This is a genomic window from Geodermatophilus sp. SYSU D00703 (assembly GCF_054050155.1).
The window spans coordinates 1-57,239 of record NZ_JBJGYU010000023.1; the positions used below are offsets into that span (position 1 = coordinate 1).

Annotated in this window: 51 protein-coding genes (1 of these 51 running past the window's edge); 17 read left to right on the top strand and 34 right to left on the bottom strand. The window is 74.5% G+C overall.

The window, feature by feature from the left end; translation table 11 throughout:
* Positions 1–112 precede the first annotated feature (112 nt).
* Positions 113–1,723 (bottom strand): citramalate synthase, encoded by a 1,611-nt coding sequence (gene cimA / locus ACI782_RS18750; protein WP_456911591.1) that lies wholly within the window; start codon positions 1,721–1,723, stop codon positions 113–115.
* A 179-nt stretch (positions 1,724–1,902) separates the two neighbouring features.
* Between cimA and ACI782_RS18755 the strand changes: the two genes are divergently transcribed.
* Positions 1,903–3,045, top strand: coding sequence for a DUF3500 domain-containing protein (locus ACI782_RS18755; protein WP_456911592.1), 1,143 nt, complete (start codon positions 1,903–1,905; stop codon positions 3,043–3,045).
* A gap of 80 nt (positions 3,046–3,125) precedes the next feature.
* On the opposite strand, the gene ACI782_RS18760 is transcribed toward ACI782_RS18755, so the two are convergent.
* From ACI782_RS18760 to hisD, 5 genes are all read right to left on the bottom strand, one after another.
* Positions 3,126–4,007, bottom strand: a complete 882-nt coding sequence (locus tag ACI782_RS18760; RefSeq protein ID WP_456911593.1) for an NAD(P)-dependent oxidoreductase — start codon at positions 4,005–4,007, stop codon at positions 3,126–3,128.
* Complete coding sequence (locus ACI782_RS18765) at positions 4,004–4,690, bottom strand: cyclase family protein (RefSeq protein ID WP_456911594.1); 687 nt, start codon at positions 4,688–4,690, stop codon at positions 4,004–4,006. The genes ACI782_RS18760 and ACI782_RS18765 overlap by 4 nt, the downstream gene beginning before the upstream one ends.
* Before the next feature lie 176 nt (positions 4,691–4,866).
* The gene (locus tag ACI782_RS18770; protein ID WP_456911595.1) at positions 4,867–5,853 is read right to left on the bottom strand and encodes a Gfo/Idh/MocA family protein; all 987 of its coding nucleotides are present in this window, start codon (positions 5,851–5,853) and stop codon (positions 4,867–4,869) included.
* Positions 5,854–5,861: 8 nt separating this feature from the next.
* Entirely contained in the window at positions 5,862–6,863 is a 1,002-nt protein-coding gene (locus tag ACI782_RS18775; protein ID WP_456911596.1) for an amidohydrolase family protein, read from the bottom strand.
* A gap of 37 nt (positions 6,864–6,900) precedes the next feature.
* Complete coding sequence (hisD, locus tag ACI782_RS18780) at positions 6,901–8,220, bottom strand: histidinol dehydrogenase (protein WP_456911597.1); 1,320 nt, start codon at positions 8,218–8,220, stop codon at positions 6,901–6,903.
* A gap of 419 nt (positions 8,221–8,639) precedes the next feature.
* Between hisD and ACI782_RS18785 the strand changes: the two genes are divergently transcribed.
* The 5 genes from ACI782_RS18785 (at position 8,640) to ACI782_RS18805 (ending at position 13,700) form a co-directional block, all read left to right on the top strand.
* Positions 8,640–9,716 carry an ABC transporter substrate-binding protein gene (locus ACI782_RS18785; RefSeq protein WP_456911598.1) on the top strand — a complete coding sequence of 359 codons (1,077 nt, stop codon included), beginning with the start codon at positions 8,640–8,642 and terminating at the stop codon, positions 9,714–9,716.
* 29 nt (positions 9,717–9,745) lie between these two features.
* Entirely contained in the window at positions 9,746–10,600 is an 855-nt protein-coding gene (locus ACI782_RS18790; protein ID WP_456911599.1) for an ABC transporter permease, read from the top strand.
* 73 nt (positions 10,601–10,673) lie between these two features.
* On the top strand, positions 10,674–11,492 hold the full coding sequence (locus tag ACI782_RS18795; RefSeq protein WP_456911600.1) for an ABC transporter permease: 819 nt from the start codon (positions 10,674–10,676) through the stop codon (positions 11,490–11,492).
* 83 nt (positions 11,493–11,575) lie between these two features.
* The gene (locus ACI782_RS18800; protein WP_456911601.1) at positions 11,576–12,340 is read left to right on the top strand and encodes an ABC transporter ATP-binding protein; all 765 of its coding nucleotides are present in this window, start codon (positions 11,576–11,578) and stop codon (positions 12,338–12,340) included.
* Positions 12,341–12,563: 223 nt separating this feature from the next.
* A complete protein-coding gene (locus ACI782_RS18805; protein ID WP_456911602.1) occupies positions 12,564–13,700 on the top strand; it encodes a LacI family DNA-binding transcriptional regulator in 1,137 nt (378 codons plus the stop codon).
* A 21-nt stretch (positions 13,701–13,721) separates the two neighbouring features.
* On the opposite strand, the gene ACI782_RS18810 is transcribed toward ACI782_RS18805, so the two are convergent.
* The 8 genes from ACI782_RS18810 to ACI782_RS18845 are packed head-to-tail and all read right to left on the bottom strand — an operon-like array spanning position 13,722 to position 21,445.
* Complete coding sequence (locus ACI782_RS18810; protein WP_456911603.1) at positions 13,722–16,064, bottom strand: xanthine dehydrogenase family protein molybdopterin-binding subunit; 2,343 nt, start codon at positions 16,062–16,064, stop codon at positions 13,722–13,724.
* Positions 16,061–16,546: a (2Fe-2S)-binding protein gene (locus ACI782_RS18815; protein ID WP_456911604.1), complete on the bottom strand. Its 486-nt coding sequence runs from the start codon at positions 16,544–16,546 to the stop codon at positions 16,061–16,063. Before ACI782_RS18815 ends, ACI782_RS18810 begins: the two co-directional genes overlap by 4 nt.
* Before the next feature lie 13 nt (positions 16,547–16,559).
* Positions 16,560–17,426 (bottom strand): FAD binding domain-containing protein, encoded by an 867-nt coding sequence (locus ACI782_RS18820; RefSeq protein WP_456911605.1) that lies wholly within the window; start codon positions 17,424–17,426, stop codon positions 16,560–16,562.
* A complete protein-coding gene (locus ACI782_RS18825; RefSeq protein WP_456911651.1) occupies positions 17,423–17,755 on the bottom strand; it encodes a redoxin domain-containing protein in 333 nt (110 codons plus the stop codon). The genes ACI782_RS18820 and ACI782_RS18825 overlap by 4 nt, the downstream gene beginning before the upstream one ends.
* A 9-nt stretch (positions 17,756–17,764) precedes the next feature.
* Positions 17,765–17,914: a hypothetical protein gene (locus ACI782_RS18830; RefSeq protein WP_456911606.1), complete on the bottom strand. Its 150-nt coding sequence runs from the start codon at positions 17,912–17,914 to the stop codon at positions 17,765–17,767.
* A gap of 14 nt (positions 17,915–17,928) precedes the next feature.
* Positions 17,929–18,861, bottom strand: a complete 933-nt coding sequence (locus tag ACI782_RS18835) for a fumarylacetoacetate hydrolase family protein (RefSeq protein ID WP_456911607.1) — start codon at positions 18,859–18,861, stop codon at positions 17,929–17,931.
* Between the two features lie 27 nt (positions 18,862–18,888).
* Positions 18,889–20,196, bottom strand: coding sequence for a bifunctional 3,4-dihydroxy-2-butanone-4-phosphate synthase/GTP cyclohydrolase II (locus ACI782_RS18840; RefSeq protein ID WP_456911608.1), 1,308 nt, complete (start codon positions 20,194–20,196; stop codon positions 18,889–18,891).
* Position 20,197: 1 nt separating this feature from the next.
* Positions 20,198–21,445: an LLM class flavin-dependent oxidoreductase gene (locus ACI782_RS18845; protein WP_456911609.1), complete on the bottom strand. Its 1,248-nt coding sequence runs from the start codon at positions 21,443–21,445 to the stop codon at positions 20,198–20,200.
* Between the two features lie 218 nt (positions 21,446–21,663).
* Here ACI782_RS18845 and ACI782_RS18850 point away from each other — a divergent pair, with 218 nt between their 5' ends.
* Both ACI782_RS18850 and ACI782_RS18855 read left to right on the top strand, forming a co-directional pair.
* Positions 21,664–23,631, top strand: coding sequence for an AMP-binding protein (locus ACI782_RS18850; protein WP_456911610.1), 1,968 nt, complete (start codon positions 21,664–21,666; stop codon positions 23,629–23,631).
* 85 nt (positions 23,632–23,716) lie between these two features.
* A complete protein-coding gene (locus ACI782_RS18855) occupies positions 23,717–25,624 on the top strand; it encodes a helix-turn-helix domain-containing protein (RefSeq protein WP_456911611.1) in 1,908 nt (635 codons plus the stop codon).
* Positions 25,625–25,634: 10 nt separating this feature from the next.
* On the opposite strand, the gene ACI782_RS18860 is transcribed toward ACI782_RS18855, so the two are convergent.
* From ACI782_RS18860 to ACI782_RS18885, 6 genes are all read right to left on the bottom strand, one after another.
* Positions 25,635–26,645, bottom strand: a complete 1,011-nt coding sequence (locus ACI782_RS18860) for an LLM class flavin-dependent oxidoreductase (protein WP_456911612.1) — start codon at positions 26,643–26,645, stop codon at positions 25,635–25,637.
* Between the two features lie 34 nt (positions 26,646–26,679).
* The gene (locus tag ACI782_RS18865; RefSeq protein ID WP_456911613.1) at positions 26,680–27,444 is read right to left on the bottom strand and encodes an ABC transporter ATP-binding protein; all 765 of its coding nucleotides are present in this window, start codon (positions 27,442–27,444) and stop codon (positions 26,680–26,682) included.
* Positions 27,441–28,187, bottom strand: coding sequence for an ABC transporter ATP-binding protein (locus tag ACI782_RS18870; protein WP_456911614.1), 747 nt, complete (start codon positions 28,185–28,187; stop codon positions 27,441–27,443). Before ACI782_RS18870 ends, ACI782_RS18865 begins: the two co-directional genes overlap by 4 nt.
* Positions 28,184–29,236 (bottom strand): branched-chain amino acid ABC transporter permease, encoded by a 1,053-nt coding sequence (locus tag ACI782_RS18875; protein ID WP_456911615.1) that lies wholly within the window; start codon positions 29,234–29,236, stop codon positions 28,184–28,186. The genes ACI782_RS18870 and ACI782_RS18875 overlap by 4 nt, the downstream gene beginning before the upstream one ends.
* Positions 29,233–30,093, bottom strand: coding sequence for a branched-chain amino acid ABC transporter permease (locus ACI782_RS18880; protein WP_456911616.1), 861 nt, complete (start codon positions 30,091–30,093; stop codon positions 29,233–29,235). Before ACI782_RS18880 ends, ACI782_RS18875 begins: the two co-directional genes overlap by 4 nt.
* 123 nt (positions 30,094–30,216) lie before the next feature.
* Entirely contained in the window at positions 30,217–31,476 is a 1,260-nt protein-coding gene (locus ACI782_RS18885; RefSeq protein WP_456911617.1) for an ABC transporter substrate-binding protein, read from the bottom strand.
* Positions 31,477–31,682: 206 nt separating this feature from the next.
* Between ACI782_RS18885 and ACI782_RS18890 the strand changes: the two genes are divergently transcribed.
* The 3 genes from ACI782_RS18890 (at position 31,683) to ACI782_RS18900 (ending at position 34,413) form a co-directional block, all read left to right on the top strand.
* On the top strand, positions 31,683–32,699 hold the full coding sequence (locus ACI782_RS18890; protein ID WP_456911618.1) for an LLM class flavin-dependent oxidoreductase: 1,017 nt from the start codon (positions 31,683–31,685) through the stop codon (positions 32,697–32,699).
* Complete coding sequence (locus ACI782_RS18895; protein ID WP_456911619.1) at positions 32,696–33,547, top strand: amidohydrolase family protein; 852 nt, start codon at positions 32,696–32,698, stop codon at positions 33,545–33,547. Before ACI782_RS18890 ends, ACI782_RS18895 begins: the two co-directional genes overlap by 4 nt.
* A 110-nt stretch (positions 33,548–33,657) precedes the next feature.
* On the top strand, positions 33,658–34,413 hold the full coding sequence (locus ACI782_RS18900) for a hypothetical protein (protein ID WP_456911620.1): 756 nt from the start codon (positions 33,658–33,660) through the stop codon (positions 34,411–34,413).
* Between the two features lie 3 nt (positions 34,414–34,416).
* Here ACI782_RS18900 and ACI782_RS18905 read toward each other — a convergent pair whose 3' ends face one another.
* The 7 genes from ACI782_RS18905 to ACI782_RS18935 form a co-directional block, all read right to left on the bottom strand.
* On the bottom strand, positions 34,417–35,421 hold the full coding sequence (locus tag ACI782_RS18905) for a Gfo/Idh/MocA family protein (protein WP_456911621.1): 1,005 nt from the start codon (positions 35,419–35,421) through the stop codon (positions 34,417–34,419).
* Entirely contained in the window at positions 35,418–37,007 is a 1,590-nt protein-coding gene (locus ACI782_RS18910) for a (Fe-S)-binding protein (RefSeq protein WP_456911622.1), read from the bottom strand. Before ACI782_RS18910 ends, ACI782_RS18905 begins: the two co-directional genes overlap by 4 nt.
* Positions 37,008–38,198, bottom strand: coding sequence for an FAD-binding oxidoreductase (locus ACI782_RS18915; protein ID WP_456911623.1), 1,191 nt, complete (start codon positions 38,196–38,198; stop codon positions 37,008–37,010).
* On the bottom strand, positions 38,198–39,682 hold the full coding sequence (locus ACI782_RS18920; protein ID WP_456911624.1) for an FAD-linked oxidase C-terminal domain-containing protein: 1,485 nt from the start codon (positions 39,680–39,682) through the stop codon (positions 38,198–38,200). Before ACI782_RS18920 ends, ACI782_RS18915 begins: the two co-directional genes overlap by 1 nt.
* Before the next feature lie 277 nt (positions 39,683–39,959).
* Complete coding sequence (locus ACI782_RS18925) at positions 39,960–40,757, bottom strand: SDR family NAD(P)-dependent oxidoreductase (protein ID WP_456911625.1); 798 nt, start codon at positions 40,755–40,757, stop codon at positions 39,960–39,962.
* On the bottom strand, positions 40,754–41,737 hold the full coding sequence (locus ACI782_RS18930) for a cyclase family protein (RefSeq protein ID WP_456911626.1): 984 nt from the start codon (positions 41,735–41,737) through the stop codon (positions 40,754–40,756). The genes ACI782_RS18925 and ACI782_RS18930 overlap by 4 nt, the downstream gene beginning before the upstream one ends.
* Before the next feature lie 60 nt (positions 41,738–41,797).
* Positions 41,798–43,024, bottom strand: coding sequence for an FAD binding domain-containing protein (locus ACI782_RS18935; RefSeq protein ID WP_456911627.1), 1,227 nt, complete (start codon positions 43,022–43,024; stop codon positions 41,798–41,800).
* Between the two features lie 134 nt (positions 43,025–43,158).
* On the opposite strand from ACI782_RS18935, the gene ACI782_RS18940 reads away from it, so the two are divergent.
* Positions 43,159–44,397: a PucR family transcriptional regulator gene (locus ACI782_RS18940; RefSeq protein WP_456911628.1), complete on the top strand. Its 1,239-nt coding sequence runs from the start codon at positions 43,159–43,161 to the stop codon at positions 44,395–44,397.
* Between the two features lie 11 nt (positions 44,398–44,408).
* On the opposite strand, the gene ACI782_RS18945 is transcribed toward ACI782_RS18940, so the two are convergent.
* The 4 genes from ACI782_RS18945 to ACI782_RS18960 are packed head-to-tail and all read right to left on the bottom strand — an operon-like array spanning position 44,409 to position 47,765.
* The gene (locus ACI782_RS18945; RefSeq protein ID WP_456911629.1) at positions 44,409–45,284 is read right to left on the bottom strand and encodes an NAD(P)-dependent oxidoreductase; all 876 of its coding nucleotides are present in this window, start codon (positions 45,282–45,284) and stop codon (positions 44,409–44,411) included.
* Complete coding sequence (locus ACI782_RS18950; protein WP_456911630.1) at positions 45,281–46,060, bottom strand: alpha/beta fold hydrolase; 780 nt, start codon at positions 46,058–46,060, stop codon at positions 45,281–45,283. The genes ACI782_RS18945 and ACI782_RS18950 overlap by 4 nt, the downstream gene beginning before the upstream one ends.
* On the bottom strand, positions 46,057–46,632 hold the full coding sequence (locus tag ACI782_RS18955) for a carboxymuconolactone decarboxylase family protein (RefSeq protein WP_456911631.1): 576 nt from the start codon (positions 46,630–46,632) through the stop codon (positions 46,057–46,059). Before ACI782_RS18955 ends, ACI782_RS18950 begins: the two co-directional genes overlap by 4 nt.
* 2 nt (positions 46,633–46,634) lie before the next feature.
* A complete protein-coding gene (locus ACI782_RS18960; RefSeq protein ID WP_456911632.1) occupies positions 46,635–47,765 on the bottom strand; it encodes an LLM class flavin-dependent oxidoreductase in 1,131 nt (376 codons plus the stop codon).
* Positions 47,766–48,025: 260 nt separating this feature from the next.
* On the opposite strand from ACI782_RS18960, the gene ACI782_RS18965 reads away from it, so the two are divergent.
* A complete protein-coding gene (locus tag ACI782_RS18965; protein WP_456911633.1) occupies positions 48,026–49,174 on the top strand; it encodes a flavin reductase in 1,149 nt (382 codons plus the stop codon).
* An 11-nt stretch (positions 49,175–49,185) separates the two neighbouring features.
* Here ACI782_RS18965 and ACI782_RS18970 read toward each other — a convergent pair whose 3' ends face one another.
* Positions 49,186–50,208: an asparaginase gene (locus tag ACI782_RS18970; protein ID WP_456911634.1), complete on the bottom strand. Its 1,023-nt coding sequence runs from the start codon at positions 50,206–50,208 to the stop codon at positions 49,186–49,188.
* An 80-nt stretch (positions 50,209–50,288) separates the two neighbouring features.
* Here ACI782_RS18970 and ACI782_RS18975 point away from each other — a divergent pair, with 80 nt between their 5' ends.
* The 4 genes from ACI782_RS18975 (at position 50,289) to ACI782_RS18990 (ending at position 54,725) form a co-directional block, all read left to right on the top strand.
* Positions 50,289–51,656, top strand: a complete 1,368-nt coding sequence (locus tag ACI782_RS18975) for a dihydroorotase (protein ID WP_456911635.1) — start codon at positions 50,289–50,291, stop codon at positions 51,654–51,656.
* Positions 51,657–51,749: 93 nt separating this feature from the next.
* The gene (locus ACI782_RS18980) at positions 51,750–53,288 is read left to right on the top strand and encodes an aldehyde dehydrogenase (RefSeq protein WP_456911636.1); all 1,539 of its coding nucleotides are present in this window, start codon (positions 51,750–51,752) and stop codon (positions 53,286–53,288) included.
* Positions 53,288–53,998 carry an enoyl-CoA hydratase/isomerase family protein gene (locus ACI782_RS18985; RefSeq protein WP_456911637.1) on the top strand — a complete coding sequence of 237 codons (711 nt, stop codon included), beginning with the start codon at positions 53,288–53,290 and terminating at the stop codon, positions 53,996–53,998. Before ACI782_RS18980 ends, ACI782_RS18985 begins: the two co-directional genes overlap by 1 nt.
* A 61-nt stretch (positions 53,999–54,059) precedes the next feature.
* Positions 54,060–54,725: a GntR family transcriptional regulator gene (locus ACI782_RS18990; RefSeq protein WP_456911638.1), complete on the top strand. Its 666-nt coding sequence runs from the start codon at positions 54,060–54,062 to the stop codon at positions 54,723–54,725.
* An 11-nt stretch (positions 54,726–54,736) separates the two neighbouring features.
* Here the strand turns inward: ACI782_RS18990 and ACI782_RS18995 are convergent, their stop codons facing one another.
* Both ACI782_RS18995 and ACI782_RS19000 read right to left on the bottom strand, forming a co-directional pair.
* A complete protein-coding gene (locus tag ACI782_RS18995) occupies positions 54,737–57,202 on the bottom strand; it encodes a xanthine dehydrogenase family protein molybdopterin-binding subunit (RefSeq protein WP_456911639.1) in 2,466 nt (821 codons plus the stop codon).
* On the bottom strand, positions 57,199–57,239 hold the 3' end of the coding sequence (locus tag ACI782_RS19000) for a (2Fe-2S)-binding protein (protein ID WP_456911640.1). 478 nt of this gene lie beyond the right edge of the window; the window shows 41 of its 519 coding nt (coding positions 479–519); the start codon falls outside the window, past its right edge; the stop codon is at positions 57,199–57,201. Before ACI782_RS19000 ends, ACI782_RS18995 begins: the two co-directional genes overlap by 4 nt.

Here is a 57,239-nt window from a genome sequence, read left to right on the forward strand (position 1 = left end):
TATAATCTATAGACACCCCCCTCTGGTGTGGGGGTTCGGGCGGTTGGGCTCGGCGCGGCGGGGGAGCTGCGCGCGGGGCGGCCGCCCGGCGCCGGCCCCCCGCCCCGATCGGTCAGGCCCGGGCGGCGCGCGCCGGCCCCCGGTGGCGGACGGCGTAGGTGAGCGCGTCCACCAGCGCGTGCCAGGAGGCCTCGACGATGTTGTCGTGCACGCCGACGGTGGTCCACTCCCCCACGCCGTCGGTGGTGTCGATGAGCACCCGTGTCGTGGCGCTGGTGCCGCCCTTCCAGCCGAGGATGCGGACCTTGTAGTCGGCCAGCTGCACGTCGGCCAGCTGCGGGTACCGGCTCACCAGCGCCTGTCGCAGCGCGTTGTCGAGGGCGTTGACGGGACCGTTGCCCTCGCCGGTGCTGATGATCCGCTCGCCGTCGACGTGCACCTTGACGGTCGCCTCGCTGACGACCACGCCGTTGCCCCAGTGCTCGACCGACGTCTTGTAGCTCTCCAGCTCGAACAGCGGTGCGGGCGCGTCGGGCAGCTGGGCGCGCAGCAGCAGCTCGAAGGAGGCGTCCGCGGCCTCGAACGACCAGCCGTCGGCCTCGAGCACCTTGACCTGGTCGACCACGCGGGCGATGGCGTCGGGATGGCCGTCGAGGGCGACGCCGAGCTCGCGGCCCTTGAGCTCCACCGAGGCCCGACCGGCCATCTCGGTCACCAGGATCCGCATGTCGTTGCCGACGACGGCCGGGTCGAGGTGGTTGTACAGCTCGGGGCTGACCTTGATCGCGCTGGCGTGCAGGCCCGCCTTGTGCGCGAACGCCGAGGCGCCGACGAAGGGCTGGTGGTCGTCGGGGGCGATGTTGGCCAGCTCGGCGATCGCGTGGCTGACCCGCTGCAGCTCCGGCAGGCACTCCGCGGGCACGACGGGCAGGCCCATCTTCGTGACCAGGTTGCCGATGAGCGCGAACGTGTCGGCGTTGCCGGCCCGCTCGCCGTAGCCGTTCGCCGTCCCCTGGACGTGGGTGACGCCGGCCTCCACCGCGGCCAGGCTGTTGGCGACCGCGCAACCGGTGTCGTCCTGGCAGTGGATGCCGAGCTTGCCGCTCACGCGCGAGCGGACGTCGGCGACGATGCGTCCCACGCCCATCGGCAGCATCCCGCCGTTGGTGTCGCACATGACGCCGACCTCGGCGCCCGCGCCGAACGCGGCCTCGAGCACCCGCACGCCGTAGTCGGGGTCGGCCTTGTAGCCGTCGAAGAAGTGCTCGCAGTCGAGGAACACCCGGCGGCCGTGCCGCACGAAGAACGCGACGGTGTCGGCCACCATCGCCAGGTTCTCCTCGAGCGTCGTCCGCAGCGCCTCGCGCACGTGCCGGACGTCGGACTTGGCGACCAGGCAGACCACCGGGGTCTCGGCGTCCAGCAGCGCCCGCACCTGCGGGTCGTCCTCCACCCGCACGCCGGCCTTGCGGGTGGCCCCGAACGCCACCAGCTGGGCGTGGCGCAGCTTGAGCTCGGTGCGGGCCCGGGCGAAGAACTCGGTGTCCTTCGGCAGCGCGCCGGGCCAGCCGCCCTCGATGAACCCCACCCCGATCTCGTCGAGCAGCCGCGCGACGGCCAGCTTGTCGGCGACGGAGTAGCTCACGCCCTCCCGCTGCGCACCGTCGCGCAGCGTGGTGTCGAAGACGTGGAAGTCCAGGGCGGTGGCGGGGTCGAGGGTCATCGGGGTCTCCCGGGAGCTGGTCGGCAACGGCCCGAACACGAAAAAGACCCCCCGGGTACGGGAGGTCGGCGCGCAGTCGGGGAGGTGACTGCGCGCTAGGCGATGATGGCGAGCGAGCCGGTGGGGTGCATCACGACGAGTAAACCACGCCCGCTCGGCAGGTCCTACGGTTCGGGGGCATGACGACGACCAGCGACTCGGCCGCGGGGACGGCGGCGCGGGAGGTGGCCGAGGCCATGGCCGCCGCCGCGACGGCATGGCTCGACGCGCTTGACCCCGACCAGCGCGAGCTCGCCGCCTGGCCCGGCCCGGACGACGATGCGGCCGAGGCCGAGCGGCTGCGCTGGTACTACACGCCGACCGACCACGGCGGACTCCCCCTGGGCCGGCAGCGCCCGGGCCAGCAGCAGTTGGCCATGCGGCTGGTGGCCAGCGGCCTGTCGACCGCCGGGTACGTCACGGTCGCCGCGGTCATCGGCTGGGAGAACGTGCTCGACCACCTGGAGGGCTGGACGGTCGACTGGGGTCGCGAGCGCGGCCGCGACCCCGGCCTCTACTACCTGCGCGTGTTCGGCACGCCCGGCGGCGACCGGCCCTGGGGCTGGCGCTTCGGCGGGCACCACGTCTCGCTGAACAACCTCGTCGTCGACGGCGCCGTGCGGTCGACGACCCCGTGCTTCCTGGGCGCCGACCCGGCGTCCGCACCGCTGCTCGGCGGCACCGACCTCCGCCTGCTGGGCCGCGTCGAGGACCTCGCGCGGGACCTGGTGCGCTCGCTGTCACCGGACCTGCGCGCGGCAGCGGTGCTGCTCGACCGGGCGCCGTCGGACATCGTCGGCGGCAACCGCCCCCGCATCGACGACGGCGACGAGTTGATCCAGCTGACCGACATCTGGCGGCAGCGCTTCACCGAGCCCCGGCTCGTCGAGCGGGTCACGCGCATGGCGGAGAGCGCGGAGGCCGCGAGCGGCTACGGCGACGCCGACCACGCCCGGCTGGCGCTGACCGCCGAGCCGAAGGGACTGCCGGCGACCGCGCTCGACCGCGAGCAGCGCGCCCTGCTGCAGACCCTCCTCACCGGCTACCTGGGCCGGGTGCCCGACGGGCTCGCGCCGGACGTCGACCTCGACGGCGTGCACCTGGCCTGGGCGGGCTCCCTCGAGCCCGGGCAGCCGCACTACTACCGGCTGCAGGCGCCCCGGCTGCTGGTGGAGTGGGACAACACCGCCCGAGGGGCCAACCACGCCCACTCGGTGTGGCGGGACCCGCAGGCCGACTTCGGGCTCGACGTGCTCGCCGAGCACCGCCGCCGCCACCACTGAGGCCGCCGGCACCGCTGAGGCCGCCGGCACCGCTGAGGCCCCCGACACCACTGGGGCCCCCGGCACCACGGGCGGGGGCCTCAGCGGGGGTCGAGCGGCAGCCCCTCGACGAGCGCGGCCATGTCGACCGCGGCGGGGTCGACGACGCGGTCGGCCGCCGCCTCCAGCGCCTCGTGCACGGCCGCGGCGAACCGGTCGGAGACCCCGGCCGCCGCCAGCGCCGCCCGGATGAGGTGGACGTCCTTCACCGCCCCGCTGACGGCGAAGGAGACCGGGTAGTCGCGGTCGATCATCGCCGCACCCTTGACCCGCGCGAACGGGGCGTCGAGGTGGCCGCCCTCGAGGACCCGGAAGAAGTCCCGCGGGTCCAGCCCCAGCCCGCGCGCCATCGCCACCGACTGGGCGACGCCCGCGACGAGGGTCAGCACCCAGGCGTTGCAGACCAGCTTGAGCCGGGTGCCGGCGCCGGCCTCGCCGAGCCACAGCGTCCTGCGGCCGAGCGCGTCGAACACCGGCGCCAGCCGCTCGCGGGCGTCGTCCGGACCGGAGGCGAGCAGGACCAGCGTGCCCTCCTCGGCTGGCTTGCGGGTGCCCTGCACCGGGCAGTCGACCAGCACCAGGCCGAGCTCGCGGGCGAGCCCGGCCAGCCGGTCGACGTCCTCGACGCCCACCGTCGAGCACTGCAGCCACAGCGTGCCGGCGGCCGGCGCGGCCCGGCGGACCGCGTCGACCACCGCACCGGCGTCGAAGAGCATCGTCAGGACGACGTCGGCGCCCTCGGCCGCCGCGGCCGGGGAGTCGAACGCCTCGGCCCCCGGGCCGGCCAGTGCCCGGGCCTTGCTGCCGTCGCGGTTCCACATCCGCACGGGCACGCCCGCATCGACCAGCGACCGCACCATCCCGGCACCCATCGTGCCGGTGCCGAGGACGGCGACGACCGGAGCGCCCGCGGCCCCGCTCACTCGACCAGGGCCACCGCGCGGGTGGGACCGCCGTGCGCCCCGCGGACCTTGAGCGGGAAGCCGACGAAGGTGAACCGCCGGTTCACGACCTGGTCGAGGTTGGCCAGGTTCTCGTAGTGGGTGATGTGCTCCCGCCGGCACATCATGTGGATCGGGTAGGTCTTGCTGGCCGGGTTGTCCGGCGTGGGGCTGTCCACGCCGAAGGTCTTGACGCCGCGCTGCACGATCCACTCCGCCGCGGACTCCCCCAGCCCGGCGAAGTCGGTGAGGTAGCGCTTGTCCCCGACGAACCGGTTCCAGGTGGCCGTGTGGAACAGCACGATGTCCCCGCGCTGCACGTCGACCGGCGACTCCGCCTCGATGCGGTCGAGGTCCTCGGCGGTGATGTCGGTCTGCGGCGCGAAGCCGGTCACGTCCAGGCACACCGCCGGCCCGTAGAACAGCTCCAGCGGCATCTGGTCGATGGTCTCGGCGCCGGGTGCCGGGTCGAGGTGGGAGAACGAGTCCACGTGCGTGGGCCCGTTGTCGTTGAGGATGAACCCGGTGGTCTGGAACGAGAAGCCACCCTCGAACCGCGGGGCGGTCTCCTCGTGCGTGGCGTGCTCGAACTGCACGGTCTTCAGGTGCCCGGGGTAGACCTTCATCCCCTCGTAGATGTCCTGCGACAGGTCGATGATCTGCATGCGCTCTCCTCGGCAGTGGGGACTGACGGCCTCGTCCCGGGTACCGCCCCCGGCTCGCGAGGGTGGGGAGGACGAGGTCCTTCTGGGACAGGTGCTGCTGGACGGGGTCCTTCTGGGGGTGGCCCCCTGCAGGGGCCCGCGGCGAGCCCGCGAGTCGTGGGGAGCAGGGGATCCTCTCAGACGCGCTCCACCGCGCCGCTGAGCGCCGACCGGGTGATCGCCTCGAACGCCCGCACGGTGGCGCGGACGTCGGCCGGGGGGATCGGGTACTCGGCGGTGCCCTCGACGGCGGCGGCGAAGCGCTCGAGGTTGTCGCGGACGGCGGGGCTGGGCGGGACGAACCGGGTGGTCGGCTCGCTGTCCCGGTAGCGGGTGGTGACGTCCCAGCCGGCCGGGGCCTCCGGGTGGGCGCGGTCGCGGATCTCCATCCACCCCTCCGACCCGAGCAGGCACATCCGCCCGATGAACGGCGTGGTGAGGATGGCGGTGATGCTCGCCGTCGCCCCGCTGGCGAAGCCGAGCGTCACCGAGAGGGTGTCGCCGTTGCCGAACGTCGTGGCGCGGGTGGCCAGGCGGGCCCACACCTCCACCGGCTCACCGAGCAGGCCGACGGCGAGGTCGACCAGGTGGATGCCGGTCGCCGACAGCGGGCCGACCGGCGCCTCCACGCTCGACAGCCGCCAGTTGTCCGGGGGCAGCGCCAGGAACTTGTCCTGGCTGAAGTTCCCCTCGAAGACCAGCGGCGTGCCCAGCTCGCCGGAGCGGACCTTCTCCTGCAGTTCCACCACCGGCGGCTCGAAGCGCCGCTCGTGCCCCACCCCCAGCTGGACGCCGGCTCCCGCGACGGCCGCGAGGGCCACCTCGGCGTCGGCCACCGTCGTGCTGAAGGGCTTCTCGCAGAAGACGTGCTTGCCGGCTTCCGCGGCGGCCACGATCTGCGCGGAGTGGAACCGGTGCGGCGAGCACAGCACGACCGCCTCGACGGCGGGGTCGGCCAGCGCCTCGCCCAGGTCGGCCGTCGTCGGCAGGCCCCGCGCCGCCCCCCGCTCCCGCCCGGTCGGCTCGGGGTCCACGCCCACCACCGCCCGCACCGTCGTGCTGTGGGCCAGCTCGTCGAGGACCTTCTGGCCCCACCAGCCCAGCCCGACCACGGCGACGTCCACGGCGGGCCTCAGCCGTCCAGCTTGAGCAGCTTGGCGGCGGTGGCGCTGCGGATGAGGTTGCGGTCCTCGTCGCTCAGGCCCCGGACCCCGTCGATCTGCCCCAGCGGGTCGTAGTGGCCCATGTCGAAGGGGTAGTCGGTGCCGATGACGACGTGGTCGGCCCCCATCTGCTGGACGAGGAACTCCAGGTGGACCGAGTCGAACACCAGGCAGTCGACGTAGACCTGCTTGAGGTAGGTGCTGGGCGGCCGGGTGATGTGGTGCCGGCCCTCCGGCCGCAGCTCGTAGGAGTGGTCGATCCGTGAGGAGTAGAAGGGCAGGAACCCGCCGCCGTGCACCAGGCAGAGCTTGAGCGCCGGGTGGTCCTCGAGGACGCCGCCGTGGATGATCCGGTTGATCGCCACCGTGGTGTCCAGCGGGTTCCCGATCACGTTGGTCATGTAGTACTTCTGCAGCCGCTCGCCGTGGGTGAAGCCGTTCGGGTGCAGCAGCACGACGACGTCGAGCTCCTCGGCCTTGGCGAAGAACCGCCGGAACCGCCGGTCGTCGAGGTCGAGGCCGAAGACGTTGGTGTTGATCTCCACGCCGCGGAACCCGTACTCGCGGACGCAGTGCTCGAGCTCCTCCACCGCGGAGGAGACGTCCTGGAGCGGGACGGTGGCCAGCCCGACGAAGCGGTCGGGGTGGTCGGCCACGATCGACGCCAGGTTCTCGTTCTGCATCCGCGCGAGCGTCCGCCCGAGTTCGACGTCGGTCCAGTAGTAGTACTGCGGCGGCGCGACCGAGATGGCCTGGACGTCGATGCCCATGGCGTCCATGTCGGCCAGCCGGACGTCGATGTCGGTCAGCTTGGGCATGATCTCGGCGGTGTGCCTGGGCTGGTACTCGTTGGTCTCCGCCCCCGCCCAGTACGAGAACGGCTCGTACTGCGGTTCCATCAGGCCCTTCACGAGCTCCTGACACGCCGGGGTGAACACGTGGGCGTGGATGTCGACGGTGCGGCCGGACATGGCGTCCTCTCGGTAGGGGCGGGTCGGGTGCGGTCGGTCAGGAGACGGGGGCGTACACGTCGGGCGCCCAGGGCAGCTCGGCCCCGGCGTACTTGGCGGCGCGGACGTCGCCGGAGCGGGCGTGGCCCTCGAACAGCTCGATCCGGGCCGCGCGGCCGCACAGCTCGCCGAGCCCGGCGCTGGCCGCGGGGTCGGTGACCTCCTGGTAGGTCACCGTCCGCAGGTACTTCCCCACCCACAGGCCGCCGGTGTACCGGGCGGCCCCGCGCGTGGGCAGGACGTGGTTGGTGCCGATGACCTTGTCCCCGTAGGAGACGCAGGTCCCCTCCCCGAGGAACAGGGCGCCGTAGTTGCGCATCTGCTCCAGCGCCCGGCGCGGCTCCTCGGTGAGGATCTGGACGTGCTCGCTGGCGAACTCGTCGGCCAGCCGGTAGGCCTCGGCCAGGTCGTCCACGACGAGGACCTGCCCGTGGTCCCGCCACGCGGGGCCGGCCATGTCGGCGGTCGGCATGTCCGCCAGCAGCCGGTCGACGTGCGCCATCGCCTCCCGCGCGACCGTCTCGGACGTGGTGATCAGGACCGCCGGGGAGTCCGGGCCGTGCTCGGCCTGGCTGAGCAGGTCGACGGCGACGACGAAGGGGTCGGCGCGGTCGTCGGCCACGACGAGGATCTCGGTGGGGCCGGCGAACAGGTCGATGCCGACCTCGCCGAACAGCTGCCGCTTGGCCTCGGCGACGTAGGCGTTGCCCGGGCCCGCCAGCAGGTCGACCTTGCCGATGGTCTCGGTCCCCAGCGCCATGGCGGCGACGGCCTGGACCCCGCCGAGGAGGAAGATCTCGTCGGCTCCGGCGAGGTGCATCGCGGCGACCGTGGCCGCGGGGACCTGCCCGCGGATGGGCGGCGTGCACGCCGTCACCCGTGCCACCCCGGCGACCTTCGCGGTCACCACGGTCATGTGGGCCGAGGCCGTCAGCGGGTACCGCCCGCCGGGCACGTACGCGCCGGTCGCGGCGATCGGCAGGTGCCGCTGCCCCAGGAAGACGCCGGGCTGCGTCTCCACCTCGAACTCGCGCATCGAGCCCAGCTGGTGCCGCGCGAACGCCGCGACGTTGGCCTGCACCGTCCGCAGGTCCTCGACCACCTCGCGGTCGACGCCGGCGACGATGCGCTCGACCTCCTCGGGCGCGAGCCGGAAGTCCTCCGGGGACCAGGAGTCGAACCGCTCGGAGTACTCGCGCACGGCCTCGTCGCCCCGCGCTCGGACGTCGGCGATCACGCGGGCGACCACGTCGGCCACCTCGGGCGATCCCTGCCGCGGTGCGGCGTCGATCGCCTTCTTCTTCAGCTGCCGGATCATCAGGTGTGCTCCAGGTCACGTCGGGGCCTGCATCGTGTTGTGCATACCTAGTCATGTCAAGCCGCCGGTCCTCCGGCGACCGCCGGACCGGGGGCACCGCGGGCCGTCCGCCACCCGAAACCGCTGGTCAGGTGGCCGCGGCACGACCGTCGGCCGACGGCTCGACCGCCTCCACCTCCCGCCGCCGGGCACCCGGTGCGGGGGCGTCGAGGCAGGAGTGCTTGACGTATGCACGATCTTCCGTGCACAGTTCCGGCCCGTATACGTGGTCTCGGTCACATCCCGGTCCGCTCCCCCGGCCGGTACGGCGACCGGCGCCCGAGCTCCACCGGCCGGCGGCACGCGCGTCGGCAGTCACCACGAGCGGCACCCGTGCGACGGACGCGGCGGACGCGTCCCCGACCAGAAGGCAGGAACCGATGGGGAACAGAGCAGGCGGTACCCGGGCGGGGAAGCTGCGCCTGGTGGCAGGGGCGGCCGCGCTGGCGGTCACGGCCACCGCGTGCGCCTCCGGCGGCGGGTCGAGCCAGCCGGCCGGCGAGGCCCAGGACGCCAACGGCGTCGTCAACATGGTCATGGCGCCGGACCCGGTCTGGAAGTGGCTCGAGGACCAGGGCATCAAGCAGGAGATGGAGGAGGCCGCCGGAGTCCAGATCCTGACCTCCTCGTCGTGGGACGAGTTCGGCGTCTACGCCGGCGGCCACGCCGACGTCATCTCGGCGGCCAGCTACGAGGTCCCGGACCTGGAGGAGGCGACCGGCGAGCCGGCCACCGTCTTCGGCAAGTACAACACCGACCGGAGCATCGTCGCGGTCGGCGCGGACAACCCCGCGCAGACCATCTGCGACCTCGAGGGCCAGCGGATCGCGACCTTCACCAACGTCAGCATCACGCTGATCTGGGGCATGTACGCCAAGGAGCAGTGCGGCCTGGACCTGCGGGCCGGCGGCGGTGACTTCGAGCTGGTCGTCACCGACATCCAGAACCTCGCCGACCTGGTGGCCCGCGGCGACGCCGACGCCTGCCTGTGCCTGCCGGACTTCGCCGTCCCCCAGCTGATGAGCGGGCAGATCAAGCCGCTGTACGACGGGACGTCGGCCGCGCAGTTCTGGGCGCAGAACTACGCCAGCGACTCCTCGGTGCTGACCCACCCGCAGACCAACGTGTTCGTCGCGCGGCAGTCGTGGGTCGAGGCCAACCCCGAGGAGTCGGCCTTCCTGATCGAGCTGTGGGACCGCGGCATCCAGGAGTGGCAGCAGCACCGCGACGAGATCATCGCCGCCTACCCCGAGGACTTCGCCGTCCGCAACGAGCAGGAGATGGCCTTCCTCCAGGACTGGCTGGAGAACAAGTTCGACTGGTTCGTCGACAGCGCCTACATCGACCAGGAGTGGGCCGACGGCGAGATGGAGGTCTTCGACCTCATGCGCGAGACCGGGTTCATCGAGGAGGACGTCGAGGACCCGAACTTCACCACCGACCTCCAGCAGCCCTGACGTCCGTCGGGACCCGACGAGGGAGAACCATGACCAACCCCGTGGTCGAGGCGCCACCCACGACGCCGGCGGTCACCTGGCTGGAGGGCGAGGAGCAGGCTCGCCGCGCGGCCGCGCGCAACAAGCGCCGGCACCTCGCCCTCCTCCTGGCCGGCTGGGCCGCCATGCTCGGCATCTGGCAGGTGGCCGCGTACTACCTGCCGTTCGGCACCCTGCCGAACCCGCTCGAGGTCAGTATCGAGATGTGGGAGATCGTGGCCAGCGGCGCGCTGGTCTCGGACTTCTTCGCCAGCGTGCTGAAGACCTTCGCCGGCTTCGGGGTCGCCGTCCTCATCGGCGCCCCGGTCGGCTACCTGATGGGCCGCTACAACTACTGGCGGTCGTTCTTCCTGGACGGCGTGACCGTCGCGGGCACCATCCCCGCGCTCACCTACGCCGTCCTGTCGCTGATCATCTTCGGCCTGTCGAACCTGGGCCCGGTGCTCGCCGTGGCCCTGGTGTCGACGCCCTACGTGGCGCTCAACGTGGCCGAGGGCATCCGGGGCGTCGACCAGAACCTGGTGAAGATGAGCCAGGCGTTCGGGCGCAGCCCCCAGCAGATCCGCCGGGACGTGTTCCTCCCGACGATCGTGCCCTACCTGTTCGCGGCGGTCCGGATGTCCTTCGCGGTGGCCTGGAAGGTCGAGGCCCTGACCGAGGTGTTCGGCGGGACCAACGGCGTCGGCTTCCAGATCCGCACCGAGTACCAGCTGTTCAACATCACCGGCGTCATCGCCTGGATGGCCCTGTTCATCGTGTTCATGCTGCTGATCGAGCGCCTGCTGCTCCGCAAGCTGGAGCAGCGCGTGCTCGCCTGGCGGCCCGAGGAGAGGGCGGCACGGTGACCGACCTCGCGAGGGCACCCAGAGGCACAGCACCGCCGGACACGGCAACGACGAGCGCCAGCGAGGAGGAGTCGTGACCGAGACCCTGACCCGTCGCAGGTCCACCGAGGAGATCGCCCGGTCCCGGCCGGCCTGGCAGCGGCGGCTGACCAGCGACCGGGCGGCCCGCGCCACCTTCTACGTCTCGGCGTTCGCGCTGTGGGTGGTGCTCGCCTGGCTGTTCGAGCGCATCCCCGGCCCGGTGTCGGTGGTCGAGTCCCTGGTCGAGGAGTTCCGCCGGGGCGAGGTGTTCGGGAACTTCGCCGACACCTTCTACCGGTTCGGCATCGGCGTGGGCCTGTCGGTGGTCGTCGGCATCCTCGTCGGCGTCCTCATCGGCCTGTCCCCCATGGCCCGGGCGTTCGGCGAGAGCCTGGTCCTGGTCGGCCTGTCGATCCCGGCGATCATGTGGGCGTTCCTGACCGTCATGTGGTTCGGGTTCGGCCACACCAGCCCGATCGTCACCACGTTCCTGACCGCGGTGCCCTTCATGATCGTCAACGTGGCCCAGGGCGTGGGGGGCGTCTCCCGCGACCTGCGCGACATGTCGGCGTCCTACGGCGTCCCGCTCAGCCGGCGGATCCAGGACCTGGTCCTGCCCGCCGTCGCCGGCTACATCATGGCCGGCCTGCGCTTCGCCGTGATCATGGGCTGGAACGGCGTGCTCCTGGCCGAGTGGTTCGGCGGCTCGGGCGGCGCCGGCTACCGGGCCCGTTACTGGTACGACGCCAACCAGTTCGCCGGTTTCGCGGCCTGGGTCGTGCTCTTCGTCGGCGTGATCATCATCCTCGACCAGCTCATCCTCGAGCGGCTGTCGAAGCGCGCCTTCCGCTGGCGGGACGCCGCCCACTGACCGACCGGTGGGGCGGCGCCGGCCGGCGCCGCCCCACCCCCTCCCAAGACCTCAGCTGGCACCCACATCCGAGAGGCACTGACATGGCCGTCCTGACGGTGAACGACCTCTGCAAGACCTTCGGCGCGGGCACCGCCCGGAGCAACCGCGTCCTCGACCACATCAGCTTCGACGTCCGCGGCCAGACCTTCGTGTCGATCGTCGGCCCGTCCGGCTGCGGCAAGAGCACCCTGCTGAACATCATCTCCGGGGTCGAGACGCACACGTCCGGGGACATCGCCGTCACCAGCGACGACGGCCGGCCCGCCCGGCTGGGCTACGTGTTCCAGGACCCGCGCCTGCTGCCGTGGCGCTCGGTGCGGAAGAACATGATGTACGTCCAGGACAAGGACGACGAGGTCACCGGCAAGCGGGTCGACAAGTACCTGGACATGGTCGGCCTGGGCAAGCACGGCGACTTCTACCCCGGCCAGCTCTCCGGCGGCATGCAGCAGCGCGTCGGCATCGCCCGCGCCTTCGCGGTGGAGCCCGACCTGCTGATCATGGACGAGCCGTTCAGCCACCTCGACGCGATCACCGCCCGCGGCCTGCGCGCCCAGCTCCAGGACATCTGGTCGCAGTCGAAGAAGACCGTCGTCTTCGTCACCCACGACGTCGTCGAGGCCGTGGAGCTCTCCGACCGCATCATCGTGCTGCAGCCCGGTGGGCGGATCTACGAGGACATCACCATCGACCTGCCGCGCCCGCGCCGTCAGTCCGACCCGGCGGTCGCCACCCTCCAGGCCGAGGTGCTCGCCCGGCTGGAGAAGATGAAGGCCATGACCCCCCAGGTCGCCGCGGCCGTCTGACGCCTGCCGGCCCCTGGGTCGGGGTGTCGCGCCGCCGCCGGGTGCCCGCCCGCCCGGTGCCCGTGGCAGGCGCGGCACCGCGGGGATCCCCGCACCGTGCGGCACGCCGGACGGTCCTGCCGCAGCACCGACGCCGTCCGGCCACTCGCCACCCGCACGACCCGAGGGGGAAGACCATGTCCACCGCCTGCTCCGGCACGGCCCGTCCGGACGAGGCCGACCGGTGACCGCCGAGTCCTCGGCGGTCGACCCGCTCGACCGGCCCGACGAGCCCGCCGGGGCGCCGCTGCCGCCGCCGTCCCCGCTGTCCCGGGCCGGCGCCCGGGACCGGGTCGCTCCGGACACGCCGACCAGCTGGACCGTGGCCCGGGCGGCCGGGGTGTCGCAGTCGACGGTCTCCCGGGCGCTGCGGGGCGACCCGAGGGTGCGGGAGGAGACGCGGCGCAAGGTCGACCAGGCCGCCCGGCGGCTGGGCTACGTGCCGAACTCGCTGGCCAGCAGCCTGGTCTCCCGGTCGACGCGCACCGTCGCGGTCGTCGTCTCCGACCTGACCAACCCGTTCTTCCCGTCGCTGCTCACCCCGATCTACGACGAGCTGCAGCTGCTGGGCTACCGGGTGGTCCTGCTCACCGAGCGGACCGACGTGCTCGCCGGCCAGGAGACCCTGCAGCGACTGCTGGACCGCTCCATCGACGGGGTGCTGGTCACCACCGCGACGCTCGGCTCCCGGTTCGCGGTCGAGCTGCAGCGGCGCGGCCTGCCGACGGTCCTGCTCAACCGGTACATCGACGGCCTGGACGTCGACCGGGTGATCAGCGACAACCACGGCGGGGCGATGGTCGGGGGCCGGCACCTGCTCGACCTCGGCCACCGCCGGGTCGCGCTGATCAGCGGCCCGTCCAACACCTCGACCAGCCGGGACCGCCGGGCGGGGCTGGCCGAGTCGCTGGCCGGGGCCGGACTGCGGCTGGACCCCACCCTGGTCCGCGAGGGCACCTACTCGCACCAGAGCGGCTACCAGCACTCCCGGGACCTGCTGCGGCTGCCGGAGCCGCCGACCGCCATCGTGTGCGGCAACGACGTGGTGGCCTTCGGCGCCATCGACGCGGCGCTGTCGCTGGGCGTCCGCGTCCCCGAGGACGTCTCGATCCTGGGCTTCGACGACATCCCGATGGCGGCCTGGGAGGTCTTCCAGCTCACCACCCTGCGCCAGCCGATCGGCGACATGGCCCGCGCGGCGGCCCGGATGCTGGCCGAGCGCATCGAGCACTCCGGAGAACTCGGCCCCGGCCGCGAGCAGGTGTTCGCGACCAGCCTGGTCCGCCGGGCGACCGTCGACCGGGCGCCGACCGGCCGCTGAGGCCCTCCCCCGACGGCGGCCTCAGCGCGCCGCCGTCAGCGCGCCCAGCACGTCCTCCGGGCGGATCGGCTGTCGCCACACCCGCGCCCCCGTCCGCGCCAGCGCGTCGTTGACCGCGCAGTGGACGGCGGCCGGCGCCCCCGCCGTCCCGGCCTCGCCGACGCCCTTCGTCCCCAGCGTGGTCGTGGGGGCGGGCGTCTCGATGTGCTCGATGCGGATGTCGGGCAGGTCGACCGCCGTCGGCACGAGGTAGTCGAGCAGGGTCGAGGTCAGCGGCTGGCCGATCGGGTCGTACACCACCCGCTCGAGCAGCGCTCCGCCCAGCCCCTGCGCGATGCCGCCGCGGATCTGGCCGTCGACCACGTCGGGGTTGACCAGCACGCCGCAGTCCTCGACGACGCCGTAGTCGACGACGCGGACCAGCCCGGTGGCCCGCTCGACCTCGACGACGGCCACGTGCGTGCCGTTGTTGAACGTGTAGGGCGGGCCGGCGTACGACCCGACCGCGCCCAGGCCCACCTCGACGTCCAGGGGCAGCCGGTGGGTGCCCCAGTACGCGACGGCGGCGACCTCCCGCACCGGCGTCCCGGCGCCCGGGACCCCGCGGACGCCGACGACGCCGTCGGCGAGCTCCAGGTCGTCGGGGTCGGCCTCGAGCAGGTGCCCGGCCAGGACGAGCAGCCTGCGGCGCACCTCCACGGCCGCAGCGTGCGCCGCGCCCACCGAGACGACGGCCGACCGGCTGGCCCACACGCCGCTGCCGTGCGGCACCACGCCGGTGTCGCCGGACACCACCCGGACGTCCTCCAGCCGGACGCCGAGCCCGTCGGCCACGACCTGCGCCGCCGTGGTGTGCAGCCCCTGCCCCTGGCCGGGCGTGCCCAGCAGCACGGTCACCGACCCGTCGGGCTGGACGGTGACCTCGACCTGGTCGTGCGCGGTGATCGGCGCGCCCTTCGCCCCGTAGAACACCGCCCCGGGGGCGGAGAGCTCCACGAACGCGGCGAACCCCACCCCGAGCAGGCAGCCGCGGCGCTCGGCGTCCCGTCGCCGCTGCTCGAGGTCGTCCCCCACCATCGCGACGGCCCGCTCCAGGGCCTCCAGGTGCGACCCGGAGTCGTACACGTTGCCGGTCGGCGAGGTGTACGGCAGGTCCGAAGGGGCCAGCAGGTTGCGCCGGCGGATCTCGTCGGCGGGCAGCCCCAGCGCGCGCGCCGCCTCGTCGACCAGCAGCTCCATCACGAGGATGGCCGGCGGGTGGCCGACCGCCCGGTAGACCGCCAGCGGCGTCTTGTTGGTGAACACCACGCGCAGCGAGGCGGCGTAGGCCGGCACCCGGTAGGGCCCGGGCATGATCGTCGCGACCTGGACGCCCTCGGTGACGCAGCCGCGCGGGAGCATCGAGTAGGCCCCGGCGTCGGAGACCACCTCGGAGCGCAGCCCCAGGATCCGCCCGTCCGCGTCCACGGCGAGCGCCGCGGTGACCCGCTCGTCGCGCGCCTGGGTGTCGGACTGCAGCGCCTCGAACCGGTCCTGGGTCCACTTCAGCGGCCGGCCGAGCAGCACCGCGGCGGTCACGACCGCCATCTCGTCGGGGTAGACGAACGCCTTCATCCCGAACGCGCCGCCGACGTGCTCGGTGACCACCCGGACGGAGTTCTCCGGCAGGTCCAGCAGCCGGGCGTAGAGGGTCTGCAGCATCTGCGGCGCCTGCGTGGACACCCGCACCGTCAGCGTGCGCTCGTCCCGGTCGAAGGCGGCCAGCACCCCGCGCGTCTCGAGGGCGACGGCGGTGTGCCGGCCGGTCTGCACCGCGACCTCGACCACGGCGGCGGCCCGGGCGAAGGCCGCGTCGACGTCGCCGCCGCCGAACGGGGAGGCGAAGCAGAGGTTGGTCCCGAGGTCCTCGTGCACCAGCGGGCTGCCCGGCTCCAGCGCGGCGACCGGGTCGAGCACCGCGGGCCGCTCCTCGTAGTCGACGACGACGAGCTCGGCGGCGTCCTCGGCCTCGGCCCGGCTACCCGCCGCGACGAGCACCACCGGCTCCCCGACGTGCCGGACGACGCCCGCGGCCAGCGCCGTCTGCTCCCCGGCGACCATGCCCGGCCAGGACAGCAGCCCCCGCCAGCCCGGGCAGAACGGCGCGAGGTCGGCCGCGGTCAGCACCGCCACCACCCCGGGGTGCGCCTCCGCCGCGGAGGTGTCGACCCGCACGATCCGCCCCGCGGCGATCGGCGACCGGACGAACGCGACGACCGCCTGCCGCGGCTCGTCCACGTCGTCGACGAACCGGCCCCGGCCGGCCAGCAGCCGCGGGTCCTCGCTGCGGCGCACCGACTGCCCGACGTAGCGCGGCGCGCTCACCGGTCGCCGTCCGGCAGCTCGGCCGCGGCGCCGAGGACCGCGTCCACGATCGTCTGGTAGCCCGTGCAGCGGCACAGGTTGCCGCCGAGCCGCTCGCGCAGCGCCGCGCGGTCCCAGTCGGTCCGCTCGCGCAGCGCCACGAGCGCGGTCATCAGCAGCCCCGGGGTGCAGAAGCCGCACTGCACCGCCGAGCGCTCCCAGAAGGCCCGCTGCAGCGGGTGCATCTCCTCCCCGCCGAGGCCCTCCACGGTCTCCACCGCGCACCCGTCGGCCTGGACGGCGAACACCAGGCAGCTGCGGACCGCCACCCCGTCCAGGACGACCGTGCACGCGCCGCACACGCCCTGCTCGCAGCCGACGTGGGTGCCGGTGAGCCCGAGTTCCCCGCGGAGGAAGTCCGCCAGCGTCGTCCGCGGTTCGGTCGACCCCGTCTCGCGGCGGCCGTTCACCTCGAGCCGCACCCTCACCGGTTCCCCGGTCACGTTGCCTCCCCGGTCACGTTGCCTCCCCCGCGACGGCGGCCAGCGCCCGCCGGACCAGCGCCCGGCCGGCCTCGCGCCGGTAGGCGGCCGAGGCGTGCACCTCGTCGCCGACCACCTCGACGCCGTCGAACGCGGCCGCGGCCGCCGCGGCGAGGACGGCGGCGGTCGGCCGCTCCCCCACCAGCAGCTCCTCCGCGCGCACCGCGCGCACCGGCGTGCCGGCCACGCCGAACAGCACCACCCGGGCGCGCGAGCAGCGGCCGGCGTCGTCCCGCCCGACCCCGCAGACCACCCCGGCGAGGGCGAAGTCGCCGCGCCGGCGGGCGACCTCGTCGACGGTCCAGGCCTCCCCCGGCGCCGGCAGCGGCAGCCGCGCGGCGACGACCATCTCACCCTCCTGCAGGGCGGTGCTGAAGGGCCCGGTCAGGAAGTCCACGGCGGTCACCCGGCGCCGGCCGGCGGGCCCGTCGACCTCCACCTCGCCGTCGGTGGCCAGCAGCAGCGCGGGCAGCTCGGCGGCCGGGTCGGCGTGGGCCAGCGAGCCGCACAGGGTGCCGCGGGCCCGGATCTCCGGGTGCGCGACCAGCTCGAGCGTGCGGACCAGCAGCGGGTGGGCGGCGGCCACCTCCGGGTCCCGCTCCAGCTCCCGGTCGGTCACCGCGGCGCCGACGGTCAGGACGCCGTCGTCCCGCCGGTGCGTGCGCAGCTCCGGGCAGCGGGTGATGTCCACCAGCAGTCCGGGGGTGGCCAGGCGCAGCGCCATGACCGGCACCAGGCTCTGCCCGCCGGCCAGGACCCGGGCGTCGTCCGCCGAGGCCAGCGCGGCCAGCGCATCGGCGACGGTGCCGGCGCGCACGTGGTCGAAGGGCGCCGCCTTCACCCGCCCTCCCGCAGGTCCCGCAGCGCCGCGACCACCTCGTCGAGGTCGGGCAGGACCAGGGCGTCGTCGGTGACCCACCGGTACCGCACCGTGCCGCCGCGGTCGATGACGAAGACCGACCGCTTGGCCAGGCCGGCGTGGCCCTTCCACACGTCGTAGCGCACCCCGTAGTCGGCACAGACCGTGCGGTCCCAGTCCGACAGGAGGGGGAAGTCCACGCCGAGGGTCTCGGCGAACGCCTGCTGGGAGAAGGTCGCGGTGACGGCGACGGCCAGCACCTCGGCGCCCAGCGCACGGATCTCGTCCACCCGGTGTCCCAACTGGGACAGCTCGGCCGTCTAGCGGCTGCCGAAGTCGAAGACGTAGAAGAGGAGGACCACCGGCCCCCGCTCGCGCGTCTCCGCCAGGCCGACGGCGGCCTCGAAGGTGTGCCGGAGCCGGAAGTCGGGGGCGCGGTCGCCCACCCCGATCGCAGGTACAGCGGTCACCGGACCTCCTCGGGTCAGGTCAGCGGGTGCAGCGGCGGCGGGTCGGTGACCCGCGCGGTGATCGCGCCCAGCAGCTCGGTCTCCAGCCGCACCTCGTCGCCCGGCCGCAGCCACGGGTACTCGTCGGAGCCGTGCACGGTGGACAGCTCCAGGATGCAGCCGGTGCCCACCGTGCCGCTGCCGATGACGTCGCCGGTCCGCACCTCGGTGCCGCGCGAGGCGTAGGCGATCATCTGGCCGAAGCTCCAGTACAGGTCGGCGGCGTTGCCCTTGCTGTAGATCTGGCCGTTCACCGACGCCTGCATCTGCAGGTCGAACGACCGGCCCCGCCGTCGGGGCTCGAGCTCGTCGGGGGTGACCAGCCACGGCCCGAGGCTGGTCGCGGTGTCCTTGCCCTTGACCGGGCCCATGCTGTGCCGGACCTCCTGGGCCTGCAGGTCCCGGGCGCTCCAGTCGCAGAACAGCAGGTAGCCGGCGATGTGCCGCTCGGCCTCCTCGGGGGTGAGGTTGGCCCCCGTCCGCCCGATGACCGCGCCGAACTCCAGCTCGAAGTCGAAGTCCGTGCAGCCGGGCGGCAGCGGCACGTCGTCGCGGGCCCCGCGGATCGCCGCCGGGTTCTGGAAGTAGAAGACCGGCCGCTGGTACCAGTCGGGGTCCATCTGCAGGCCGTTGGCCTCCCGGTAGGTCCGGACGTGGGTCTCGAAGGCGTAGAAGTCGCGGACCGACGGCGGCACCGGGATCGGCGCGCGCAGCCGGGCCTCGGCCTCGGGGACGACGTCGAGCGGGTCGGCCTGCGCCTGCTCGGACGACCGGGCCAGCAGCTCGCCGTCGTCGCCGAGCAGGTCGAGCAGGCGGGTCGCCGTGCGCAGCCCGTGCAGGGCGCCGTCCACGAGCACCGCCGGGTGCTCCTGGCCGTCGGACGGCGACACGTAGGTGGTCCAGCGCACGGGGGTTCCTCCTCGAGGGGATCGGGGTCAGACGAGTGCGGAGCCGGAGCCCGCGAACAGGTCGCGGGGCGGCGGGGGGACGGCGGCCGGCGGGTCCTCCAGGCCCTCGAGCAGGTGGCCCAGCCGCCGCTGCTTGGTCCGCAGGTAGACGAGGTTCTCCGGGTTCGGCGCGGTCAGCAGCGGCTCGCGGGCCACGACCTCCAGCCCGTAGCCGGCCAGCCCGCCGTACTTGGCCGGGTTGTTGGTCAGCAGCCGCAGCCGGCGGGCGCCGAGGTCGACGAGGACCTGCGCCCCGACGCCGTACTCGCGGCTGTCGACCGGGACGCCGAGGTCGAGGTTGGCGTCCACGGTGTCCCGCCCGGCGTCCTGCAGGTCGTAGGCGCGCAGCTTGTGCCCCAGGCCGATCCCCCGGCCCTCGTGCCCGCGCAGGTAGACGACCGCCCCGCGGCCGGCCGCGGCGACCCGGGCCATCGCCGCCTCCAGCTGCGGGCCGCAGTCGCAGCGCAGGGACCGGAAGATGTCGCCGGTCAGGCACTCGCTGTGCACCCGCACGAGGAGCTCCTCGTCGCCGGCGACGTCCCCGAGGGTGAAGGCCGCGTGTTCGGTGCCGTCGAGCACCGACCGGTAGCTGACGCACCGGAACTCGCCCCACGGCGTCGGCACGCGGGCCTCCCCGGTCCGCTCCACCAGCGCGTCGACCCGCCGGCGGTACGCGATCAGGTCGGCGACGGTGATGATCGGCAGGCCGTGGGCGGCGGCGAAGCGGAACAGGTCGGGACGGCGGGCCATCGTGCCGTCGTCGTTGACCACCTCGCAGATCACCCCGGCCGGCTCGAGCCCGGCCAGCCGCGCCAGGTCGACCGCCGCCTCGGTGTGCCCGGCCCGCTTGAGGACGCCGCCGTCCCGGGCGCGCAGCGGGAAGACGTGGCCGGACCGGTTGAACGCGGCCGCGCCCACGGCCGGGTCGGCCAGCGCGCGGACGGTCGCCGCGCGGTCGGCCGCCGAGATGCCCGTCGTCGTCCCGGCCGCGAGGTCCACGGTGTGGGTGAACGCCGTCCGGTGCGACTCGGTGTTGCGGTCGCCCACCATGAGCGGCAGGTCGAGCCGGTCGCACCGCTCCCCGGTCAGCGCCACGCAGACCACACCGGAGCCGTGGCGGACCATGAACGCCATGTCCGGCGGGCGGACGTGCGCGGCGGCCATGACCAGGTCGCCCTCGTCCTCCCGGTCCTCGTCGTCGACCACCACGACCATGCCGCCGTCGGCGATCTCCTGCACCGCCAGCTCGACCGGGTCGAACCGCGGCCCTCCGGTGCCCGGCCCCGCGTCGTCCACGTCAGGCCTCGTAGGGGGTCATCTCGTCGAGCGCGGGCTTGACGTGCTCCATGAACAGCTCCAGCTGCCGCACGACGCTCTCGGCCGGCTGCTGCGCCCAGTGGTAGATGAGCACGACGTACTCGGCCGGCAGCTGCCGCCACAGCTCCACGTACTGGTCGCGGACCTGCTCGGGGGTGCCGACCACCCACAGCCCGGAGTTGACGACGGAGTCCACCGGGTTGGCCGGGTCGAACTTCATCGGGGTCGTGCCGGCGTAGAGGTCGCGGAAGATGTCGACGTCGTACTCGGCGACCATGCGGCGCGCCTCGTCCTCGGTCTCGGCCATCTGCCCCCAGCGCACCAGCGCCTGGTTCTGCCCCAGCGCGTAGTCCCGCCCGGCCGCGGCCGCGGCGTCGACGTAGGCCGCCCCGAACTCGGCCGCCCGCTCGATCTTCGAGAAGTAGGTCGGGATGAACCCGCGCGGGCCGCAGTACTCGATCGTCTCCTTGCTGGCGTTGCTGGAGATGAAGACCGGCGGGTAGGGCTTCTGCAGCGGGCTCGGGACGACGCTGACCCGGCGGATCCGGTTGTGCTCGTCCATCTCGCCGGGCGCGCCGAGCTCGCGGGTCGCCGTCATCGTCCAGTCGACGCCCTCGTCGTAGGGGTAGGGCACCTGCCAGCGGCCCTTGGCCTCGACGCTGTCCTGGGTCCAGGACTGGAGCACCAGCTCGACGTTCTCCTCGAAGATCTCCCGGTTGATCTGGTCGTCGGAGATCCGGGCGGCCTTCGTGGCCTCGTCGAGCTCGGCCATCTTCTCCTGGTTGCCCGACGGCGACAGCGTCGCCCGGGTGCCCAGGTGCTGGCCGAGGACGTTGGTCCAGCGCGCCTGGTAGCCGCGGGAGAACCCGCAGAAGGAGCGGCCGCCGGCCAGGTGGTCGATCACCGCGACGTCCTCGGCCACGCGGAACGGGTTCTGCGCGCTCATCGTGTAGCCGAGCTGGCCGACCCGGATCCGCGTGGTGATCGCCGCCCAGTAGGCGTCGAGCAGGCCGGGGTTGGGGCCGACCTCGTAGCCCTCGCTGTGGAAGTGGTGCTCGATCGAGGAGATGCCCCACAGGCCCAGCTCGTCGGCCGCCCGCACGATCGTCGGCATCTCGCGGATCAGCGCCTGGTACCGCTCGCTGTCGCGGCCCAGGGGCCGCTGCTCGATGCGCTCCTCGCGGGACGCGGCCACCTGGGGGTAGAGCTGCAGGATCACTTTCACCATGGCCGCCGGCCTCCACTCGTCGTCGCAGCCTGTGGGGTGGATCACCCCGCATCGGCCAGGGACGCTACGGAGGACGGCGGGGCCTGACTGCTGAGGTCCCGACAGTGTCTGCCCGGTTCCCTTTGTGGCTGCGCACAAGCCGGTCGGGCCCGGGACCGCTCGATACTCGACGCCCACGACGGCCCGCCCGGGTCGGCCCGGACGGGAGGAGACCCCCTTTGCCGATCGACGAGCTCGAGGGCCTGCCCGTGGCCTGGACACCCCCGCCGGGCGCCTTCGCGGACTCGCCCGCCGGGCGGATGGCGGCCCGGCACGGAATCGCCGACCCCGAGGAGTTCGTCGCCCGGGCCGCGGCCGACCCCGAGTGGTACTGGGCCGCGGGGATGGCCGACCTCGGCATCCCGTGGATGCGCCCGTACGAGGCCGTGCTCGACCTCTCGGCGGGCGTGGAGCACCCACGGTTCTTCCCCGGCGGGCAGCTCAACTGGGCCGACTTCGCCGTCGACCGGTGGGTGCGGGAGGGGCGCGGCGCGGCCCGCGCCGTCTGGTGGGAGGGGGACGACGGCGCCACCCGCACGCTCACCTACGCCGAGCTCAAGGCGGAGGTGGACGCGGCCGCCGGCGCCCTGCGCGACGCCGGCGTCGGCACCGGCGACGTCGTGGCGCTGCTGCTGCCGATGGTGCCCGAGGCCATCGTCACCGTGCTGGCCGCGGCGAAGACCGGCGCCGTGGTCGTGCCGTTGTTCAGCGGCTACGGGCCGGCCGCGGTGCGCGCGCGGCTGGAGGACTCCGGCGCCGCGGTGCTGGTCACCTGCGACGCCGTGCCGCGCCGCGGCCGGCCGGTGCCGCTCAAGCAGGTCGCCGACGACGCGGTGCGGGACCTCCCGGGCCTGCGGACCGTCCTCGTGGTGCGCCGCCTCGGCGTCGACGTCGCGATGACGCCGGGCCGCGACCGGTGGTGGCACGAGGCGTGCGCCGCCGCCGAGCCGGTGACGCACGCCGAGCCCATGGACGCCGACGCGCCCTGCCTGCTGCTCTACACCTCCGGCAGCACCGGCCGGCCCAAGGGCTGCGTGCACACCCACGCCGGCCTGCCGTTCAAGGTGGCGCTGGAGGCCCGGCACGCCATGGGCGTCGACGAGACCGCGGCGGTGCTGTGGCTGACCGACATGGGCTGGGTCATGGGCTCGTTCGTCATCGCCGCCGCGCTGGGCAACGGCGGTACCGCCGTCTTCTTCGAGGGCGTGCCGGACTGGCCCGAGCCCGACCGGCTCTGGGCGGTCGCCGAGCGCAGCCGCACCACCGTGCTGGGCATCTCCCCCACCGTCGTCCGCGCGCTGATGGTCCACGGCGACTCCTGGCCCGACCGGCACGACCTGCCCGACCTGCGGGCCATCGGGTCCACCGGGGAGCCCTGGAACGCCGGCCCGTGGCACTGGTGCGCCGAGCACGTCGGCAAGGGCCGCGCGCCGATCGTCAACATCTCCGGCGGCACCGAGATCGGCGGGTCGCTGGTGTGCGGCTCGACGTTCCTGCCGGTCAAGCCGACGGCGTTCGCCGGGCCCACCCTCGGCGTCCGCGCCGACGTCGTCGACGAGCGGGGCCGGTCGGTGCGCGGGGAGATCGGCGAGCTCGTCGTCCGCTCGGTGTGGCCGGGCATGACCCGGGGCTTCTGGCGCGACGAGCAGCGCTACCTCGAGACGTACTGGCAGCGCTTCCCCGGCGTCTGGCACCACGGCGACCTCGCCTACGTCGACGCCGACGGCCACTGGTACCTGCTGGGCCGCTCCGACGACACGATCAAGGTCGCCGGCAAGCGGCTGGGCCCGGCGGAGGTGGAGTCGCTGCTGGTCGCCGACGAGCGGGTGGTGGAGGCCGCCGCGGTCGGGGTCCCGGACGACGTGAAGGGCGAGGCGCTGGTCTGCTTCGTCGTGCTGCACGACGGGGTGGACGCCGACGCCGCCGTCCCGGCGCTGCGGGAGGCGCTGGCCGCGGCCCTGGGCCGGGCGATGGCCCCGCGCGCGGTGCACGCGGTCGATGCGCTGCCCAAGACCCGCAACGGGAAGGTCCTGCGCCGCGTCGCCCGCGCCTCCTACCTCGGGACGCCGACGGGCGACCTCTCCTCGATGGAGGACCTCACCGTCCTCGACCGGTGGCCGCGCCCGGAGCGCACCCCGGTCGGGTGAGTCGCGCGCAGAAGACGGAAGGGGGGTTGCGGTGTCCGTAGAGTGGCGTGACCTGCGACACAGCGCTGTGGAGGTGGGATCCGTCGTGGTGCACCCGCCGCTCGCCGACGCCGACGTCCTCCTCGCCGGGGAGCCGGCCGCCGCCGAGCTGAGCTCGTGGCTGGACGCGATCGCCGAGATCACCCGCGCGGCCAACCGGGGCGCGCCCCTGGACGAGCTGCTCGACCTCATCGCCGGGACGACCGCGCGGCTGACCGGCTACGACTTCTGCGCGGTGTTCGTCGCCGACCACGAGCGGGAGGCGCTGATCATCCAGGGTTCCTACGGGCTGTCCCGGGAGTACATCGACGCCATCAACGCCCGGACGCCGATCCTGCTGCGCGCGTGCGACACCGGCGAGGGGCCCTCCAGCCGGGCCTTCCGCGCGCAGCGGCCGGTCACGGTGCTCGACATCTCCGCCGACGCGCCGTCCCGCTCGTGGGAGACCGTCGCCGCCCAGCAGGGGTACTCGTCGCTGCTGACGGTGCCGCTGGTCGTGGGGCAGGTCCCGTTCGGGCTGGTCAACTGCTACACGGTGGAGGAACACGACTTCTCCGCGCGCGAGATCATCCTCATGGAGAGCATGGCCAACCAGGCCGGCCTCGCCATCGAGACCACCCGCCGGCTGGCCGAGGCCCGGGAGCGGGCCGACCGGCTCGCCGCCGAGGCCGCGGGCCTGAGCGCGGAGCTCGACGCGCAGCGCCAGGCCGACGACGACCACCGGGAGCTGCTGCGGGTGGTGCTGCGCGGTGGCGGGCTCGCGGCCATCGCCGGGTCGGTCGCGGCGATGCTGCGCTGCGGCGTCGCGATCGACGACGCCGGCGGCCGGCTGCTGGCCTCGGCGTGCGGCGACGGCCGGCCGGGCTCCGGGCAGCGCCAGGTCGCCGCGGCGTACTCCCGGGCCCGCGCCCTCGTCGGCGAGGAGGTGGACGTCGAGGCGGTCACGGTGCCGCGGGAGGAGGGCCGCCCGGCGGGGTCCGAGGGGCTGGTGGTCCCCGTCGTCCTCGACGAGGAGACCGTGGGCCACCTGTGGGCGCTGCAGCCGCGGCGGCCGCTGGGTGCGGCGCAGCGGCGGGCGCTCACCCGGGCCGCCGCGGTCGTCGCGCTCGCCCTGCTCAAGGAGCGCACGGCCCAGGAGGTGGAGTGGCGGCTGTCCCGCGACTTCCTCGACGACCTGCTCGACCCCGGCACCCAGGCCCCCGACGCGCTGCACGCCCGGGCCCGCCAGCTGGGCGCCGACCTGTCCCGGCCGCACACGGTGCTGGTCATCCGGCGCGACCCCTCCCCGGACGCGACCGGCCCGGGCACGGAGGACCGCGCGGCCTCCGCCGAGCGGGCGCTGCTCTCCCTGGTGCAGCGGACCGGCGCCGCCTGGCGGGGGGCCACGCTCACCGCGACCCGCAGCGACCACGTCGTGGTGCTGTGGTGCGACTCGGAGGCCGACCGCTCGGCCCGGGACTTCGCCGAGCACCTGCGCCGGGAGATCCAGGCCTACGCCAGCGGCTGGACGGCGACCATCAGCGTGGGGCCGACCTGCACCGACGTCCACGAGTACGGCGACGCCTACCGGCTGACCTGCGGCGTGCTCGACCTCGTGCAGCACGCCGGGCGCGGCGACCGGGTGGTCTCCCTCGACACGATCGGCGCCTACCGGCTGCTGCTGCAGGTCAAGCGCCCGCGCGAGCTGCAGTCCTTCGCCGACTCGATGCTCGGCACCGTCCGGGAGTACGACCGGCAGCACCAGACCAGCCTGCGGGCGACCCTGGACTCCTACATGTCCCACCGGTGCAACGTCTCGGTCACCGCCAAGGCGCTGCACGTGCACCCGAACACCGTGGCCTACCGGCTGCGGCGGGTGGAGGAGCTGCTCGAGTGCGACCTCGGCGACCCGCAGGCGCTGCTGCACCTGCAGCTGGCCCTCATGGTCGAGTCCGTCCTCGGCGACCCCGCCTGAGCGGTCCGCGTCAGCGGGGGGCGAGCTGGGCGATGGCCCGGCGCACGCCCGCGACGTAGCCCTCCGTGGCGCTCCCGCCGTCCTGCACCGGGTGCGGGACGACGGCGACGGTCGCCGCGTCGGTCTCGTGCCAGGCCGCGAGCTGCTCCCGGCACCGCTCCGGCGGCCCGACCAGGCAGTACTCGTCGACCAGCCGGTCGGAGATCGCCGCCCGCAGGCCGACCTGGTCGTCGGCCGCGAACGCGGCGGCGATCGCCGCGGCCTCGGCCTCGTAGCCGGCCCGGGCCAGCGCGCTGTTGTAGCTGGACAGCCCGACCCAGTAGCCGAGCGAGGCCCGGGCGGCGTCCCGCGCGGCCGCGAGGTCGTCGGAGACGAAGGCGTGCACGGTGGCCTCCACCACCGGCGCGGGCCGGCCGGTGCGCTCCCCCGCGCGGGCGGTCGCCGCGGCCAGGGCGGCCAGTCCCGAGCGCGGGACCAGCCAGGCCATCACCCCGTCGGAGACCATCGCCCCGGCCTCGGCCATCTTCGGGCCGATCGCGGCGGTGTGCACCGGCACGGGGTGCTCCGGGAGCCGGAAGTCCAGCAGCTCCCCCTGGTAGACCTGCGGGGGCAGGTCCGGGTAACGCTCCCGGCCGCGACCCTCCAGCACCGCCTTGACGTCCCGCACGTAGGCCGGCAGGTCCTCGCTCGGCCGGCCCACCTCGACGCCGAGGGCGGCCAGCCGGACCTTGTGCCCCAGCCCGAGGCCCAGCACGAACCGGCCGCCGGAGAGGTCCGAGGCGGTCACCGCCATCTGCGCGGCGATGACGGGGTGGCGCAGGTAGCAGATCGCCACACAGCTGCCGACCCGGATGCGGCTGGTGCGCAGCAGCACGGCCAGGTCGATGGAGAGCGTGTCGGTCAGCGACTCGGTCGTGTAGAAGGCCGCGTAGCCGGCGTCCTCCGCCGCCCGGGCCAGCTCCACGATCTCGCAGGTGCGTGCGGGGACGAACGTGGGCAGCGCGACGCCGGTCTCGGCCATGCGGGTGGGGGGTCCTCCCTCGTGGGTGCACGACTCACAGCTGCAGGTACTGCTCCATCCAGCCGGGGTCGCGGCGCAGCGTCGCGGCGTCCCCCGAGTGCACGATCACGCCGGAGTCGATGACGTACACGCGGTCGGCGAGCTCGAGGGCCATCTGGCTGTTCTGCTCGACGAGCAGCACCCCGTGCCCCTCGTCGGCGATGCGGCGCAGGGTGGTGCCCATGTCGGCGGCGATGTTGGGCGCCAGCCCCTGGGTCACCTCGTCGACCAGCAGCAGGTTGCGGCCGCAGATCAGCGCGCGGCCCACGGCGACCATCTGCTGCTGGCCGCCCGACAGCCGGGAGGCGTCGCGGTCCAGGTGCGCCTCCAGCTGGGGGAACACCTGCAGCGCGCGGGCGATGGCCGCCTGCTGCTCGGGCTTGGGCACCCGGGAGCCCAGCGCGGCGAGCCGGAAGTTCTCCCGCACGGTGAGCCCGGGGAACATCCGGCGGTCCTCGGGGACGTAGCCGACCCCGTTCTGGGCGACGCTCTCGGCCGGCAGCCCGACGACGTCCCGGCCGGCGCAGCGGATCCGCCCGCCGCGGACGGTGACCAGTCCCATGATCGACTTCACCGTGGTGGTCTTGCCGGCGCCGTTGCGGCCGAGCAGCGCGACCAGCTCCCCGGGCTGGACGGTGAGCGAGACGCCCTGCAGCACGTGCGCCAGCCCGTAGTAGGCCTGGACGCCGTCGACCTCGAGCAGCGCGGGGCCGACGGCCTCCGCCCGCTCGGCGCGGCCGGCGCCCTGGGCGGTGCTCACCGGCTGCCCGTCAGGTAGACGGCCTGGACCTCGGGGTGGGTGCGCACCTCGTCCGGCGTCCCCTCGAAGAGCTTGCGGCCCTGGTGCAGGACGGTGATCCGGTCGGCGATCGAGAGGATCACGTCCATCTTGTGCTCGATCATCAGGATGGTCACGTCGCGGTTCAGCTCCTGCACCAGCTCGACGGTCGCGGCCGTCTCGGGTGGGCTCATCCCGGCCGTCGGCTCGTCGAGGAGGAGCAGCCGGGGCGAGGTGGCCAGCGCGATCGCGAGGTCGAGCCGGCGCTGGTCGCCGTGGGAGAGGTTGCTGGCGATGACGTCCCGGTCGGCGGCCAGGCCGATCCGCTCCAGCACCTCCTCGGTGCGCCGGACGACCGCCTTGATCCCGTCCGCCGGGCGCCAGAACACGTACGAGTGGGACGCCGCCTGGGCCGCGATCCGCACGTTCTCGAAGACGGTGAGCAGCGGGAAGACCGTGGTGATCTGGTAGGACTTCGCCAGCCCCTTGCGGGCCACCTTCGAGTACGGCATGCCGGTGATGTCCTCGCCGGCGAACCGCACCCGCCCGGCGCTGGGCCGGGTGTGCCCGGTGATCAGGTTGAACAGCGTCGTCTTGCCCGAGCCGTTCGGGCCGATGATCGCGTGCAGACTGCCCTCCGGGACCTCCAGCGAGACGTCGTCCACCGCGTGGATGCCGCCGAAGGAGCGGTCCAGCCCCTCGGCCTGCAGGACCAGGTCGCTCATGACGCCCTCCGTCTCCGCCGGAACAGGCCCGGCAGCGTCTGGGTGACCAGACCCCACAGCCCCTGCGGGAAGGCCAGGACGCACAGCACGAAGATCGCGCCGACGATCAGCTGCCAGGACGCGAACGTGCGGCTGAGGCTGCTCTCCAGGAGCAGGTAGACGACCGCGCCGAGGAAGGGCCCGAACAGCGACGACCGGCCGCCGAGGATCACCATGATCAGCACGACGCCGGACAGCAGCCAGTACGGCTGCAGGCCGACGAAGTTGTTGAGCATCGCGAACAGGCCGCCGGCCAGTCCTGCGACCGTGCCGGCGACGACGAAGGTGACCAGCTGGACCAGCCGGGTGTTGTAGCCGCACCCGCGGGCGCGCTCCTCGTTCTCCCGGATCGCCTGCAGGACGCGGCCCATCGGCGACTCGGTGTAGAGGATGAGCGCGGCGAAGACGACCAGCACGACCACCGCGGTGAACACGAAGAACGTGAGCGGCTCGCGCAGCGCGTTGAGCTCGATGCTCGCCCCCGGCAGCCACAGCGTCGAGACCGGGATGCCGGACAGGCCGTCGTCCCCGCGGGTGACGCTGTCCCACTGCAGCGCGATGAAGAAGCCGAGCTGGGCGAAGGCCAGCGTGAGCATCGAGAAGTACACCTCGGCGCGGCGCAGGCACACCGCGCCGACCAGCAGCGAGAGCACCGCCATGGCGAGCGCCGAGACCAGCAGCGCCAGCCACGCACTGGTGCTCACGTGCAGCAGCACCAGCCCGGCGGCGTAGCCGCCCCACGCGAAGGGCAGTGCGTGGCCGAAGGACACCAGGCCGCCGTAGCCGACGAGCAGGTTCAGGCCCGCCGCCCAGAGCCCGTAGACGAGCATGCCGATCGCCAGGCTCGGGTTCGGGACGGTGAACATGACGACCACCGCGAGGGCCACGAGCAGCACCAGCTGCCCCCAGGTCCAGCGCGCCGCCCCCGCACCGCGGGCCCGGGCGAGGGTGACCGCCGCCGCCCCGGCGTCCGGTGTGCCGTCCGAGGCGGACGTCCTCAGGTCGGTCATGTCGCCCCCAGCAGGCCGCGCGGCCGGAACGTCATCACCAGGATCATGAGCACGAACGGCACGATCCCGGCGTAGATGCTGGCGTAGAGCGTGGTCAGGGAGACCACGACGCCGATCAGCAGCCCGGCGGCGACGGCGCCCCAGAAGCTGCCCATGCCGCCGACCACCACGACGACGAACGCGAGGATGAGGATGTCCGCGCCCATCTCCGGGTAGACGCCGGTGATCGGGCCGGTGAGGACGCCCGCGATGCCGGCCACCGCGACGCCGAGGGCGAACACCAGGGTGCGGTAGCGGTCGAAGCGCACGCCCAGGGCCCGGATCATCACGTGGTCGCGGATGCCGGCGCGGACGACCAGCCCGACGTTGGTCCGCTGCAGGAACAGCCACAGCCCCGCGACGACGAGGCCGACGACGACCACGACGAACAGCAGGTACGCCGGGATGGGCCGGCCGAACCCCAGGGGGACCTGGAAGTCGAGCAGCCCCGGCGAGGGGACGCGGCGGCCACCGGAGCCGGCGATCAGCCGCACGCCCTCGATGAGGATGTAGGTCAGGCCGAAGGTGAGCAACAGGGCGTCGACCTGGTCGCGCCCGTACATCGGCTTGATGATCGTCCGCTCGAGCAGCGCGCCGAGCGCGGCCATCACGACCGGCACCAGGAGCAGCGCCGGCCAGATGCTGCCGGTCGCGGCGGCCAGGTACGAGGTGACGTAGGCGCCCACCATGTACAGGGCACCGTGGGCGAAGTTGATGAACTCCAGCAGCCCGAAGATGAGGTTCAGGCCGAGCGCGAGGAGCACGAGCAGCGCGCCGCTGACGAGCCCCAGCACGAGCTGGGAGAGCAACTGGTCCATGCGCCTCCTTCCGGGTGCGAGGTCTGCCGGGTGCGAGGTCTGCCGGGTGCGAGGTCTGCCGGGTGCGAGGTCGTCCGGACCGGCCGTCCCGCGGGACCCCCGTGGCTCCCGCGGGCGAGCCGGTCAGCCCACGCGTTGGAACTCGGTGGTCACCTCGTCGCAGGTGGGGGCGTACTCCTCGGTCCCGGGCGCGGTCGCCACGACCTCCCGGTAGCCGACCTCGGCGTCCCCGCCGCGGCTCTCCGCCTCGTCGGCCGCCAGGCCCTCGAGGATGTAGATCGGGATCAGGGCCTGGTGGTCGCAGGCGCGGATGGTCATGTCGCCCTGCCCGAGCGACACCTCCAGGCCCTCCATGCCCTCGCGGAAGGCCTCCGGCGTGTCGTTGCCCTCCTCCACCTGCTGGGCGATGAGGTTGACCGCGTTGTAGGTGTAGACGCCGTAGCCACCCGGCACGGCGCCGTACGCCTCCCGGTAGGCCTCCACGTACTCCTGCACGCCCGCGTCGTCGACGTTCCAGTAGAAGGCGGCCATCGCCCAGGTGCCGTCGATCAGGTCGAAGCCCAGCTCCTGGTCGAAGCTGAGGTCCTCCAGGGTGAAGAAGGTCTTGAACCGGTCGGTCAGGCCGAACTGGTCCGCCTGCCGCAGGAAGCTGACCTGGTCGCGGCCGACGCCGCCGAAGACCAGCACCTGCGCGCCGGAGCCCTCGATCGTCGGGATGTAGGGGTTGAAGTCGGTCGTGCCCAGCGGGAAGTACGCCGTGCCGGCCACCGAGCAGCCGGGCTGCTCGGCGATCGCGGTCTTGTAGCCGGCCTCCTGCTCGTAGCCGAACGCGTAGTCCGGCAGCAGCAGGAAGACGCTCTGGCCGAGCTCGCTGCAGATGAACGGCGCCGCGGCGTTCGTCGTCTGCGACGGGACCGGCGCCAGGTGGTAGGTGACCGCGGGGTCGAAGTTCGGCGGCCGGTTGAGCTGCTCGGTCTGGCAGGCGCCGAGGTACGGGACGCCGGCCTGCGCGGCGATCTGGTTCATGGCCAGCGTGGTGGCCGCCGAGACGCAGCCGGTGAGGAAGTCGACCTGCTCCTCCTGCACCAGGGCCTGGGCCTCGCGCAGCGCCACGTCCGGCTTGAGCTGGTCGTCGCGGACGATGAGCTCGATCGGCCGGTCGCCGATCTGCCCGCCGAGCTGCTCCACCGCGAGCTCCGCGCCGTTGCGCTGCTCCTCACCGAGCTGCACGTAGGCGCCGGTCAGCCCGGTGATCACCCCGATCTTGACCGGCTCGGTGGAGCCTTCCCCACCTCCGCCTCCGCCGCCGCCCCCGGCCACCGTCCCGCCGCAGGCGGCGACCAGGAGCGCCACCCCCGCCAGCATCCCGGCTCTCGCCCGCATGACACCCACCTCTCGCCGTCGACAGGTGGGCGAACACTACGAGCGCGGTGGTGACCTGGGTCTCATGCGCGTGCACATGATCGAGCCGATCCGGCTTGTGGAACGGCACAAGCACAGCTGCGGCCCCGTGCTGTTGCATGCGCGTGGGTGCGGCCGGGTCGCCGTCCCCGCCTCCCCCGACGCCTCCTCCCGAAGGCGAGGACCGCATGCAGATCGGCCTGTTCCACTCCATCCAGTGGCCCGAGGGCAGCGACCAGCGCGACCGGTACGAGCAGGCCCTCACCCAGGCCTGCCACGCCGACGCCGTCGGCTTCGACTCCGTCTGGCTGACCGAGCACCACTTCAGCCGGCACGGCATCGTGTCCGACAGCCTCACCGTGCTCGGGCACCTGGCCGCCCGCACCAGCTCGGTGCGGCTGGGCACCGCGGTGTCGGTCCTCCCGCTGCACCACCCGCTGCGCTTCGCGGAGTCCGCCGCGACGGTCGACCAGCTCAGCAGGGGCCGGCTCGACCTGGGCATCGGCCGCGGCTACCAGCCCGGCGAGTTCCGCGGGTACGGGGTGGACATCGCCGAGAAGCACGACCGCTTCGCCGAGGCCCTCGACGTCCTGCAGCGGGTCTGGTCGGCCGACGGGCCGGTCTCGTACTCCGGGCGGTTCTGGTCGTTCGAGGACGCCTCTCCCCAGCCGCGGCCGGTCCAGCAGCCGCACCCGCCGCTGTGGGTCGCCACCGACAGCCCCGACGGGCTGGCCCAGTGCGCGGCCAACGACTGGGGCGTGCTGCTGCCGCAGGGCACCTCGCTCACGGTCACCGCCGGCCAGGTGAAGCGCTACGCCGAGGCGCTGGAGGGCGTCGGCGCCGGGCTCGCGGACGGCCGGGTGTACCTGGCCCGGGCCGCGCACGTGGCCCCCACCGACGAGCGGGCGTGGAACGAGGCGGAGGGCCCCTACAAGGACTTCCTCGGCTACGCCGACAAGCTCCGGCGCGCGCAGTCCGGCAGCGACCCGGGCGGCCGCAGCCCGTTCGACCTGGACGCCGACCTGCGCGACAGCGCGCTGTTCGGCAGCCCGGACACGGTCCTCTCCCGGCTGCGCGAGATCCGGGAGCTCGGCGTCGAGCGGGTGATGCTCTTCCTGCACTTGGGCGGCCTGCCGCACGAGCGGATCACGTCCTCGCTCGACCTGCTCGCGACCGAGGTCCTCCCCGTGGTCCGGGAGTGGTGACCACCGTGTCCGCGCCGGTGGTCGACGCCCAGGTGCACGTGTGGCTGCCCGAGGCCCCCGACCGGCCGTGGCCGCCCGGGGGCGCGGAGCGGGCGAAGTCCATGCACCGCGCCGAGCCGATCAGCGGCCCGACCCTGCTGCGCGAGATGGACGAGGCCGGCGTCGACCGCGCCGTCCTCGTCCCGCCGTTCTTCGAGGGGTACCGCAACGACTACGCGGTGGCCTGCGCGACGGAGGCGCCGGAGGCCTTCCGCGTCATGGCCAGGGTCGACCTGCGCACCGGCGACCCCGGCCCCGTGCGCGAGCTGCTGCGCGACCCGGTCGTCGCCGGCGTCCGGCTGGTGTTCCTGCCCGCCGACGCCGGCCGGGTGGACGACCCCGGCGCGGAGTGGCTGTGGGAGTTCGCCGAGGCCGAGGACGTGCCGGTGATGCTGCTGGCCTCCGGTCAGCTGCGCGAGCTCGGCGACCTGGCGGAGCGCCGGCCGGGGCTGCGGCTGGCGGTGGACCACCTCGGCCTGACCGGGCAGGCCACCGACGCGGCCGCCGGGCCGGAGATCGAGGAGCTCGCCGGCCTCGCGGGCCTGCCCAACGTGTCGGTGAAGGTGACCGCCGTCCCCTGCTACAGCACCGAGGCCCATCCCTGGCCGGCGATGCACCCGCACCTGCGCCGGCTGTTCGACGCCTACGGCCCCGAGCGGCTGTTCTGGGGCTCGGACCTGTCCCGGCTGCGCGGTTCCTACGCCGACCTGGTCCGGCTCTTCCGCGAGGACCTGGACTTCCTCACCGGGCCGGACGCCGAGGCCGTCCTGGGCGGTAGCGTGCTGCGCTGGCTGGGCTGGCCGGCCTGACCGCCGTCCTGCTCGGCCTGCTCACCGCGCTGCTGTTCGGGACGGCGGCCTACCTCGGGCCGGTCCTCGGCCGGCGGCACCCGCCCGGCGCCGTCCTCGCGGTGGGCCAGGTGTCCGCCGTCGGCGCCGCCGGCCTGCTCGTGGCCGTGCTGGGCGCGCCCCCTCCCTCCGCCGGCGGCATCGCGGCCGGCCTGCTGGCGGGGACGGCCAACGGGCTGGCGCTGCTGGCGATGTTCGAGTGTGCCCAGCACCTGCGGCTGTCGGTCATGGCCCCCATCGGCGCCGCCGGGGGCGCGGTACCCGTCGTGGTGGCGCTGGCCCTCGGCGAGCGCCCGGCACCGTGGCAGCTCGCAGGGATCCCGCTCGCCCTGCTCGGGGTCGTCCTGGTCGCGGCCGGTCAGCGGAGCGGGTCGGGTGCGGACCCGCCCGGTGGCCGCCGCGTGCTGGGCCTGGTGCTCGCCGCGGCGTGGGCGGTCCTCTACGGCGTGTTCCTGAGCCTGTTCGCCGAGGCGGTCGCCGCCGGCGGCCCGGGTCTGGCCGGCGAGATGTGGGCCGTCCTCACCAGCCGCGTGACGCTGCTGGCCACCGTCGTCCTGGTGCCGCTGGCGCGCCGGTCGTCGCTGCGGCTCACGCGGTCGGCGCTGCCCCTGGTCACCCTCAACGGGTTGCTGGTCCTCGGCGGGGTCACCGCCTTCGCGGCGGCCACCTCCGCCGGGCTGGTGAGCGTCGTGTCGGTGCTGGCGACGCTGTCCCCGCTGGTGACGGTGGCGCTGGCCGTCGTCCTGCTGCGGGAGCGGCTGGGCGCCGGGCAGCAGGCGGGGCTGGCAACGGCGACGGCGGGCGTGGTGCTCCTGGCCGCCGGCTGACCCTCACCGGCCGAGCGCGACCGTCCGCCGCTCCTCCGCTGAGCGGGCCAGCGCGGTGGTGAGCTCGACGCTGCGCAGGCCGTCGACGCCCGAGGGGCTGGGATCCTCCCCGCGGAGGACGGCGTCGGCGAAGGCGCTGACGGTCGCGACGAAGGCGCCGTCCGAGGAGACGGAGCGCTCGCTGGTGCCGTTCCGCCCGGCCACGGTGAGGGTGCCGGTCAGGTGCGGCCGGGTGACGTCGCGCCCGAGCATCCGGCCGTCGGTGCCGTGGACGACCAGGTCCTGCTGCGGGTGCGGCAGCGACTGGTCCACGTGGGCGTAGGCGAGGACGCCGCTGTCGAAGCGGAGCACCGCCAGCGCCAGGGTGTCGACCGGGAAGCCCGGCTCGCTGTGCAGCACGGCCGTCGCCTCCACGACCTCCGCGTCGAGCAGGTACCGCAGCAGGTCGTAGGCGTGCACGCCCACGTTGTTCACCACGCCGAGCCCGGCGACGGCGGGGTCGAGGCGCCAGCCCCCGGGCAGCCGCCCCCCGGTCCCCATCTCGACCTCGACCAGGCGGACCTCGCCGATCTCCCCGGCGGCCAGCAGGTCGCGGACCTCGGCCATCCCCTCGTGCCAGCGGGTCTGGAAGGTGACGCCGAGGCCCACCCCGGCGTCCCGGCAGGCGGCCACGGCGCGCTCGGCGTCGGCCACCGTCGTCGCGAGCGGCTTGTCGCAGAGCACGTGCTTGCCCGCCGACGCCGCCGCGACCACCTGCTCGGCGTGCAGGGCGTTGGGGGTGGCGACGTAGACCGCGTCGACGGCGGGGTCGGCGAGCAGCGCCGCGTAGTCGTCGTACGCCGCGGCGGCACCGTGCCGTGCCGCGAAGTCGCGGGCGCGGCCGAGGTCGCGGCTGGCCACGCCGGCGAGGGTGCTGTTGCCGGCGGCCGCGACGGCCGGGGCGATCTCGGTGCCGGCGACCCGGCCGAGGCCGACGATCCCCCACCCGATCCGGTCTGCGTCCGTCACGTCGAGGCCTTCCTGCGGGAGGGTGGGGGCAGCGCCGTGCCGGGGCCGTCGAGCGCCGCGGCGAGGAACCGCTCGGCCGGCACCCCGCGGATGGCGGCGTCGAGCACCTGGACGGTGTGGGCGACCGGCAGGCGCTCGCCGGTGCGTGCCAGCGTGGTGGCGACCTGCATCCAGCACCCGGGGTTGCCCGTCACCATGAGCGCCGCCCCGGTGCTGCGGACGGCGGCGGCCTTCCGCTCCCCCAGCTCGCGGGCCGGCTCGGGGTGCAGCAGGTTGTAGACCCCGGCGCTGCCGCAGCAGATCTCCGCCTCCGGCAGCTCTCGCAGCTCCAGGCCGGGGATCCCGCGGAGCAGGCGGCGCGGCTGGTCGCGGACCCCCTGCGCGTGGGCGAGGTGGCAGGCGTCCTGGTAGGCGACCGTCACCGGGAGCGGGTGCCGGGGCGCCACCGGGCCGAGCTCGTCGAGCAGCTCGGCCACGTCGCGCACCCGCGCCGCCAGCGCCTCGGCGCGGGCGGCCCAGACGGGGTCGTCGCGCAGCTGGTGGGCGTACTCCTTGAGGTTGGACCCGCAGCCGGCGGCGTTGACCACCACGGTGTCCACGCCGGCGTCCTCGAAGGTCGCGATGACGGAGCGGGCGAAGCGGATCGCCTGTTCCTCCCGGCCGCCGTGCGCCGACAGCGCGCCGCAGCAGCCCTGCCCGCGCGGGACGACGACGTCGCACCCCTCGGCCGCGAGCACCCGCACCGTCGCCGCGTTCACGTCGGGGAAGAACGTCCCCTGCACGCAGCCGGCCAGCAGCCCCACCGTGCGGCGGCGCGGTCCCGCGGCCGGCGTCCGGACCGGGAACCGGCCCGCCCGGCCCAGCCGCGGCGCCAGGGACTCCATCGCCTGCAGCGGCGCGGGCAGCCGGGAGATCACGCCGCTGCGGGCGAGCAGCGTGCGCAGCCCGCTCGCCTGGTAGAGCCGCAGCGGCCCGCGGACCGCCCGCAGCCGGCGCGGGTACGGGAACAGCGCGTAGACCGCCCGGCGGACCGCCCGGTCGCGGCGCGGCCGCTCGGCGCGGCGCTCCAGCTGCGCGCGGGTGGCCTCGATGAGCTTGTCGTACTGGACGCCGGAGGGGCAGGCGGTCACGCACGCCATGCAGCCCAGGCACTGGTCGAGGTGGCGGACCGCCGAGTCCTCCAGCGGGTCCCCCGCGAGGCCCTGCTTCATCAGGTCGATGCGCCCGCGCGGGCTGTCCATCTCCTCGCCCCAGAGGACGTAGGTCGGGCAGGTGGGCAGGCAGAAGCCGCAGTGCACGCAGTCACCGGCGAGGTCGGCGTCCGGCGGGTGGTGGTCGTCGAACGCCGGCAGCAGGCCCCGCCCGGCCGGGACGCCGAGGAGGACCGGCGCCGTCCCCACCGTCGCCGCCGCCGCGCTCGCCGCGACCGGCCCGCCCTGCCCGAGGTCCAGCGGCCGGCGGGCGCCCACCACCTCGGCGGCCGCCTGGTCCCCCGCGCGGACCCGGCCCGTCGGGGTGCCCGGCGGCAGGTCCGCTGCCGAGCTCTCGGCCGCCGGGCCGCGGCCCCGCCTCCTCCGCCACCGCATCTACAGACCTCCGACGAAGCGTCCCGGCGACAGCCGCCGGTCGGGGTCGAACCCGTCCTTGACCCGGCGCATGAGGCCGAGGGCGTCGCCCACCGGCCCCCAGTGGTCCACCTCCGCGCGCAGCGGCGGGGGCGCCGACAGCACCACCGCCGTCCCGTCGTGCGCGGCCAGGCCCTGCCGGAGTCGCGCCACCGCGTCGAGGGCCCCGGCGGCGGGGAGGGCGGCGTAGGCCACCCCGGTGCACGCCGACGCGGTGACCGCCGTCCCCGCCGGCAGGAGGTCGAGGGCGGCGGTCAGCGCGGAGGGCGCGAAGGCCAGCCGCAGCCGCAGGTCGGCGTCCGTGCCCGGCCGCCGGCCGAGGCCCTCCGGCGGGACGTCGTGCTCGTCTCCCCCGCCGAGCAGCTCGACCGCCGCCCGGGCCTGGACCGCCACCGACTCGGGGATCGCCTCGAACAGGACGACCAGCCGGGCCGCACCCCCGGCGGTCCCCCCGAGCTCGACCGCGGTCGGGGTCAGCGGCGAGGCGGCCAGCCGCCGGGCCAGGTCGCCGGCCTCGCGGGGGCCGGCGAGCGGCCGGACGACGACCCGGCGGGCCGGCGGGACCGGGTGCAGCCGCCAGGTCGTCGACACCACGACCCCCAGCGAGCCGTGCGCGCCGGTGTAGAGCTTGCCGAGGTCGTAGCCCGCGACGTTCTTGACCACCTTGCCGCCCGCGGCGGCGACGGTGCCGTCGGCGAGCACCACGGTGATGCCGATGAGCAGGTCGCGGACGGTGCCGTAGCGCAGCCGGCGGGGGCCCGAGGCGTTGGCGCTGACCACCCCGCCGAGGGTCGCCCCCTCCTCGGGGGCGTCGACGGCGAGGAACTGGCCGGACTCCGCCAGCCGCGCCTGCAGCAGGGGCAGCCGCGTGCCCGCCTGGGCGACGACGACCAGGTCGCCGGGGGCGTGCTCCACGACCCGGTCCAGCGCCGTCGTGTCGAGCAGCACGTCGCACGAGGTGGGCGGCGCCGCCCACGACGTCTTGGTGCCCGTGCCGACGGGCACGACCGTGCGGCCGTGCGCGGCGGCGTCCCGGAGGACCTCGGCGACCTCGGCGACCGAGGACGGGCGGACCACCTCCCCCGGGACGACGCCGGAGACCGCGTCGTCGGCGGTCCCCGGGCGCCGGGGGGCGGTCGCGACCGGCGCCATCAGAAGACCTCCCCCAGCCCGGCGGCCTGCACCGGGTGCTCGCCGGTGCGCACCCCCGGCCGCTCGCCGCACAGCCGGGGCGTCGGGAAGACCTTGCCCGGGTTGGCCAGGCCCTCGGGGTCGAAGGCGCAGCGCACCCGCTGCATGGTGTCGAGGTCGTCGGCGGTGAACTGCACGGCCATCTTCATCCGTTTCTCGTGGCCGACGCCGTGCTCCCCGGTGATCGACCCGCCCTCGGCCACGCAGAGGTCGAGGATGGCGCCGGCCAGCTCCTCGGCGTCGTGCGCCTGCCCCTCGACGCGGTCGTCGAAGAGCACCAGCGGGTGCAGGTTGCCGTCCCCGGCGTGGAAGACGTTGGCCACCCGGAGCCCGGCCGCGCCGGCCAGCGCGCCGATCCGGTCGAGCACCTGGGGCAGCCGGGTCCGCGGGATGACGCCGTCCTGCACGAAGTAGGCCGGGCTGATCCGCCCGACGGCGGCGAAGGCGGACTTGCGGCCCCGCCACACCAGCGCCCGCTCGGCGTCGTCCGCGGCGATGCGGATCTCGGAGGAGTGCCGCGCCCGGACGATCTCCTCGACCCGCCGGAACTGCGCCTCGACCTCCACCCGCGGCCCGTCGAGCTCGATGACCAGCACCGCCACCGCCCCGGGCGGGTAGCCGCAGTGCACCGCGGCCTCGGCGGCCTCGATGGCGAGGGCGTCCATCATCTCCACCGCGGCCGGGACGATGCCGGCGGCGACGATGTCGCTCACCGCACCGCCGGCGTCCTCGACGCTCGAGAACGCCACCAGCATGGTCTGCACGGCCTCGGGCACCCGGACCAGCCGCAGCGTCACCTCGGTGGCCACGCCGAGGGTGCCCTCGCTGCCGACGAAGACGCCCAGCAGGTCGTACCCGGGGTGCTCGGGGGCCCGGCCGCCCAGGTGCACGACCTCGCCGTCCGGGAGGACCACCTCGGCACCGGTCACGTGGTTGACCGTGAAGCCGTACTTGAGGCAGTGCGCGCCGCCGGAGTTCTCCGCGACGTTGCCGCCGATCGAGCACACCTGCTGCGAGGACGGGTCCGGCGCGTACGCCAGCGCGTGCGGGGCGGCCTCGCGGGTCACCCAGAGGTTGATGACGCCGGGCTCGACGACGGCCCGCTGGTCCTCGGGGTCCACCGACCGGATGGCTCGCAGCCGGGAGAGGACCAGCAGGACGCCGTCGGCCACCGGCAGCGCGCCGCCGGACAGGCCGGTCCCCGAGCCGCGCGCGACGAACGGGACCCCCGCCCTCGCGCACAGCCGCACGGTGTCGACGACGTGCTGCCGGGTCTCGGCGAGGACCACCACCGCCGGGGTGACGCGGAAGTTGGCCAGCCCGTCGCACTCGTAGGTGCGCAGCTGCGCCCGGTCGGTGAGCACCCGCTCCCGCCCGACGGCGGCCACCAGGTCGACGGTGAGCTGCCGGATCCGGTCACCGGGGACCGGGGGGCTGCCGGTCATGGACGTCGCCTCCGTCCGGGCGTGGGTGGGACCTCCCGCACTGTGCCACGCGGACCGGTCCGGGGGCGGGCTCCCCGGCACCGGCCCCGGCACCGGCCCCGGCCCCGGCCCCGGCCCCGGCCCCCTGCAGGATCCCGCCGCGGCCCCGTCCAGAGGCTCGCCGCGAGCCCACGAGGCCCCGTTCCGGGTACCACGCTGAGCCTGCGAAGCGTGGGGGGAACGGGGTCCCTCCAGAGGAGGACGGGGTCCCTCCACAGCGGGGGGCCGGGGGTTCCTCCTAGTACACGACCAGCCCGTTGGACACGTTGAGGTCCTCCCCGGTGATCGCCGCGGCCTGCGGCGAGGCCAGGAAGGCGACCGCGTCGGCGACGTCCTGCGGGCGGACCAGCCGCTTGAGCGCCGCCCCGGAGAGGAAGTCGGCCTTGGCCTGCTCCACGGTGATGCCCCGGGCGAGGGCCTGCTGCTCGAGCACCCACTCGATCCGGGCGCCCTCCACCGGGCCCGGCGAGATGAGGTTGACGCGGACCCCGGCGCCGCCCAGCTCGACGGCGAGGGTGCGCACCAGGCCGATGAGCGCGGTCTTCGACGCGGCGTAGGGCGTGCGGTTGACCAGCGGACGCTTGCCGGTCATCGAGCCGATGACCACCACCGAGCCGGACCCCCGGGCGACCATGCCGGGGAGGAACGCCTTGCAGGCCAGCATCGTGCCGGTGACGTTGACCCGGAAGGTGTCCTCCCACTCGTCGAGCGGCATCTCCAGCAGCGGCGCGCTCGGCCCCCCGACCCCGCTGTTGTTGACCAGCACGTCCACGCGGCCGAACTCGGCGTCCGCGGCCTTGGCGGCGGCGGTGATCGAGTCCGGGTCGCGCAGGTCCATCGCCACCGGCAGCGCCCGCCGCCCGGCGGCCCGGATCTGCTCGGCGACGTCCTCCATGGCCTCCGTCGAGCGCCCGGTCAGGACGACGTCGGCCCCGTCTGCGGCCAGCCGCAGCGAGATCGCCCGGCCGATGCCGGTGCCCGCGCCGGTCACCGCGGCCACCTGGCCCTCGAGGAGCCCGTGCACGGCCCGCGTCACTTGACCGCGATCGCGTTCACGGGCGAGCCGGCCGCCCCGGTGATCGGCAGCGGGGCCGCGGACAGCAGGAACTCGTACACGCCGTCGGCGGCGCAGTCCTCGCCGATGGCCTGCAGGTCCCAGATCTCGCCGAACGGGATGCCCATGTGCACCAGCGCGACGATGTGCAGGGGCTGGAAGAGGTCGACCTCGTTGGGCCGCACCTCGCAGCCCCACGTGTCGGTGGCGATCGCCGCCACGTCGTGCTCGTACAGCCACGGCGCGGTGTGCAGCGACAGGCCGGGTGCGGCGCCGCCGTTGTAGTCGCCCCAGTCGCCGCGCCGGGTCTCGGTCATCCCGGTCCGCACGATGACCGCGTCCCCGGTGCGGACCTCCACGCCCTGGGCCGCGGCCGTGGCGTCGAGGTCCTCGACGGTGATCGCGTACCCCGGCTCCAGGCAGTCGACGCCCTTGTGCCGGGCGACGTCGAGCAGCACCCCGCGCATCACGAACCGCTCCTTGGCGACCTGGATGCCGCAGGTCGAGGCCCCCTTGGCGGTGACGTTGCCGGCGTCGAAGCCGTTGTACATCCGCCCCTTCCAGAAGATGTGCGCCAGCCCGTCCCACTGGCTGCCCGACTGGTTGGGGGTCACCAGGACGTCGTCGGAGAAGCCGAAACCCTTCGACGGGCCGAACCCGCCGGGCAGCGGGTCCTGCTTGCCGGCCAGGTAGTCGGTGCCGGTCGCGGTCATCATGTTCAGCGGGTTGGCGCGGAAGCCGCCCGACTGCGGGCCGTTGAGGTCCAGCGGCAGTCCCATCGAGACCACCTTGCCCTGGCGGACCAGCCGGGCGGCCGCGACGACCTGTTCCGGGCCGACGTGGTTGAGCGCCCCGAGCTGGTCGTCCTCCCCCCACCGGCCCCAGTTCGAGAACTTGCCGATGTAGTCGCGGATGAGGTCGTCTCCCCGGAAGGGCACGTCATCGGCCGGCGAGCTGGCCATGGTTCCTCCTGACCTGGTGGGTGGACGCGCCCCGGGGCTGGGACGCGGGGTCGGCACGGGTCACCGCACGGGCATGTCCGCGGAGTCGCCCGGAGCGCGGAGCCCGAAGGTGAGCGACGGGTCGCCCGGGACCCAGTCGCTGCGGAACTGCGCGCCCTCGCCGAGGTCGCGGGTGCGGGCGAGCAGCGCGCGGCCGAGGTCGAGCTGGGCCGGCTCCCACAGCCGCAGCGCCTCGGGGACGTCGCCGCCGGCGCGCAGCAGGGCCGCCGCGAGGGCCCACACGTCGTCGGCCCCCTTGGCGGTGGCCGCGGCCGCGTGCGGCCGGACGGCGAACGCGGCGTCGCCGACCAGCGCGACCCGGCCGAACGCCATCCGCGGCACCTCGACGTCGACCATGACCTGGAGGAAGGGCGCTCCCGCCTTGGCGGCCACCTCGGCCAGGGGCGGCGGCAGCTGGGCGCGCGCGGTGTCGCGGAAGTCGGCGAGGTGCTCGTCGCGGACCGCGCCGGGCGGGAGGGAGACGTCGCGCTGCTTGCCGGTGCGGTCGGTGAGCAGGTCGGCCAGCGCCGCGCCCTCGGGGACGTTGCGGTACCAGACCAGGTTCATCAGCCGGCGTCCCGGCTCGACCGCGCCGTCGTAGTTCGGGATCGGGTAGGTGAGCGCGTGGCTGTGCGGGCGGACGTAGTAGGTGAGCGAGTCGTCGAGCGCGGCGAACGTCCCAGGGGTCAGGTCGCGCTCGTCCACGACGCCGCGCCAGGCCACGTAGCCGCCGTAGCGCTGCTCGACCCCGGGCAGCATCGTGCGGCGGGTGAACGAGGAGACGCCGTCGGCCCCGACCAGCAGGTCGCAGGTGGCGGTCCGGCCGTCGGCGAAGGCGACCTGCACCTCCTCGCGGGTCTGCCGGATGCCGGTCGCCTCCGAGTCGAGGTGGTAGCGGTCGCGGCCGAACGCGCCCAGCAGCGTGCCGTAGAGCGTGTTGTAGCCGGTGAAGTGGTGCCGGCGGGCGTCCGCGGTGAGCACCGACCCGTCGTCGGCGAGGTAGCGGTGCCAGGACGCCGACGTGCTCACCGCCGAGAGGTCCAGCAGCCGGTTCTCCAGCAGGTACCGCACCGTCGTCGGGTGCAGCACGATGCCCACGCCGCGGCCCTCCAGCGGCGAGCGCGAGCGCTCGTAGACGTCGACGTCGCAGCCGATGTCGCGGAACACCAGCGCGGTGGTGAGCCCGATCAGCGAGCCGCCGAGCACGCCCACCCGCAGCGGCCGGTCACCGGGCAGCCGGCCGGTCACCGGTGCACCGGCCGGGGGGACGTCGGCAGCACGGCGGCCTCCTCACCCGGGCGCGGGACCCCACCCCCGCACGCTGGATCGTGCTCTGGGTCACGTGTAGCGTCCCGGCCGCCGTCGGTGGAGGGAGGAACCCGGTGCTCGACGCGGCCGACCCCGCGCTCACCGGCCGCGAGCTCCTGCCCGCGTGGGTGCGGGAACTGGCCGCCGACGTCGACCTGGCCGCCCTGTGCGAACGGGTCGTGGCCCGCGACGTCGCCGTGGCCTTCCCCGACCTCGCCGACGACGCCGGCTTCGCCGAGCACCTGCGGGCCAGCGTGCGGGAGAACCTGCAGTTGCTGCAGCAGGTGCTCTGCGGCCGGCTGCCGCTGGACGCGGTCCGCCTGGAGCAGCCGCTGGTCTTCGCCCGGGTGCAGGCGGAGCTGCGGATCCCGCAGACCGCGCTGCAGCGCTCCTACCGCGTGGGGTTCGCCGAGATGTGGCAGGCCTGGGCCGACCGGCTGCAGGAGGTCGCCGAGGCCGCCGACGTCCCCCGTGCCGAGGCCGTGCGCGCCCTGGCGCAGCTGACCGTCGCGATCTTCGACTACCAGGACCACGTCGCCTCGCTGGTCGCGGAGAACCACGCGCGGGTGGACGAGGCGCTCAGCCGCACCCGCGCGCACGTCCGCCAGGGGCTGGTGCGGGAGATCCTGCGCGGCGACCGGACCTCGCTGGCCCCCTCCGACCTCATCACCCTCGACCACGACCTCGGCGGGGAGCACGTCGTCGTGCTGCTGCCGTCGGTGGCCGAGGGCGCGGCCGGCAGCCTGATGACCGGGGTGCGCGCTCGCACCGGCGTCCGCTCGACCCTGGTGCACCCGGTCGACCTGAGCCGCACGGCGGTCTGGCTGACCGTGCCCGGCTGGACCCGGGACGGGCGGGGGCGGCTGCTCGCCGCGCTGGCCGACGCCGGCGTGGAGGCGTCGGTCTCCGAGCCGCTGGCCGGCCTGGCCGGGTTCCGGGAGGCCTACGCGCAGGCCCACGACGTCGAGCGGGTGCGCGCGGCGTGGGGCCGCGCCACCGCCCCGCGCGTGCTCGAGCACGCCGACGTGGCGCTCGAGATCCTGCTCATGCGCGACCCCGAGCGGGCCCGCCGCTTCGTGCGCACCGAGCTCGGCCCGCTGGCCGAGGACACCGCCGAGGCCGCCCGGCTGCGGGAGACGCTCGAGGCCTCCTTCCGGCTGGGCAGCCACGTGGCCACGGCCGAGCACCTCCAGCTGCACGAGCACACCGTCCGCAACCGGCTGCACCGGGCGGAGGAGCACCTCGGCCACCCGCTGTCGGAGCGACGCACCGAGCTGCAGGTGGCCCTGCGGCTGCAGCGGCTGCTCTCCTAGCGACACCCCGCTCACTGGCCGGCCAGCCGCTGGAGGACGCCGAACACGCAGGCGGTGTCCTGGGTGAGCCGGTCCTGGGCGACCGCGGCCTCGTAGAGCACGCGGGTGGCCGCGAACAGCGGCGTAGGGCTGGCCACGTCGTGCGCGAACTCCGCGATCAGCCCGTTGTCCTTCTGCATCGTGGCGACGGTCGCCGTGGCCGGCTCGTACCGCCCGGTCGCCATGAGCGGGCCGCGCACCTGCAGCATCCGGGAGCCGCCGGCGCCGTCCCCCACAGCGGTGAGCACCTGCTCCAGGTCCAGCCCGGCCCGTTGCGCGAGCAGCAGCGCCTCCGCGGCTGCGGCGTTGTGCACCGCCACCAGCAGGTTGGCCACCAGCTTCATGGCGGTGCCCTGGCCGAAGGCGCCGAGGTCGTACTGCGCCCGGGTGAAGGCCTCGAGCACCGGCCGCGCCCGGGCCTTGGCCTCGTCGTCCCCGCTGAGGTAGGCGATCAGGTCGCCCTCGCGGGCCTGCTGGCCGGTGCCGCTCATCGGGCAGTCCAGCAGGGTGGCGCCGAAGGCCCGCGCGCGCTCGGCGCCCTCGCGCTTGGTCGCCGGCGACAGCGTGCTGGTCTCCACCACCACCATCCCCGGCCCCGCGCCGGCGGACATCTCGTCCAGCACGGCGAGCAGGGCGGCGGCGCTGGGCAGCGAGGTCACCACGACCGAGGCGCCGCGGGCCACCTCGGCCGGGCCGGCGCAGACCGTGCCGCCGCGCTGCTCGTGCTCGGCCCGGCGGACGGGGTCGGGGTCGAAGCCCAGGACGGGGTACCCGGCGGCGAGCAGGTGCCCGCTCATCGCCGAGCCCATGACGCCGAGCCCGAGGAACCCGACCGGGTCGCGGCTCACCGGTCCGCTCCGTCCCGGAGGAAGCCGGTGAGGGCCTCGACGAACGCGTCGCGCTGCTCCAGCACCCCGGCGTGCCGGGCCGGGGACAGCCACACCAGCCGGGCGTCGGACAGCGTGGCGGCCAGCTCGCGGGCGGCCGCGGTGAACGGCGGGGCGTCGTCCTCCCCGCAGACGACCAGCGTGGGTGCGGTGATCTTCCCGACGAGGCCGGTCAGGTCCACCTCCTCCAGCGCGGCGCACGCGGCGGCGTAGCCCCGCGGGTCGGCGTCGAGGAGGGTCCGCCGGACACGCTCGACGGGCGGGCCGCCCGCCGTGAGCGTGTCGGCGGTGAACCACAGCGACAGCGTCGGGTCGACGAAGGGCGTCATCCCCTGCTCGGGCGCGGCCGCCGCCCGGTCGCGCCACTGCTGCTTGAGCGGCGGCGGGTAGACCGCGACGGCGTCGACCACGACCAGCCGGCGGACCAGCTCGGGCCGGCAGGCGGCCAGGCGCTGGGCGACCAGCCCGCCGAGGGAGACGCCGACGACGTCGGCCGGGACGGCGCCGGCCTCGGTGAGCAGCGCCGCGGCCTGGTCGGTGAGGTCCTCGACGGTGTAGGGCTGCTCGGGCACCGGCGTCCGCCCGTGGCCGGGGAGGTCGTAGGTGAGCACCTCCGCCCCGGTCAGCGCGGGGACGACGTCGTCCCAGAAGCTCGCGTCGACGCCCAGCGGGTGGAGCAGGAGGACCGGCGGGCCCTCCCCGGTCCGGTGCAGGACCGGGCTCGGCAGCGGGCTCACCGCCGCACTCCGTCGGCGGCGAGGGCGGGCAGGATCGAGCCGCCGGGCACGGGGGTGCGGGCCACGTTCATGACCATGGCCAGGGTCGTGTAGTACCCGGCGGCGCCGACCACCTCGACCACCCCGTCGTCACCCAGGTGCTCCAGCGCCCGGGCCCAGGTGTCGTCGCCGACCCGCTTGGTCCGGTGCAGCTCGTCGAGCAGGTCCCACACCGCCTCGGCGGCCGGGTCCATGCCCTCGGGGCGCCTGCCCTCACCGATGGCGTCGGCGACCGCCGGGTCCAGGCCGGCCTGCAGGGCCAGCGGGTGGTGGTAGCTCCACTCGAAGTCCTGGTCCCACCAGCGGGAGACGAACAGGATCGTCATCTCGAACAGCCGGCGGTCCAGCGGGCTGGTCCAGCGCAGGTGCTCGCCGACCTTCTGCAGCCGGGTCATCAGCTCGGGGCTGCGCAGCAGCGGCGCGAACGGGCCGATGACCGCGCCGCGCGGGCCCGAGCTGATCTCGGCGACCGCCGCGCGCTGGGCGTCGGTCAGCTCCTCGTCGGGGGGCAGGGGCAGCCGGTCCTTCCCCACCGTCAGCGCCCCCCGTCGGCCGGGACGGGCCCGTCGTCGGCGCCCAGCGCCTCGTTGACCCGCGGCATGACCTTGGTGGCCATGAGCTCCATCGACCGCCGGGCCAGGTCGGGGTCGACCCAGTCCAGGCCGGCGTAGACCAGCTCGCCGAACTCCCCGGTCTGCTCACGCAGCGCCAGGACCTGGTCAGCCACCGAGTCGGGGGTCCCGCAGATGACCAGGTCGCGCAGGACGCCCTCGAGGGTGACCTCCTCGTCGGGCTGCTCGCGGGAGGTCTTGAACAGCGCCAGGCGGCCCAGCGACCGCATCTTGCCCAGCATCTTCCCGTAGTAGTAGCGGTACGGGCTGTTCGCGTCGGCCCGCCCGTAGGCCTCGGCGACGTCGGCGTCGTCGGCGACGAAGACCGTGCGCGCGACCCGCCAGTCCGCCGGCGAGGCGGGAGCGCCGACCGACTCCTTGCCCTGCACGTAGTTCGGCCAGTGCGTGGCCACCCACTGCGGCAGCAGGAAGTTCGCCGACAGCGGGTGGAAGTCCTTGGCCCCCATCGCGATGACGCCCTTGGAGAACGGCGCGACGACGGTGCCGACCACCTCCGGCCGGGGCTGCTGCAGCGGCTTGCCGACGATCCCCACGCCCACGTCGCCGTCGAAGGTGTTGGCGGTGCTGACGGTGAACCGGTTGTCCGGGAAGTCGATGTCGTAGGGCGGCTCCCGCTCCCACAGCGCCGTGATGACGTCGATGGCCTCGGCGAAGATCTGGTTGCGGTCCTCCTTGAGGATGCCGAGCAGCTCCGCGTCCGAGGGCAGCGCGCCCGGGCTGACGCCGAGGATGAACCGGCCGCCGGCGAGGTGGTCGAACATCGCGCTGTTCACGGCCACCAGCGCGGGGTGCATGTGCGAGAGGTTCGTCGTCCCGGTGGCCAGCCGGATCCGCTGCGTCTCCGGGATGAGGGTGGCGAGGAAGACCAGGCTGTTGGTGATGTTCTCGTGCCGGTCGGTGAGGTGCTCGCCGATGAACGCGTCGTGGAAGCCGAGCCGGTCGGCCAGGATGACCGCCTCGCGGTCCTCCCGCAGCGTCTCGGCCCAGGTGCGCCCCTGCGGGTGCATCGGCATGGCGAAGTAGCCCAGTCTCACGACGTCTCCTCGGGGGCTCGGCCGGTGGACGGGAGCCAGTCAAGGCCCCGGACCGGTCGCCGGGCAGTGTCGGGACCGGACAAGTTGACCGCCGGTGGATGACGGCGGACGTGAGTCGGGGCGGCGCGGTGACGGTCTCCGGCATCCCGGCCGCGTCCGGGTGACGCGCTCCGCCATCCCGCCGGGGCGGCCGCGCCGTTCTACTCGGACCAGGTCCGCGCCCGCCCGGGGTGCGGCACGGCCTCCCGAGGAGGTCCCGCGTGACGACCCCCGAGCAGGCGGCTCCGCCCGCGTTCGACCCCCAGCGGTTCCGGCACGTCGTCGGGCACTTGGCCAGCGGCGTGACCCTGGTGACCACCCGCACCGGAGAGGGCGCGTTCGGCATGACGGCGAGCTCGGTGACCTCCCTGTCGCTGGACCCGCCGATGATGCTGGCCTGCCTCAACAACTCCTCGGCCACCTGCGCCGCGGTCGCCGAGGCCGGCGCCTACGGCGTCAACGTGCTCGGCCAGGGCCAGGGCCACCTGGCCCAGCAGTTCGCCACCCCGTCGGCGGACAAGTTCTCCGGCGTGCAGGTGGCCGAGGGCGTCACCGGCGTGCCGCTGCTGACCGAGGCCCTCGCGCGGATCGAGTGCGAGGTGGTCGAGCAGGTCAGCGCCGCGACCCACACGATCTTCCTCGGCCGGGTCCGCCAGGCCGAGGCCGACGAGGGCGCGCCGCTGACCTACTTCCGCGGCGGCTTCGGCCGGTTCGAGTTCGCCCGGGACGACGCGGTCTACCTGCGCGCCCGCCAGCAGGTGCTCGAGCGCCGGTACGCCGCCGACACCGTGCTGCTGCTCGACGACCTGGCCTACTCGCTGGACGTGGACAAGCCGGCGGCGTTCTACGCGCTCACCCGGCTGGCCGCCGAGGGGCTGGTGCGCCGTGACCCGGAGCGCGGCTACGTCGTCGTCCCGTTCACCGCGCGGACCTCCGACGAGACCTTCGACGCCCGCTGCGCCATCGAGCTCGGCGTCCTCGACATGGTCTGCGGCCGGGTGCCCGAGGCGGAGCTGGCGGAGCTGCGGCACCGGTTCGAGGCCATGGCCGCGCTCCTCGTGGGCGAGCGCTTCGTCGACTTCGACGGCTACCTCGACGCCAACTACGCCTACCACGAGACGCTGGTCTCCCTGGCCCACAGCGCCGCGCTGACGACGGCGTTCAGCCAGCTGCACATCCGGTCGGTGATGACCCGCAGCTTCGGCGCGACGCCGGTGACCTCGCAGAGTTTCATCGAGGCCCAGCGCGGGATCACCGAGGGCCTGGAGCGCGGCGACGCCGAGACGGCGCGGGCCGCGGTGTACCGCTACACCGACCTGGCCAAGCAGCGCGTGCGCGAGATCCTCGAGCAGACCGGCGGCCGGCTCTGAGCCGGCCTGGCCTACGTGGGCCCGCCCGGCGCCGCGCCCCGGGCGGTCACGGTGGTCCGCACGGTCGCCGCGTCGGCGCCCCCGGCGAGGAGCGTCCACAGCAGCAGCCGCGCCTTGCGCGGGTCGAGCCACCCCGCGGGCAGGACGCCGCGGCCGATGAGGTCCTGCTCGCTGCCGACGAACCCGTAGGTGCCGTGCAGCACCGGCCCCCCGCCGGTGCGGGTCGCGAGCACCACGGGGCAGCGCCCCGTCACCGCGCCCACCACCTCGGCCGCGGCCGCCGACAGGTGCCCGGCGCCGAAGGCCGCGAGCACGACGCCGTCCCACCCCGCCTCGGCGACCAGCGAGAGCAGCTCGCCCCGGTCGCCGAGGGAGGTCTCGAGGAGGGCCACCCGCGGGTCGCGGCCCTCCTGCGGGCGGGGCAGCGCCGGCCACCGCGCCGTCCGCCCGGCGAAGGTCACCGTGCGCTCGTGCACCCGGCCGAGCGGGCCGAACGCGCCGGAGGTGAAGGCCTGCAGCGCGGTGCTGTCGGTCTTGCGCACCCGCGCGGCGGCGTGCACCTCGTCGGCGAACACCACCAGCGCGCCGCGGTCCCGGGCGCCGGGGTCGGCCGCGACGCGGACGGCGGCGAGCAGGTTGGCCGGGCCGTCGGCACCGGCCGAGGACGGGTGCCGCATCGCGCCGGTCACGACGACCGGCTCCGGGCGGTCCCAGAGCAGGTCGAGCAGGTAGGCCGTCTCCTCGATCGTGTCGGTGCCCTGGACGAGGACGACGCCGGCCGCACCCGCGGCCACCTGTGCCCCGCCCCAGTCCGCGGCGGCGACCACGTCGGCCGGGGTGAGCCAGGCGCCGGGCACGGTCTGCAGGGTGGCGGCGGCGATGCCGGCAACCTCGGCGAGGCCCGGGACGCCGCCCGTCAGGTCGTCCGCGGTCAGCGCCGGCTGCACCCCGACGCCCGCCGCGGGTGCGGTCATCGTGATCGTGCCGCCGAGCGACCCCACGGCCACCAGCGGCCGCCCCGCCGAGCTCCCCATGCCCCTGCCCTCCCCGTGTCGGCGCCGGTCGGCGACCGGCCGGCCCACCGTAGGGCCCACCCCGTTGGAGAGGACCGCTGATGGCCGATCTGGACCTGCTCGTCGCGGGCGGCACCGTCGTCACGCCGTCCGGCCGCCGCCGCGCCCACGTCGGCGTCCGGGACGGCGTCGTCGTGCACGTCGGCCCGCCGGTGGCCGCGGGCGCGCCGACCGCCGCGCGCACCGTGGACGCCGCCGGCCTGGTCGTGCTGCCCGGGGGGATCGACACCCACGTGCACCTCATGGACCCGGGCAGTCCCGAGCGCGAGGACTTCCCGACCGGCACCGCGGCGGCCGCCGCCGCGGGGGTCACCACGATCGTGGAGCACACCCACGGCGCACCGGTCCGCACCGTCGACGACCTCCGCGACAAGACGGCGTACCTGCGGGAGCGGTCCGAGGTCGACTTCGGCCTGGCCGCGCACGCCTGGCCGGGGTCGACCGGGGAGGTCGGCGCGCTGTGGGCGGCGGGCGTGACGTTCTTCAAGGTGTTCACCTGCACCACCCACGGGGTGCCCGGGCACGACCCGGCCCGACTCAAGGAGCACCTGGAGGCGACCGCCCGGGCCGGGGCGGTCAGCCTGCTGCACTGCGAGGACGAGTCGCTGACCGGCGCGGCCGAGGCGCTGCTGCGCGCCGAGGGCCGCACCGACGGCGGCCTGCTCCCCGAGTGGCGCAACCGGGACGCCGAGCTGGTCGCCGCCGCGGTCGCGGCGCTGCTCGTCCGCCGCACCGGCGCCCGGGCGACCGTGGCCCACGTCAGCAACCCCGAGGTCGCCGCGTACCTGTCGGCCGAGCGCGCCCGCGGGGCCGGGCTGGCCGCCGAGGGCTGCCCGCAGTACTTCCTGCTGCGCGAGGACGAGGTGCTCGACGCGGGCGCCCTGCGCAAGTTCACCCCGCCGGCCCGGGCCCGCACCGACGAGGACGAGGCCGAGATGTGGCGGCTGCTGCGGGCCGGCGTCCTCACCCACATGTCCAGCGACCACGCGCCGTCCACGCTGGAGCAGAAGCGCGCCGGCGACACCTGGAACGTGCACTTCGGCCTCCCGGGCCTGGACAGCACGATGCAGTTGCTGCTGGACGCCGTCGCCCGGGGCCACCTCGCGTACGAGGACGTCGCCCGCGTCTACGCCGAGCAGCCCGCCCGGACCTACGGCCTGTGGCCGCGCAAGGGCCGCATCGCGCCGGGCGCGGACGCCGACCTGGTCCTGGTCGACCCCGGCGGCCGGCGGACGCTCCGGGACGCCGACGTGCTGTCGAAGGCCGGGTGGACGCCGTACGACGGCCGGGCCGTGCAGGGGCGGGTGGTGCAGACCTGGCTGCACGGGGAGCTCGTCGCCGTGGAAGGCCGCCCCGTTCGCGGGCGCCGCGGCCGCTTCGTCCCCGGCCCGGGCGCGGGCCCCGCCTGAGCCTTGCCCTCGCAGCCGTTCGGACCTATGGTCGCCGCAACCCGTATACAGCCGTGCACGTTCGGCATACGACCCGTTCCCTGGAGGGACCCCGTGACCCTGTCGAGCCCCGTCCCCGACGTCGTGGACCTGCCGGTGGCCTCGCTGCCGACGGGCCTGCGGATCGGCGGAGAGCTCTCCCCCGGCGGCGCCGAGCCGATCGAGGTGGTCAACCCCGCCACCGGCGAGGCCTTCGCCACCGTCGCCGCGGCCGACGCCGCCGACGTCGACCGCGCCGTCCGGGTGGCCGACGAGACGTTCCGCTCCGGCGTCTGGAGCCGGATGCCCATCCACGACCGCGCCCAGCTGCTGCACCGCTTCGCCGACGGCATCGAGGCCCGCATGGAGGACCTCTACAAGCTGGAGACGATGAACAACGGCCGGCCGATCACCGAGACGAAGGCGCAGATCACCCGCCTGTCGGAGTGGTACCGGTACAACGCCGCGCTGCTGCTGGCCGACCGCGACGCGGTCGTGCCGCTGCGCGGGGACTACCACGCCTACACCAGCCGCTTCCCGCTCGGCGTGGTCGGCATCCTGGCACCGTTCAACCACCCGATGATGATCGCGTCGAAGAGCCTCGCGCCCGCGCTGGCGACCGGGAACAGCGTCGTCCTCAAGCCGTCGGAGCAGACGCCGCTCACCGCGATGCTGCTGGCCGACATCGCCGAGGCCGCGGGCATCCCCGCGGGCGTGCTCAACGTGGTCAACGGCCTCGGGCACACCGCCGGGGCGGCGCTGACCGAGCACCCGATGGTGCAGAAGGTGGTCTTCACCGGCGGGACGGAGGTGGGTCGCGCGATCTCCCTGGCCACCGCCCGGCGCTTCGCCAAGGCGACGTTGGAGCTCGGCGGCAAGTCCCCCGTGCTGGTCTTCGACGACACCCCGGTCGACGTCGCCGCCCGCGGCGCGGCCTTCGCCGGGTTCATCGGCGCCGGGCAGACCTGCATCGCCGGCAGCCGGCTGCTCGTCCAGCGCGGCATCTACGACGACGTCGTCGAGGGCCTCGCCACCCAGGCGCGGCAGATCCGCATCGGCGACCCGACGCTGCCGGAGACGCAGCTGGGCCCGGTGATCTCCGAGCGGGCCCGCACCCGCATCCTGCGGCACGTCGAGAGCGGGATCGCCGAGGGCGCCCGGCTGGTCACCGGCGGCCGGCCCGCCGACGTGCCGGACCTGCCCGGGGGTTTCTTCGTCGAGCCGACCGTGCTGGCCGACGTGCGCAACGACATGCGGATCGCCCAGGAGGAGGTCTTCGGGCCGGTCGTGGTCGTCATCCCGTTCGACGACGAGGACGAGGCGATCCGGCTGGCCAACGACTCGCCGTTCGCGCTGGGCTCGGCCATCTGGACCCGCGACGTCGCCCGCGCCCACCGCGTCGCCGCGCAGCTGCAGATGGGGATGGTCTGGGTCAACGACCACCACCGCCTCGACCCCTCCTCGCCGTGGGGCGGGCTCAAGGAGAGCGGCACCGGTCGCGAGGGCGGCTGGGAGTCCTTCCACGACTTCACCCACGTCCGCGCGGTCACCGTCCGGACCGCGCCCGACGACGTCGACTGGTACGGCGGCCGCGCGACGGGACGGCTGAACTGATGGCCGGGCTGACGATCTCGACGGTCACCGACGGCGTCGTCGTCGCGGAGGTGGACCGGCCGGACGGCCTGTGGGCCCTGGCCGACCTGCGCGAGCTGACCGCACTGCTGGAGAGCCCGCCCGCGGGCGCGCACGTGCTGCGGATCCGCTCGGCGGCCGAGGCGTTCTGCCTGGGCCGCGAGCGGGGCGGCACGAACGCCGCGCCCGGGGTGGTCCGCGGCGAGGCGGAGACGCTGGCTGCCGCCACGCGGGCGTTCCGCCGGACCCGGCTGGTCACCGTCGCCGAGGTGCACGGCGACGCCGCCGGCTTCGGCGTCGGCGTGGTGGCGGCCTGCGACGTGTCCGTCGCCGTGGCCGACGCCCGGTTCTCCTTCCCCGAGGTCGGCATCGGCCTGGCCCCGGCGCTCGTGCTGGCGTGGCTGCCGCGCAAGGTCGGCGAGCGGCAGGCGTTCTGGCTGACCGCGACCGGGGAGCAGGTGGCGGCCTCCCGCGCCCTGGAGCTCGGGCTGCTCAACGCCGTCGTCGCCTCCGCCGAGGACCTGCGCAAGGACGTCGACGACCGGGTGGCCGCGCTGCGCGCCCGCAACCCCCGCGTGCACGCCGAGATCAAGGACATGATCCGGGCGTTCGGCGCGGTCGGCGACGACGCCGCCCTCGACATGAGCATCGACCGGCTCGTGGTCGGCTCACTGCGCCGGGGTGAGGGCTGAGGGAGACGGCGGTGTCAGGATGTCCCGGCACGAGAGCCGAACCCACCGAGGGAAGCCATCGATGACCGAGGAGTCAGCAGGCAGCCGTGTCGCACGGGGGCTGCGCGACCGGCTGCGCACCGGCGCGATCCCCCCGGGGACGGTGCTGTCCCAGTCCGACATCGCCGCCGAGTACGGGGTCAGCCGCATCCCGGTGCGCGACGCGCTGCACGTGCTGTCCACCGAGGGCCTCGTCGACCTCGCGGTGACGGGGGCGGTCGTCACCGGGCTGTCCATCCCGGAGCTGCAGGAGCTCTACGAGCTGCGTGAGGCGGTCGAGCCGGTGGTCACCGCGATCGCGGTGCCCAACGTCGGCCGCGCCGAGACCGCCCAGATGTCGGCGCTCGCCGAGCGGATGGAGTCCGGGGAGATGACCCCGGGCGAGTGGCTGGAGGCCAACGCGCGGTTCCACGCGCTGGTCTACGAACGGGCCGACCGCCCGCGGATGGTGGCGCTCACCGAGCAGCTGCGGCGGCTGACCGACCGCTACGTGTACCTGCACCTCGACGTCATCGGCGACGTCGAGCACCTGCACGACGAGCACCGGCAGATCCTGGCCGCCGTGCGCCGCGGGGACCCGCGGGAGGTCGCCGAGCTGACCCGCCTGCACCTGGCGACGTCGCACGACTTCATCCTGCGGTACCTGCTGCGCACGGCCGACCTCGGCGAGGGGGTCGCCACCGGCTGAGCGGCCCGCGGTCAGCGGGGGCGGGGCACCGCCCCCGCTGCCGCCGTCCGGATCGCCGCCCGCAGCCGGTCCGGGGTCATCGGCAGCTCGGTCACCCGCACGCCGAGCGGGGCCAGCGCGTCGTTGACCGCCGCGTTGAGCGCGGCCGGTGCCATCATCCGGCCGCCCTCGCCGCCGCCCTTGATCCCGTGCGGCGTGTACGGCGACGGCGTCTCGACGTGCCCGATCCGCAGCTCCGGCACCTCCATCGCCGACGGGATCGAGTAGTCGAGGAAGCTGCTGGTGACCAGCTGTCCCTGTTCGTCGTAGACGAACTCCTCGTAGAGCGCGGTGCCGATCCCCTGGGCGGTCCCGCCCACGATGTGACCGGCCAGCGAGCGGGGGTTGACCAGCGTCCCGCAGTCGTGGACGGCGGCGTAGGCGAGGATCCGGACCTTCCCCGTCGCCGGGTCGACCTCCACGACCGGGACGTGGCAGGCATTGCCCATGAACGGGTAGAAGACGCCGAGGTCGCTGCGGTCCTGCGACGGCATGGTGGTGTACGGGTGGTCGTAGACCTTCGACTCCTCGAGGCCCGACTCCAGGTCCTCCGGGAAGCTGTGCTTGAACATGTGCAGCATGGCCGCGATCTCGTCGAGGCCCTTGCGCTGGTCCGGCACGCCCTTGACCTGGAAGCCGCCGTCGGCCCACTCGAGGTCGTCCGGGTCCACCTCCATGAGGTGCGCCGCCGCCCGCCGCGCCTTGGCCTTGATCTTGGCCGAGGCCCCCTCGACGGCGCCGGCGAGCATCACCGTCGTCCGCGAGCCGCCCGGCCCGGTCGCCGGCAGCCCACCCGACAGACCGTGGTAGATGATCGAGACGTCGTGCGGGTCGCAGTCGAACTCCTCGGCGACCAGCTGCGCCACCATCGTCTCCGGGCTGTTGCCCCAGAAGGCGCACGAGTACAGCGTCGCGGTGATCGTGCCGGTGGCGTCCACGCCCAGGGTCACGCTCTCCGGGCTGCTGGTGACCGGCGCATTGGGCTCGTCGAACCAGAACCAGAACTCGGTCGCGGAGAAGACGCTGCGCTCCTGCGCGGAGATCACCCCGATGCCGATGTACCGGCCTTCCTCGCGGGCGCGGGCCTGCTCGGCCCGCCAGCGGTCGTACTCGCCCAGCCGCAGCGCCTCGTCGAGGACGGCGGTGTAGTTGCCGCTGTCGTAGACGTTGCCGCTGGGGATGAAGTACGGGAAGGACTCCGGCGGGATGAAGTTGCGCCGCCGGATCTCGACCGGGTCCATCCCGATCTCCCGGGCGGCCAGGTCGACCATCTGCTCGAGCATCCAGTTGTTGACCTCGGAGCCGAAGCCCCGGTAGGCGCCCTGCTGGTTCTTGTTGGTCATCGCCGCGCGTACCCGGTACCGGACGCTGCCGATCGTGTACGGGCCGGTGACCTGGGCCAGCGCGTTGCCGTGGTGGCCGACGCCGAACTGGATGTAGGCCCCGTAGTCGTCGACGGTGTCGATGCGGATGCTGCGCATCGTGCCGTCGCGCATGACCGCGAGCTCGACGTCGTAGACCCGGTCAGAGCCGTGGTGGTCGCAGTTCGACATGTTGTCGACGCGGTCCTCCAGGTACACGACCGGCCGGCCCAGCGCGCGCGAGCACATGCCGGCGATCACCGTCGGCTTGGTGACGAACAGCTTCGAGCCGAAGCTTCCGCCGGCGGGCACCTGGTGGACGTCGAACTTGTTCATGGGGATCCCGAGCGCGCCGGCCGCCATGAACATGTAGCTGGTGAAGCTCAGCGAGTTGGTGTGCACGGTGAGCCTGCCGGTCGCCGGATCGAAGTCGGCGATCGCGCCGACCGTCTCCAGCGGCTGGCCACCCGAGCGGTGCCAGCGCAGCCGGTCGCGGACGACGACGTCGGCCTCGGCGAAGTCGCGGTCGACGTCGCCGAAGGTGAACTCCCGCTCGTAGGCGCAGTTGCCCCCGAGCGCGTCGTGCACCACGGCCGCGCCCGGCTGCAGGGCCGCCTCGGGGTCGGTGACCGCGGGCAGCGGCTCGTAGTCGACCTCGATCAGCTCGAGGGCGTCCTCGGCCAGGTAGCGGTCGTCGGCGACGACGACGGCCACCCCCTCGCCGACGTAGCGCACCTTGTCGACGGCCAGGCAGCGCCAGGTGTGCTTGCTCGGGTCGGGGCCGAAGTCGGGCAGCGGGCCGGTCAGCTCGGCGGCCTGCGCCCCGGTGAGCACGAGGTGGACGCCGGGGGCGCCCTCGGCGGCCGAGGTGTCGATCGAGAGGATCCGGGCGTGCGGCATCGGGCTGCGCAGCACCGCCGCGTGCAGGGTGCCCGGCCGGACCAGGTCGGCGATGTAACCCCCTCGCCCGCGCAGGAACTTGGGGTCCTCGACCTTGCGGATGCTCTTGCCCACCCACGTGCGGTCGGCCTTGTGCGTGCGGACCGGCGGCGCGGCGGAACGGTCGACGGTGGTCATGCCTGGGCTCCCGTCGCCTGCTGGGGCGCGGCGGCGT

Coding starts and splice junctions, on each gene's coding strand:
- cimA (WP_456911591.1), bottom strand. CDS start 1,723: ATGACCCTCGACCCCGCCACCGCCCTGGACTTCCACGTCTTCGACACC.
- ACI782_RS18755 (WP_456911592.1), top strand. CDS start 1,903: ATGACGACGACCAGCGACTCGGCCGCGGGGACGGCGGCGCGGGAGGTG.
- ACI782_RS18765 (WP_456911594.1), bottom strand. CDS start 4,690: ATGCAGATCATCGACCTGTCGCAGGACATCTACGAGGGGATGAAGGTC.
- ACI782_RS18775 (WP_456911596.1), bottom strand. CDS start 6,863: ATGTCCGGCCGCACCGTCGACATCCACGCCCACGTGTTCACCCCGGCG.
- hisD (WP_456911597.1), bottom strand. CDS start 8,220: ATGATCCGGCAGCTGAAGAAGAAGGCGATCGACGCCGCACCGCGGCAG.
- ACI782_RS18785 (WP_456911598.1), top strand. CDS start 8,640: ATGGGGAACAGAGCAGGCGGTACCCGGGCGGGGAAGCTGCGCCTGGTG.
- ACI782_RS18790 (WP_456911599.1), top strand. CDS start 9,746: ATGACCAACCCCGTGGTCGAGGCGCCACCCACGACGCCGGCGGTCACC.
- ACI782_RS18800 (WP_456911601.1), top strand. CDS start 11,576: ATGGCCGTCCTGACGGTGAACGACCTCTGCAAGACCTTCGGCGCGGGC.
- ACI782_RS18845 (WP_456911609.1), bottom strand. CDS start 21,445: ATGGTGAAAGTGATCCTGCAGCTCTACCCCCAGGTGGCCGCGTCCCGC.
- ACI782_RS18860 (WP_456911612.1), bottom strand. CDS start 26,645: ATGGCCGAGACCGGCGTCGCGCTGCCCACGTTCGTCCCCGCACGCACC.
- ACI782_RS18870 (WP_456911614.1), bottom strand. CDS start 28,187: ATGAGCGACCTGGTCCTGCAGGCCGAGGGGCTGGACCGCTCCTTCGGC.
- ACI782_RS18875 (WP_456911615.1), bottom strand. CDS start 29,236: ATGACCGACCTGAGGACGTCCGCCTCGGACGGCACACCGGACGCCGGG.
- ACI782_RS18880 (WP_456911616.1), bottom strand. CDS start 30,093: ATGGACCAGTTGCTCTCCCAGCTCGTGCTGGGGCTCGTCAGCGGCGCG.
- ACI782_RS18885 (WP_456911617.1), bottom strand. CDS start 31,476: ATGCGGGCGAGAGCCGGGATGCTGGCGGGGGTGGCGCTCCTGGTCGCC.
- ACI782_RS18890 (WP_456911618.1), top strand. CDS start 31,683: ATGCAGATCGGCCTGTTCCACTCCATCCAGTGGCCCGAGGGCAGCGAC.
- ACI782_RS18910 (WP_456911622.1), bottom strand. CDS start 37,007: ATGCGGTGGCGGAGGAGGCGGGGCCGCGGCCCGGCGGCCGAGAGCTCG.
- ACI782_RS18915 (WP_456911623.1), bottom strand. CDS start 38,198: ATGGCGCCGGTCGCGACCGCCCCCCGGCGCCCGGGGACCGCCGACGAC.
- ACI782_RS18920 (WP_456911624.1), bottom strand. CDS start 39,682: ATGACCGGCAGCCCCCCGGTCCCCGGTGACCGGATCCGGCAGCTCACC.
- ACI782_RS18930 (WP_456911626.1), bottom strand. CDS start 41,737: ATGGCCAGCTCGCCGGCCGATGACGTGCCCTTCCGGGGAGACGACCTC.
- ACI782_RS18970 (WP_456911634.1), bottom strand. CDS start 50,208: ATGGGGAGCTCGGCGGGGCGGCCGCTGGTGGCCGTGGGGTCGCTCGGC.
- ACI782_RS18975 (WP_456911635.1), top strand. CDS start 50,289: ATGGCCGATCTGGACCTGCTCGTCGCGGGCGGCACCGTCGTCACGCCG.
- ACI782_RS18985 (WP_456911637.1), top strand. CDS start 53,288: ATGGCCGGGCTGACGATCTCGACGGTCACCGACGGCGTCGTCGTCGCG.
- ACI782_RS18990 (WP_456911638.1), top strand. CDS start 54,060: ATGACCGAGGAGTCAGCAGGCAGCCGTGTCGCACGGGGGCTGCGCGAC.
- ACI782_RS18995 (WP_456911639.1), bottom strand. CDS start 57,202: ATGACCACCGTCGACCGTTCCGCCGCGCCGCCGGTCCGCACGCACAAG.